Source organism: Streptomyces sp. CB01201, from assembly GCF_002803085.1.
Classification (GTDB): Bacteria; Actinomycetota; Actinomycetes; order Streptomycetales; family Streptomycetaceae; genus Streptomyces; species Streptomyces hundungensis.
Genome location: NZ_NNBJ01000006.1, coordinates 284,340 through 338,584 on the forward strand (window position 1 = coordinate 284,340; position 54,245 = coordinate 338,584).

A 54,245-nucleotide genomic window follows, 5' to 3' on the forward strand; every position below is an offset into this window, starting at 1 on the left:
GGACCCGCGACACCACTCCTGCGGTACGTGAGGGGAGTGGGCCGCGTTCAGGCTGCGAGGGCGTACGCCGGGGGCGGGCCGCGCCTGATCACCGAGTGCTGAAGTGCCGCCCCGGGCAGGGGCAGCGCCGCGCGGGGATCCGTGCCGGCCGCGCGCGGGCGCCGGCCCGCGGCGGACAGGAGCCCGGCACACAGGGCCGCCGCGAAGGACAGGGCCCGGCGCAGGGAGCGTACGGAGGCGGCCTCGGCCGCGGTCGTGACGGACTCGGCGGCCAGTCGCACCGCCCCGAACAGGGCGGCCTCGCCGCGCCGCAGCAGCCAGCCGGTGGCGAGCGCCGCCAGCAGATGGCAGAGCAGCATGGGCAGCGTCGGCAGCAGCGAGGCGGCGAGCGACGCGGAGCCGGTGCCGGAACCGCTCGGGACCGGCATCATCCCGGCCATGTGGGACATGCCGGGCATCGCGGCATGGCCCGCGACCCGGGTGGGGTCGATGCCCGCGTCCGTGACGATGCGCCGGGCGTCCGCCGCGCTGAGCGGGGCGGCGCCGTTTCCGCAGAGCAGCTTGGCGGCGAACTGGACCACCGGGAGGTCCCCGGTGGACCCGGTGCCGGCGGCGGAGGCCGTGTGCTGGCCGACGCCGAACAGGGTGTGCAGGCCGAGCTGTCCGGCCGCGAGGGCGCCCGCGATCGGCGCGAGCGAACGCTCGCGCCCGGCGAGCGGTGCCACCACTGCGAACACCCCGAGGAAACCGGCGAGCAGTGTCCACCACGGGACGCTCGCACAGGCCGCCATGACGTGTCCCATCGCGGACAGCACGACGCAGACCGCGGCGAACACCGCGGCCCGGAGCAGCCGGAGACCGGCGCCTGCTGGGGCGTGGGGGGTAGACATGGCGGGGCCATCATCGCACTGCGCTTACCCGCTCCATACGGCAGGTCCGGAAGGTCGTCTTTGATACGGGGCGGGGGTTCCGGTGAAGCGGAGGGGAGGCGTCCGGGGTGCTTTACACCGGCGTGCGGGGCGCGTACATCCGCCGAATGGGCGCCATCACGTCAAGAGGTGGCTTACCAAGGGGTAGTTGCGGCAATACTGCGCCCGTAGAGAGAAGGCCTTGTCGAGCCGCAGCCAGGAGGCTGGAGCATGAGCATCTGGTGGTCTCTCCACTTGCGGCGCGAGGCTGCGAGCGTTCCGCTCGCCCGTCGTCTCCTGCTCGGCACGATGGAGACCGCCGGGGTCGATCCCGACATCTCCTACGACCTGTCGGTCGCCCTCAGCGAGGCGTGCGCCAACGCGGTCGAGCACGGCGGGGACCCGGTGCCGGACAGCGCGTCGGCGGCCTACCGGGTCACCGCCTACCTCGACGGCGAGAAGTGCCGCATCGAGGTCGCCGACTCGGGGCCGGGCTTTCCCGCGCGGCGCGGCCGGCGTCCCGCGCTCGCGGCCAGAACGGGCACCCTGGCCGAACACGGCAGGGGCCTCGGCCTCATCGAACAGCTCGCCGACCATGTGCACTTCAGGAACCGGCCCGGCCGGGGCGCGGTGGTCAGCTTCGACAAGATCCTGAAATGGCGCGAGGGCGCGCTGCTCAAGGTGTCCTGAGCGGCGCGCCCCCGGCGCTGACGGACGAGCCGGCCGACAAGAGCCGAATCAGGCCTGCTTGACCTGGGCCATCCACGCCTCGACCTCGTCCGAGCGGCGCGGCAGCGCGGCGGAGAGGTTATCGTTGCCGTCCTCGGTGACCAGGATGTCGTCCTCGATCCGGACGCCGATGCCGCGGTACTCCTCGGGCACGGTCAGGTCGTCGGCCTGGAAGTAGAGACCGGGCTCGACGGTCAGGCACATACCCGCCTCCAGGTCGCCGCCGACGTACGTCTCGGTGCGCGCGGCCGCGCAGTCGTGGACGTCCATGCCGAGCATGTGACCGGTGCCGTGCAGGGTCCAGCGGCGCTGGAGGCCGAGCTCCAGGACCTTGTCGACGTCCAGGTCGCCGAGCAGGCCCCACGAGACGAGCTTCTCGGCGAGCACGCGCTGGGCGGCGTCGTGGAAGTCGCGGTAGGGAGCGCCCGGCTTCACCGCCGCGATGCCCGCCTCCTGGGCCTCGTACACCGCGTCGTAGATCTTGCGCTGGAGCGGCGAGAAGGTGCCGTTGATCGGCAGGGTGCGCGTGATGTCGGCGGTGTAGAGCTCGTTGGTCTCCACGCCCGCGTCCAGGAGCAGCAGGTCGCCGGAGCGGACCTCGCCGTTGTTGCGCACCCAGTGCAGGGTGGTGGCGTGCGGGCCCGCGGCGCAGATCGAGCCGTAGCCGATGTCGTTGCCCTCGACGCGGGCGCGCAGGAAGAACGTTCCCTCGATGTAGCGCTCGCTGGTCGCCTCGGCCTTGTCGAGCACCTTGACGACGTCCTCGAAGCCGCGGGCGGTCGAGTCGCAGGCCTTCTGCAGCTCCGCGATCTCGAACGCGTCCTTCACCAGGCGCGCCTCGGACAGGTACACGCGCAGCTCTTCGTCGCGCTCGGCGGTGACCTTGTCGGTGAGCGCGGCTTCGATGGCCGCGTCGTGGCCCCGCACGTTGCGGACCGGACCGGTTGCCTCCGCGAGGGCCCCGGCCAGCTCGCGGACGTCCTTGGCGGGCAGCCCGAGCAGCTGCTCGGCCTCGGCCAGGGAGTGGCGGCGGCCGACCCACAGCTCGCCGGTGCCCGAAAGCCAGAACTCGCCGTTCTCGCGGTTGGAGCGGGGCAGCAGGTAGATCGTCGCCTCGTGCCCGTCCTCGGTGGGCTCCAGGACCAGGACGCCGTCCTCGGTCTGATCACCGGTGAGGTACGCGTACTCGGTGGAGGCGCGGAAGCTGTACTCGGTGTCGTTGGAGCGGGTCTTCAGGTTGCCCGCGGGGATCACCAGACGCTCGCCCGGGAAGCGCCGGGAGAGCGCGGCGCGACGGTCGGCGGTGTGGCCGGCCTGCGCGATCGGCTCCAGGCCGCGCAGCTCGGTGTCGGCCCAGCCGGACTTCATGTTCTCGGCCAGCTCGTCGGAGACGCCCGGGTACAGGCCGTTCTTCCGCTGCTGGATCGGCTTCTCGTCGGTGGTCTCTTCCGGGGTCGCCGGGGCGAGCTCCTCTGACACGTCTGCTCCTTGGTACGACACTGGGCCGCCTTCCATCGTACGGGTGTGCGGAAGGGGGTCCAGGGTCCTAGTGCCTCTTACCGGGGCGCAGGCGTGTCCCTAGGCGAAGCGGGCCGCGAGCATCACCACGTCCTCGGCGCCGTCCGCCTCGTCCAGGCCGTCCGGAAGGACCGTGCGCAGTACGTGGTCGAGCACGGCGTCCGGATCGTCGCGGATCGCCTTGGGGACGCTCGCCGCGGCCGCGTGCAGCCGGGCGAAGGCGCGGTCCATGGGCTCGCCGGTGCGGTGCAGCAGCCCGTCGGTGTAGAGCAGCACCGTTTCTCCGGGGTCGGGCGACAGCTCCACGCTGGGCGCCTCCCAGCAGGCCAGCATGCCGAGCGGCGCCGAGAGCGAGGTCTCCACGAACTCGGTGCGCCGGTCCCCGATGACCAGCGGCGGTGCGTGTCCGGCCCCGGCCAGGACGATCTTGCGCCGGGCGGGCTCGCAGTAGGCGAACAGGGCGGTCGCCGAGCGGGCCGGCTCGGTCAGGCGCAGCAGCAGTTCGAGGTCGGAGAGCACCGCGACCGGGTCCTCGCCCTCCATGACGGCGTACGCCCGCAGGCTGGCGCGCAGCCGGCCCATCGCGGCCACGGCGCTGGGCCCCGCGCCGGTGACGGAGCCGACCGCGAGGCCGAGCGCGCCCTCCGGAAGCGGCAGCGCGTCGTACCAGTCGCCGCCGCCGCGCGGCCCGGTGCGGTGGCGGGCGGCCAGCTGGACGCGGGCGACCCGGGGCAGCCGGCTGGGCAGCAGCTCCTCGGCGACGGTGGCCACATGGGTGCGGGCGCGCTCCAGCTCGATGAGCCGGGCCAGGTGTTCGGCCGCGTACCGGATGTAGAGGCCGGCCAGGTGCCGCTGGCGCTCGACGGGCTCCGCGCTCTCGTCGTACAGCCAGACGGCGGCGCCGAGCCGGCCCGCCGACTCGGCGGCGAGGGGCAGCGCGTAGCTGGCGGCGTAGCCCAGGCGGGCGGCGACCTCGCGGTGGCGGGGGTCGAGCCCGTCGCCCTCCGCCATGAGGTCGCAGCCGCCGTCGGCGCCGGGGAGGCCGTCGAGGATGCGGCCGTACGCGGTGACGCTGCGCGGCACGGTCTCGATGTGGCCGAGGTCGGCGTGGGCGAGCCCCAGGCCCTTGGTGACGGTCGGGCCGAGCCCGTCGGAGGGCTCCAGGACGACCAGGCCGCGGCGGGCGCCGACCAGGGCGGCGCCCGCCTTCAGGAGTTCGTCGAGGGCGTCGTCGAGGACGGTGGTGCGGGCGAGGCGCTCGGTGAGTTCGTGGAGCGTGGTGAGGTCGGAGACCCAGCCGGCGAGGCGGTCCTGGAGCACCGCGCCGGGCGGGGTGTGCGCGACGGGCGAGGGCAGCGGCGCATGAGTGTGCGCGGGGGGCGGAACGGCTGGATCGATTCCAGCCACTTTCGGCAGGTGAGGGGCGCTCATGGCAGCCGGCTTTCCGACTGGTCGATTCTGCGCAATAGCATCGCAAACCCCCATGTCATTCTGCGCCGCTATCAGTGCATCCACATGTACACGCACAAGTGAGGGGATGTCCAGCATTGTCATAGCGGGACTATTGGTGTCCGTGGGGCGTAGAAGTTGGCCAAAAAATGATCCTGGTGGCCCGGTGCTGGGGTCGACTGAGGCCGTTCAACTGTGCGTCGTTTCAACCGCGTTGGGTACGTAATCGGTGTGGTCCGGGGCAGTTGAGGGCGCCTCGGAACCTTGTGGTCGGCCTGAGCGTCTTAAGAGCCGTCCGGCCACGCCCCATCCCCGAGCGGCGGGGTTTTTGTACGCAGGACGGCAAGCGCCACGTACGCGCCACCCTTCGCCATGCTTTAAATGGTTACGGGCAGTGGCCGTCGCAGCCAGTGGTGACCGTCCGTGTTCGGTCCTGGCGGGTGCCCCGTACCGCAGGTTCACAGAGCGAGTACGCGCAGTGAAGAGATGCACACATGGTGTGATGTGGACTCGGCGTTCAACGGAAAGGAACGAGCGCTCATGCGCGAGATCCTCGGAAGGCGACGCAGGTTCCGGTTCCGGCGCAGTGAAAGGGCTGCTCAGCTCGGCGCCGCGCTGACCTGTGCGACCCAATGGAAATGGCCCGTGCTCCCCGGCGTGGGACTGGCCGCGGACGGGCGCGGCTGTGCCTGTCCCGACCCTGAATGCGTGGTGCCCGGGGCGCACCCCTTCGACCCCGTACTGCTCGCGGCGACCACCGACGAGCGCATGATCCGCTGGTGGTGGACGAACCGGCCGGACGCGCCGGTCCTGCTCGCCACCGGCGCCGGAGCACCCTGCGCGATCAGCCTCCCGGCCCTGGCCGGCGCCCGGGCGCTCGCCGCCCTGGACGCCATGGGCGTGCGGCTCGGCCCGGTCGTGGCGACACCCACCCGGTGGTCGCTCCTGGTGGCTCCGTACTCGATGGAGCGCCTGGGCGAACTGCTCTACTCCAAGGACTGGGTGCCCAGTTCGCTGCGGTTCCACAGCGAGGGCGGCTACTTGGTGCTGCCCCCGTCGCGGACCGGCAAGGGGCAGATCCGCTGGGAGCGTCCCGCGTCGGGATCCGGCGGGCCCTGGCTGCCGGATGTGGAGGCGGTGGTGGACGCGCTGGTCGAGGCGAGCACCAGCGCCCCGGACGGCGGGAGCCGGCTGGCGTACTGAGAGCGGGCGGGCCCGGAAACGAGCAGGCGGGAGCCGGGCCGCCCAATGAGCGAGAAGGCGGTCCGGTTCCCGGGCCGCCTTCACTCTTTCGGGTGCGAGCGGGCCCTGGTTGTACGGGAATTGGGCGTGCGCATCACGGGACGCCCGGTTTCCGTGGATATCTTCGGCCCACCATCAGGAATTCCAGGGCAGGCGGGTCCCCTCCATGAATCTCCAGCACCTCCGCGTCGCCGGGCTCACCGCCGTCGTGGTGGGCACCGTGCTGCTGCCGCTCGTCGCCTCCGCGGGGCCGGCCGGAGGACCCGAGCACAAGAGCGCGGCGGATGACGCAAAAAGTTCCCTCGGGGCGGCTCTCGTGCGGATGAACAAGCCACTGGGCCGGGCCGCGCTGGACGCCACCGCCCACTGCGGGCCCGAACTGGTCTCCCCCGAAGGGGTCGAGGCGCAGACCTGTGTCCTGCGGCAGGGGCGTGACACCTGGGCGCGTACCTACTACCGCAATGCCACCGGTCAGGAGTTGCGCGCGGTGCTGACGCTGATGGGCCCGGGCGGGCGGACCGTCGAGACGAACTGCCGGGTCGCGGCCGACGACCAGCCGGATTCCTGCGAGAGCCCGCGGCAGGGCCGGACCGGCGGATCCGCGGACGCGGGGGCGTACTCGGCGATCGCGGAGTTCTCGGGGGCGGGAGAGGACTCACCGCTGCTGCTGCGTTCCGGTAGCAACTCATCGGAACCCGCGGCTCGTTGACCGAACCCGCACATGGAAGGGCCCGGTCGCTGGCGACGGGGGATGCACCAGCGACCGGGCTCTTAGAACGGTAACAAGAGATCGGTCGTTCGCAAATTCGATCTCGGTAATTCGGACACCGATTTACCTGTCAGTACGGGGAGTTGTGACAGGAGTCACCTGTTCCGGGGTCCGAACCGCCTCTTCCGTCACTCTCAGCTGAGGGTCACTTGGCGGTTGGTGAGCCCGCCGCGCGCCCGGCGCTCCTCCGCGGTCAGCGGCTCCTCGCTGGCCAGCGCCCCGGCGAGCCGCTCGGCGAACTCGGCGGCCGGCTTCTCGCACTCCTCGGCGCCCATGTCGCTCGGCAGGTCCCACACCGGCACGGTCAGACCGTGCGCCCGGAAGGATCCGACGAGACGGGTGCCCTCGCCGAGCGAGGACGTGCCGGCCGCGTGCAGCCGGGCCAGCGCGTCGAGCAGCTTCTCCTCGGCGTGCGGCATGACCCACCGCAGGTGGTTCTTCTCCGGCGTCTCGCACCAGTAGGAGGAGTCGACCGACTTCAGCCGTACGGTCGGGATCGCGGCGGCGTTGGCGCGCTCCAGGGAGGCCGCCACCTCGGTCGCGGCACCCTCCGCGTCCGGCACCCAGAACTCGAAGCCGGTGTGCACCTCGGGCTCGAAGGCCGCGGCCGGGTCGAGCAGGTCCTGAAGGCGTACGCCGTCGGGCTCGGCGCGCTGGGCGGCGACCGGCGAGCCGGGCTCGGCGATCAGTGCGCGCTTGAGGGTGTCGGCCAGGTCGCGGCTGAGGTCGCCGGAGGGGGTGTCGTTCTGGAGGCCGAGCAGTACCGAGCCGTCCTCGCGGCGCAGCGCGGGCCACGCCATCGGCAGCACGGTCGCGAGGGTCACCGCCGGCACGCCCTCGGGCAGGCCGCCCTTCAGGGTCAGCGGGACGGTCGCGGCCGGGACCAGCTCGCGCAGCGCGACCCAGTCGCACTCGCCGGCCAGGCCCTCGAAGGGGCGCTGGACCAGCTCGGTCACGGCGTGCGACGCGGCCCGCCCGTGACAGGCCTTGTAACGGCGGCCGGAGCCGCAGGGGCAGGGCTCACGGGCCCCGACGACCGGGATCTCCCCGTCGCTGATCTGCGGCTTGCCGGCCTTCGCCTGGGGACGCTTCTTGGCCATGGTGGGGCTCTCTCCCGACTGCGGTGGTGCGGTGTCGCTGTGTCGGGCGCGAGCCTAGCCGCACGCACCGGCCCCGGGCGGCCGAGCCGGTTTCCCGGCCCTGCCCCGGAGGCGGTCGGCGTGCCCGCGGACCGCCGCGCACGGCCACGGGCCCGGACCGCGCTCGGCGTGCCCGCGGACCCGCCGCGCACGGCCACGGCTCTGGACCGCGGCCGGCCCCGGTCCGCGGCCGGCCTGCGTTCCCGGTCAGTCCAGGTCGTCGAAGGCGTCCGCGAACTCCAGTGCCGCTCCCGGGCCCGCAACGCGCGTAGCGAAATCGTCGCGGCGATGCCCCGCAAGGAGGATCACCCACACGGTCACCTCGCCGGACGCGCTGTCCCGGACGCCCCAGTCCTGGGCGAGGGCGCTGATGATGTTCAGCCCCCGGCCGCCGCGCGCGGTCACCGAAGGGGTCGCGGGGACCGGTCTGGTCGGGCCGCCCCCGTCCGTCACCTCGACGGTCAGCCGCCCCGCCTTGTCGATCCGCCAGGCCGCCCGGACATCGCCGTCGCCTATGTCCGCCCGCCCCAGCGGCCTGCCGTGCCGGCAGGCATTGCTGAGCAGTTCGGACAGGATCAGTACGGCATCGTCCACGACCGAATCGGACACCCCGCTGCCGAGCAGCTGCTCACGCATCGTGTGTCGTGCCTTGCCCACGCCCGCAGGGCCATGGGGTACGGCCATGCTCGACGACGTGGGCACCTCCTGTGCCACCACCAACGCCACCCCCGAGACCTCCTTCGCCCCACGCCACGGTGTGGATGCCCCAATGGACTGGACCGGAAACCGGCCAACGGGCGACGGGAGACGCATTCGTCACGGTCGAACACGGAGCGAACGCGCCGGTGCACTCCTTGTAAGGACCGTTATGCGCGGCCCAGTTGGGACAGCACCTGTTTCGGGCGGTTGGTGATGATTGCCTCCACGCCGAGGCTTACGCACAGATCCACGTCCTCGGGTTCGTTGACCGTCCAGACGTGCACCCGGTGCCCCGCCCGGTGCAATCGCTCGATGTAGGCGGGGTGGCTGCGCACGATCCGCATGCCGGGGCCGGCGATCCGAGCCCCGGCGGGCAGCCGCCCGTCGCGCAGCCGCGGCGACAGGAACTGCATCAGGTACACGGTCGGGATGTCGGGGGCGGCCGCCGCCACCCGGTGCAGGGACCGCGCGGAGAAGCTCATGATGCGCACCGGGGAGGTCTCACCGGCCGGCGGCGGCTCGGTGAGACCGAACCTCTTGAGGAGGTGCAGGAGGCGCTCCTCGACCTGTCCGGCCCAACGGGTGGGGTGTTTGGTCTCGATGGCCAGCTCCACCCGGCGCCCGGCGTCCGCGACGAGTTCGAGCAGCCGCTCCAGGGTCAGTACGGAGGTGAACTCGCGGTCTCCCCAGTCCGGGCTCTCCTCGCTGTCCTTCCAGGAGCCGAAGTCGAGCGCGGCGAGCTCGGAGAGCTCCAGGGCGGACACGGCGCCGCGGCCGTTGGAGGTGCGGTTGACGCGCCGGTCGTGGACGCAGACGAGCTGTCCGTCGGCGGTCAGGCGGACATCGCATTCCAGGGCGTCGGCCCCGTCCTCGATCGCCTTCACATACGCGGCCAGCGTGTGCTCGGGGGCGTCCTCGGAGGCTCCTCGATGGGCCACCACCTGGACGGGGGCGTGGTCGGGGCGGTGCGGGCTGTGCTGTCGTGCTTGGGTCACCGCGTCATCGTGCCACCGCCGGGCCACAGGTTGGCGCACGAATACACAGCTCCTGCTTACAGTGGCCTGACGTGCGGTGGGAAAAGCTGAGCGGAGGCATCCGCACAGTGCGGGGTCGGATGTCGGACCCGGGTGCACCATGGCTGCGCGGGGTCGGATGTCGTACCCCAGGCGCACCATGGATGTCGCCGAGCCCCACGCCGGTGCCCGGCGGCGACGCCGAGCACCGCCCGCACCGAGCACGCCCAGACCGCCTACCGTCCCCAAGACCCAGTGGATACCGAGGAGAGCAAGCTGTGAGCACCGAGAACGAGGGCACCGCGGTCCCGGCCGTCCCGCCTGCCCCGTCGTCTGCACCTGCTGCACCTCCCGCGCCCGCCGCGGCCCCCGCCGCTCCGGCTGCCGCGCCCGCCGAGGCGGACAAGACCCTGGTCCACGAGCCCGTCCCGCACGGGGAAGCCCACGAGCCCGTCCCGCATGGGGACGTCCCCGAGCGGCCCGCGCCGCGGCCGGAAGGGGCCACCCCGTACGCCGGGTCCGCCACCGAGCCGGTGCCGGCGACGCCGGGAGCCCCGGCCCAGCCGGCGTACGCGGCGCACGAGTCGGCGCCCCCGCAGAGCGGTGGCGCGGGCTGGCCGCCGCCCCCGCCCGTGCTCCCCTCCTACGGAGGCGGCGGCCAGGGCCACGGCGGCGAGCCGTGGGGCGCCCCGCAGCAGCCGGCCCCGCGCAGGCGCGGCGGCGGTCTGATCGCGGCGGTGGTCGCGGCCGCCCTGGTGGCCGGCGGCATCGGCGGCGCGATCGGCTACTTCGCCGCCGACCGGGACGACCACGGCTCGGGCTCCACCACGGTCGCCTCCTCCGACACCCCCAAGGACTTCAAGCGCGACCCGGGCACGGTCGCGGGCGTCGCCGCCAACTCACTGCCCAGCGTGGTGACCATCGACGCCCAGGGCAACGACGGCGAGGGCGGCACGGGCACCGGCTTCATCTACGACAAGGAAGGCCACATCCTCACGAACAACCACGTGGTGGCCTCCGCGGCGAGCGGCGGCGGCAAGCTGACCGCGACGTTCTCCAACGGCAAGAAGTACGACGCCGAAGTCGTGGGCCGCGCCCAGGGTTACGACGTGGCGGTCGTCAAGCTGAAGAACGCCCCGGCCAACTTGAAGCCGCTGTCCCTCGGCGACTCCGACAAGGTGGCGGTCGGCGACTCGACCATCGCGATCGGCGCGCCCTTCGGCCTCTCCAACACCGTCACCACGGGCATCATCAGCGCCAAGAACCGCCCGGTGGCCTCCAGCGACGGCCAGAACTCCAAGGCCTCGTACATGAGCGCCCTCCAGACCGACGCCTCCATCAACCCGGGCAACTCCGGTGGCCCGCTGATCAATTCGGCCGGCGCGGTGATCGGCATCAACTCGGCGATCCAGTCGGCGGGTACGGGCGGTGGCGGCGGCATGGGCCAGTCCCAGGCGGGCTCGATCGGCCTCGGCTTCGCCATCCCGATCAACCAGGCCAAGAACGTCGCGGAGCAGCTCATCAAGACCGGCCAGCCGGTCTACCCGGTGATCGGCGCCTCGGTCGGCATCCAGCAGGGCAGCGGCGCGGCCCCGGGCGGCGGCGCGGACGGCGCGCAGATCTCGCCGCAGGGCAGCGGGAGCCAGCAGCCGATCACCGCGGGCGGCCCCGCGGACAAGGCCGGCCTGAAGCCCGGCGACGTGATCACCAAGTTCGGCGACATGCCGATCGACAGCGGGCCGACCCTGATCAGCGAGATCTGGACGCACAAGCCGGGCGACCAGGTCCCCCTCACGTACAAGCGCGACGGCAAGGAGACGACGGTCACGATCACCCTGGGCGAACGCAAGGGCGACAGCAACTGACCCGCAGCCGGTAGGCTGTAGCCGCTTCCGCCGCCGGCCGGCGGGGCGTGGGTGGGTTGCCCGAGCGGCCTAAGGGAACGGTCTTGAAAACCGTCGTGGCAGCGATGTCACCGTGGGTTCAAATCCCACACCCACCGCAGCAGGTCAGAGAAGTAGCAGGCCAGAGGGCGGGCTCCGGACTCCGGGGCCCGCCCTTTCTGCTCACCCTGTCTCACCTCGCAGCGGGGGTGTACCGCCTCTGACCAGTGCGTGTGGGCCATACGCGGGCCAGAGTCAGCCCCCGTCCTCGGCTTCCAGGCCCGCCTGAATCAACTGGTTGGCGTGGTCCGAAGCCCCCTTCAGGATCTTGGCGTAGAAGCGGTACAGCACGGCGATGCTGTGGCCCGCCCGGTACGCCACCTCTGCCGGATCGACGCCCTGCTTGATCCACAGCGATACGGCGGCATGGCGGAGGCTGTACGGGACGTCCGCCAACTTCGACAGGGCCTCTTTGGGGCTGAGTACGGCTTCGCGCGCCTCGCCCCAGACCTCGCAGTACTCCGTCGACCGGACCCGCCCGCCGCCGGCCGCACGGAACAGCCGACCGTCAGGGGCCGTGCCGTACCGCGCGACGTGCGAGCGCACCATCCGTACGTAGACCGGGGGGATCGGCACGGAGCGCACAGCGTCCCTGGCCCGGTGCTTCAGCCCCCGCGTGTCGTGGGATTTACCGCTGTCCGTCCAGCCTGCCCCGACCTCAGGGTGGCTTTCTGAAACGAGAACCTCGCCCCAGGCGTTCGGCCTGTCCTCAGGCGGCAAAACGAAGTCCTCCTCACGGAGGGCCGCAGCTTCGGCGGGGCGCGTGGCCACGTAGTAGATCGCGCCGTAGAACGCCTCCAAGTGCTCACCGCGAGGGCCCTGCTCGGTCACAGCGGCTAACAGGCTGCGGGCCAGACGCGGTCCTGGAACGTACCGAAAATCCACTTCGTCCGACGTCGTCGGCGCGGCCCAGTCGACCGCGAGGAACGGGTGGCGGGGTAGCAGAGCACGCTCCTCGACTGCATACCGAAAGGCGTTGCTGAGGACCATTCGCTTGCGGATAGCCGTGTTCTCCGCGGCCTTCTTGCCACTCAGCAGCTTGGACAGCGCGTTGTAGGCCGCGCGGACCTGTTCCGGCTTCGCGGCATCGATGACCTTCACGGAGTGAGCCGCGATCCAGTTGAGCGCCTCCCTGATCTCGGTAGGGGCTTCCTCGGAATCGCAACGCAGTACGTACTCACCGGGCTTGGGCTCGACCGCCCGAAAGGCCCATTGGTAGAGAGCCGCCCGGAGAACCTTGGGGTCTGGCTGTCCCTGCTGCGTGACCACGAAGACCGGCGTGACGACGGCGAGCGACTCGGCGATGCTTGCCCGGTGCTTCGCCGCCGCACCCGGCCACTTCATCAGGGCGTACGCCTTGGCGTGCTCGAACCAGGTCGGCATGGCGAGCGCGGCCAACTCCTTCTCAGGGAGCCCGGTTCCCTCGTCAAACCTCTGGCCTTCCCGCAGCGCAGCCATGAGCTGAGATCGTCGCCCATCAGCTTGCGGTTTCGTCTGGTAGCTCTTGGACTGCGACTCGGACCCGACTTTCCAACGCAGCTCCCAGGGTTTCGGGCGTCCGGAGCGGCGGCGGATGGACCAGAAGACGACGTCATACGTGAGCATGTCTCTCCATGAGAGAGGGCCCGCCGACCGGCGGACCCTCCTCGGATAGCAGGGATGGGTTACGCGGCGCGCTGTCCGCAGCGCTCCCACCACTCGTCCAAATCGGCTCGGCTGACACGGAGCTGACCGTTCGGGAGCTTCTGGAGGCGGGGCGCCTGTCCGCGGGCACGCATGCGGTAGAAGGCGGCGCGGCTCATGTCGATCTCTTCGAGCACTTCGCGCAGCTTGAGCATCTTGGGGCGGGCCATGGCTTGGCTCCTATGCGAGGGGAATGAGGCTCGGGGAGGGGAGAAGCGGCATCCAAGTGTGGTTGGCGTCACAATGCTGTGGGTCGCGGCCCATCGCGGCCCAAGGCTGTGACCTGCGGTTTTGTGCGGGGTTTCGGCGGCCTATCGCGGCCCAGGCCACTCCGGGCGTGGGTCGCGATGGACCACGTGGAGGCGCATGGAAAGCCGCAGGTCAGGGGTGTTGGGCCGCGATGGGCCGCGACCCAACGGAATGTGGACTCAACTGCTGAGCGCGATGCCGCTGTACGTTGCGGTCCGCTCCCCCGAAGAGGCCCGGGGGCGGCTGCGATGGAGCTGGGGTACGACGGAGAGCAGGTTGCGGCCGAAGACTTGCTTCGTGCCGTGACTGACGCCGTTGTCCTCCGCCCACTCACGCCAGACGTTCCACAGAGCGTCCACGGGGACGGCGCAGGCGGGGCCGGTGGTGCAGCGTTCGCGGACGAACGCGCTGGTGGGTGAGGCGGTGTCGCGCATGGTGGTGACCGCGTCGCGACTGGAAGCGGGCTCGGTGATCCGGTTGGTGCGCTGAATCCGGGCGAGCCCTTCGAGTGCCCAGTTGAAGATCCCGGGCAGCTCCGCCAACAGGCGGTCCAACAGGGTTGGGTCCTCTTTGCCGAGCCAGGAGACCCGCATGCTGAGCAGGACGAACCGGTTGGCGATGACCCCGGAGGAGTCCCCGAAGTGCGGGAGTTCGTTGGACAGGATCATGAGCCGGGTGGGGAGCTTCCCGGTCCAGGGCTGGCGGTATTTTCGGTCGATATCGATGGTGTCCTCACCGGAGATCGTGAGGAGCCTTTCGACGACCTGTCCGCCGTCCCGGCTGGACAGTCGGGCGTCGGAGATCAGCGCCAGGGACTTCCCGACCAGGGTGGAGAGCCCGAAGTTCGAGCCGAGCCCGGCCAGGGTCGGCCCGGCGAGATTCTCTTTGCCGACCATGGCCTTGAGGATGCGGGCGATGGTGCCTTTGCCGGATCGGGAGGGTCCGACCATGAGCAGGATCTTCTGGAGGTCGGTGCGGCCGGACAGAACGTAGCCGAACCATTCCTGTACTGCGGTGATGGCGTCGGGATCGTCGGGCCACACGTCGGCAAGGAAGCGGTCCCATTCCGGGGCGGTGGCGTCCGGGTCGTAGGCGAAGGGGACGGACACCAGGTTGAAGAACCCGGGGGTGTGCGGGAGTAGTGCCCGGTCCCGGATGCGCAGGAGCCCGTTCTCGCAGGCGACGATCGGGCCGTCATCCTGCTCGCCATTGAGCCACGTCGGGGTGTCGGTGTCGGCGGGCAGGAGGGTGATGGCTCCGAGCGCGTCCAACAGGTTGCTGATCTTCTGCTTGGTGGGTGCCCAGTCGCGTTCCTCGGTCTCGCCCTCTTTGGTGGGGGCCCGGAAGATCGCGTGCTCCAGTCGCTCGTACATGCCGGCGCGTACTTCGTCTTCGTCGATCTCGCGCCAGCAGGTGCCGTTCCACCGCATCCATGAGGCGCGCCAGCGCCGGTAGATGAGCCGTCCGGTCTCGGTCTGCCAGTCGGGCAGCAGACGCCGGGCGACGGCCATCGGGTTGGAGGGTGCGGGCAGTTCCTCTTCCCCAGCCGTGCCCGCCGCTCTGCTTCCAGGCGCGTCGGGCAATGGGGCGGGGCTTGGGGCGTGCTCGGGGGGAAGGGCTGAAAGGACGCCTTCGGCGTCGTCTTTTCGGCCGCCTGTCTCGCGGTCAGGTGGGGCGCAGGCGGCGGTGTGCAGGCCCGTTGGGGTTTCGTGGGGGGTCATCCGGCCCGCCCGCTGCCTTCGCTGAGGCCGTTGGTGACGGCGCGGGCCGCGTAGTCCTCCGGGACCCCCATGCCGACTGTCGCGTCGACGATGTGCCCGGCGAGGATGTCCAGGCCGCAGGGGCCGGGGCAGGCGGTGTGTTGTGCGGCGAGGAAGCGGGCGACGCCGAAGGCCTGGGAGCCGGCGCCCGATTCGGTGTGCTCGCGGATCCTGGACAGGCCGCGTTCAAGTCCGGTGCGGAGGTAGGCGTCGGTGTGGCGGCATCCGGTGGCCACCGTCCGGTCCCACGCGGAGCGCTCGCGTGGGGAAGAGGCCACCCCCTCGCCCGGGGGCGGGGTGGCCTCTTCCCGTGCCGACAGGGCGCGGACGGCGGACGGCAGGAAGATCATGCGTCCCGTGCCGGGGCCGAGCCAACGGGCGTACTGGCTGCGGGATTTGATGTCGATGCCGGGGCGGACGGCGTTGCCGGAGGGCATTGTGCCCCGGTAGATCCAGTGCTGGCCGCGGGTGGTGGGCACGGTCCTCGTGGCGGGCAGGTTGCGCTGTGCCCAGGCGACGGCGGCCGGGGTGTCGAGGTCGACGACGGTGAGCCGCGCGCCGCCCGGGTGGTAACCCACGCCGACGGCCTCACGCCAGGCCGAAGCCCACGCGGGTGAGGCGAGGACGGAAGGCTCGGTGGTGGCGGCGGCCCATGCGTGGCAGGGAGCCGGGCAGGTGCAGGGCCCGGAGGTCTTCATGTTCGGCCGTCCGCCGCACGCGTTGCGGGTGCAGGCGGGGCAGTTGCCGACGGGCACTTTGCCGTGCCGCAGGGGCAGCACAGGTACCCCGGCGGCGGCCAGCGTGAGGGCCACTCGCGCGGGAGGGGTGGGTTGGGTCATGCTGGATTCCTCCAGTTCTGTGATGAGTGCTGGTTGGCAGGGGCGGCCCCGGTTCTTTGGCGAGATGCGGGGGCCGCCCTTGGCGCAGCTAGAACGGGGGCTTCTCGCTGTACTTCGAGTCGTCCGAAGCGCCCTCGCTCCACGGGTCGCCCGGGGCGTCGTTTCCGGCAGGAGCCGCGGGGCGCTTGGCGGCGATATCGACGGTGGTGAAGCGCAGACTCGCGCCGATCTCATCGATCTCCAGCGCGAGCATGGACCGGTTCTCGCCCGCCGGGGTCTGCCAGTTGTGCTGACGGATCCGCCCGAAGGCGACCACTCGCGAGCCCTTGGTCAGGCTGCCCGCGACGTGCTCGGCGAGCTGGCGCCAGGCGGCGCAGCGGAAGAAAGTGGCGGTGCCGTCCGTCCACTTCCCGGAGTCCTTGTCGTAGGTGCGCGGGGTCGCGGCGATCGTGAACTTCGCGAGCGCGGCCCCGGACGGGGTGAACTTGAGTTCCGGGTCGGCGGTCAGGTTGCCGATCACGGTGATGGGGGTTTCTCCGAACGACATCGAGGGCTCCTCAGTGGTGGTTGATGGTGCCGTTGGCGCGGCCGAACAGGCCGGTTGCGGTGATGTTCTGCGTGATCTGGGTGGGCCCCGCACTACGGCGGCGGGCGCCGCCGATCAAGGCGGGGACGCCGATGACGGCGGCGACAAGGAAGGCGCCGGCCGCCCACAGGGCGTGGCTCATGGCGATCAGTCCCGGGGCTGCGTAGGAGAGCCCGATCCCGCCCGCGGCGATGCCGAAGCCGACGGTGGGGGCGAGCAGGGCGGTGGTTTTGGCCCACGCCGGTACCGGCTGCGCCGCGGCGGGTGCGGGCGGCGGGGTGTGGGCGGGGGGCTGGACGTAGGCGAGTGCGCGCTGTCCGCCGGGCAGGGTCACGAGCTGGACCCCGGGCGGAATCTCCTGCGGCAGCATCACGGCCCGCGCGGGCATCGGCTGGTAGGCGAGCGGGTCGGGGTGAAGGGCTTTGGTGGTGATCTCGTACGCAGGGTCATAGGGCACGACATGGCTCCTTCAACAAGACGCTCAGGCAACGTGGTTGAGGGCGGTTGCTATCGCTTCGCACATCGAGCGGATGGGTCCGGCGGCGCCGGTCGCGGCGGTGAAGAACCCGAACAGGAACAGCACCACTGCGACCATCGGGCCGACCGCGCGGTCGCGCAGGAACACGAAGGTGAGCAAGCCGAAGAGAGCGACGGCGGACAGCGTGACGGCCATGAAGAACTCCCCGGGGCAGGCTGGCGGGCGGCGTGGCGCAGGGTGCTGCCCGCCGGGTGTTGGTGACGGTGTGTGGTCGTACTGGCTACTGCCTAGTGGCTACTGGCTACCGGCAAACACCCACGTAGGGGCCCCTGGTGGCCAGTAGGGGCGCGTTCTACTGGCTAGTGGCGAGTTGTCACTAGCCACTAGCCAGTAGCGCTCAGTGAGCTGTCAGGCGTGATCGGGATGGACGTAGACGGAGTGCGGTCCGTTGTCCCGGTAGACCAGCTCACCGCGCTCGGCCGCTGCTTTGAGCGCGTCGCGGACGGCCTGGCGGCTGCGGCCCACGAGGTCGGCGACGGCGGACGGCTTCATGCCTGCCGCGCCCGTCGCGTTGATCGCCTCGATGGCTTCGGGAAGCCAGTCGGGCCCGGTGCCGTCCTGTGCGCGCAGCGCGGACAGGTTCAGGCCCGGCCGGTCCTGTGACGCTTCGGCAGGGGCCGGTTCCGCCGGCTCGGGCCCGAACGCGGCACTGATCATCTCGTCGAATCGCTGCGTGATCGACGCGTCCGCGTCCTGCCACTCCTGGCCGCGCAGCGCGGACAGGTTCAGCCCGCCCCGGCTGCGTCCCGGTGTCTGTCCGGCCGCGGCCGGGGTGGCACCGGGTTGGGCATCGTCGGCGGGGGTGTCGCGCATCCAGGCGATGCGGGCCTGGTCCCAGCGGCGGGCGTAGTCCGGGCCTGCCGCTTTGGCGGACGGCCCGTCCAGCACCGGATGCCGCTCCGAGGTGGCGGCGACGATGTCGGCGATCTGGTGCGGCAGGATCCGCCACGTCTTGAACGGCGCGGCCGGGGATTCCGGTGTGCCCATGAACCCCGAGCCCTTGTAGGGGGCCTGTTCGGGCTTCAGTCCGCGGCTGCCCGGGAACTGCTTGCTCAGGTCCATGCCTTCCAGCTCACCGCCGGTCAACGCGACGCGGACCTTGGCCTCCCGGCGGATGATCAGGTTGCCGACCACCGACCCGGTGGCGCCCAGCGCCGTGAGGACGGTGCGGATGCCCATGGAGCGGAGCATCCGGATCACTTCCATGATCTTCGCGGCGAGCTTGCGCATGGCCTTGTCGTTGCTGGCCAGGATCTCCGCACCCTCGTCGATGACCAGCATGATCTGCGGAATCTCCGGGCTGATCGGCAGGAGATCGGTGTTCGCGCGGGCCATGAGGTCCTGGTAGGCGACCTTGCGGTGTTTGCCGATGCGCAGCACCGCGGTGAGCATCCGGTCGGCCTCTTCGTAGTCCCCGGCCAGCCAGTCAATCCCGGGCCGCATCCCTGTCGGGCCCTGGCCGTTGAGAGCGGGCAGAACCCAGCGCAGGCCGGCGGATCCGGCGTTCAGGTCGATCACGAAGGTCAGGATGTCTGTCGCGCGGGCGAACCCGGCCAGGATGACGTGTACGAGGTTGGTCTTCCCGGACCCGGTCGGGCCGACCGCGAGCGCGCATTGCTCGCGCAGGAACGCAACGATCTCCTCCGCGTTGGTGCGGTACCCCCATGGGATGCCGGTGTGGACCGACAGCGGGCCGTATTCGGCGGGGTAGGGCAGCTCTGTGGCCAGGACGTTGGCGGTGGTGACGTCGATCAGGACGCGGCCCTGGTCGATGCCGGGCAGCGCGGTGGCGGTGCAGCCGTGCGGAAGCCGGGCGTCCGCGCTGAGCTTGGCCGCGTCCGCTGCGATGCGGTGGTAGGTGGTGCCGCCGGCCGGGAGTTCGCCGTCCAGGGTGAAGCCGGTACCCGTGGCCCACATTTCGACCCCGACCACCCGCAGCGTGATCCCGCAGACCCGCTGAATACGGTCGACCCACTCGGCAGCGATCGCCCGGCGCTCCGCCGACAGCTCCAACGCGATCTGCCGCTCGGCCGCGGCAATCGCTTCGTCCTCGCGTGCCTCTTCGTAGAGGGCGGTCGAGCGGGCGCCGGCTCCGATCCCCACGCCGATGGTGGCGAGCGAGCCGAGCGCCGCCCACGACAGCGGGCCCGATGCCATGGCCCACGTGGTCCACCCGGCGCCGACCAGCCAGGCAGAGGCTTTGAAGGCGAGGGTGCGGCCCGCGTTGCGGACCTTCAGTCCAGCGACGGTGTGGCCGAGTGCGCCCGCGGCTCCGACCACGAGGGCCCAGGCGGGCGGCATGCCGGTGGCGGCGCCGGTGGTGGCGATGGCGAGGGCTCCGGTGGTGGCGGACAGGGCGCCGGTCACGGGTCCGTGACCGGCGCTCCAGTCCAGCACCGGGCCACTGCCCGCCTGCTTGTTGTTGGCAGTGGTGGCGCTCATGTCAGACGTTCCAGCCCTTCTCGGCTTCCGGCCCGTTGCGGGGGTCTTCGTGGCGGGCGATGTCCTGCTCGTGGACGCGCTTGAACGTCGGGACCAGTTCCTCGGCCTCTTCCACGGCCTTCATCAGCGCCTGGAACACGCCGGTAAACCCCTCGGCCACCTCCTTCTCCAGGGGGAATTCGGAGTCGGAGCGCTCGGCCAGCTTCTGGAAGGTGTTGGCCACTGCCATCAGCGCCCAGGGCAGGCCGATGACCATGGAGAGGATCTCCATGCAGCCTTCCGGGTCGTAGGAGCCGGCGGCCTGGTACATCTCTTCGGCTACTTCCTCGAACCGGAACCCGGACTGGCCGGGCAGGAACTCGGACATGCGGTCCTCCACAGAAACGGGTGCTTCGGGAACGGGAGTCAGGTGGTCCGGGCGCTCCGCCCAGTCCACGATCTCTTCGGCGTTGTCGTTGGCGGCGGCTTGCTTGTCGGCCGCGTCCTCGGCGTCTGCCAGGTCTTCGCGGATAGCGGCATCGCGCGCGGCTCGCTGGTCACGCGCAGCCCCGGTGATCCGCCGGTACAGGCGCCGCCCGGGGTGGATGAGCCAGGGCAGGCCGAGTTTCCGGCCAAGTGGGCTGGTCAGGCATCCCAACAGGCCCAGGGGCAGGGACAGGAGGGCCGCGAGGATGCGGCGGCCCTGGAAGCGGGCGGCCGAGCGGCGCAGTGCCTTCCTGGCTGCCTGGCGAGCCGGTGCCTTGCGGACAGCGGAACGCTGCCCGGCCAGGGCCTTTCCGGTGTTGGCGTCGCGGCGGGCCCGGTGCTTCGCGATCGCCGCATCCCGCACAGCGCGCGCTTTCCGGCCCGCGCCGCTCAGCATCCGGCCCGCCGGACCGCCGCCCCGACCACGCGAAGTACCCGCTCCGGGGCGGTTGTTTCCGCTGGTGTGGCGGGCGTTGGGCTTGGGGGTGTTGCGGCGGGCATCCGCGATCGCCCGGCGGGCGGCGGTGGTCTGCGCGCGCCTCTCGCCCCGCGACCCGCCGGCCGCCCCATGCCCAGACCGCAGCGCATGGACCTGCGACGCCTTCCGCAGCGCACCACCGGCCGCCCCGGGCCTGTTCTTCAGCCCGGTGGTCTTGTTCAGGGAGCCCGGGCCGCGGTTCTTGCCCGCTCCGAAACGCCCGATCCCACCGGCGCCGGAGCTTCCGCGCTTCTGACCGGGCACGCGGCCCGAACCTCCCGACGTGCGGCGCCCCGCCGAACCGGGCCCGCGACCAGCGGTGTTGAAGCCACCGGCCCGATTCCGGGTCGCGGTGTTGCGCGCGGCGGTGCGGGCCGCAGTGCGGCGCGCGGCCTGCTTGGGGCGGGGGTTGCGGCTGCGGTAGGAGGCGACCGTGCCCAGCACAGCCGCGCCAGTTGCAGCGACCGCCGCGGCGATCGGACCGCCCGCGATACCCGCGGCGGCCACCACGCTCACGGTCGTGTTCGCCCCCGAGAGGGCCAGGGGGACGATGGGCCAGCCGCCCGGGGTGTGCTCGATGTCCACGCCCGCGGCGGCTGGCGGCTCGGGTGCCGGTGTGGGGGTGGGTGGGGTCTCGGTGGTGGCGGCTGGTTCGGCCGCTACCGGTTCGGTGCTCAACTCGGTCATGCTGGGTGCACTCCTTCGCGGAGTAAGCAGGACCCGGACGCGCAGCCGTCCAAAGCAGGCGTCCGGGTCCTGCGCTTGAACTGCGCGGACCGTGCAGGTCAGAGCCGGTTGGGCTCCAGGGAGAAGAACACGACGCTCCCGTCGGCGAGCGCCGGGTAGTCCTTGGCGACTTCGTGCTTGATGGCCTGGAACACGTCGTGGCGTGTCCATCCCGGCAGCGGGGTGAACGTGTTGGTTGCGGTGACCGACACACGGCCGGGCAACTCCAGGGTGATCACCCAGTGATGGGAACCCTGAGGCGTCTTCCCGGGCGTGCGGTCGGCTGTCGTCTGGTCGGGCGTGCTGGTCACGGCGGAACTCCTCACGATTGGGCGGGACTTCGGGGTGTGCTGATCAGTAGCGGGGGTTGAGTTCGTGTCCGGGGTGGGATGCGGCGGCTTCCTGCCAGCGGCGCCGCTCGCCCGCGTCGACGTGGGTGACGCGGACCTTGTACGAGCAGCCCGCGGCGCGGCAGTGGAAGACGGTGGTGGCGAGCCGGGCCGTCAAGGCTTCGACCAGGTGCCCGGCTCCGAGACCGACGGCCAGGCCGCACGGCAGGGCGAGCAGGACCGGGACGCCGTAGCCGTGCATCAGGCGCAGTTCGACCAGCGCGCCGGCGGCCAGCATCACGCCGGTCGTGGCCAGACGGACAAGGGTGTGTTGGGTGGTGCTGTGCACGATCGTTCTCCCTTGGCTCAGAGGTCGAAGAGTCCGGCCTGTTCCGAGGCCGGTTGGCGCTGTGCGATGCGGCGGGCTGCGGTGTGGCAGTCCGGACACCACGCGCGCAGCCCGGCCAGCGGAACCCGAGCGGCCTTCAGCGGCGACAGGGTCAGGTCGGCGGGTGCGGCGATCAGGTGGACGGGCCCGCGGTGCTTGCTGGCGTGCTGGTCGTGCTCGCGCAGACACCGTCCCTGGCCTTTGGTGTGGGCGTTGCCGCACTGGCCGGTGCACTGGCAGCGAAAGCCAGCCGCTTGGATCACGGGCAGCCACAGGTGCGCTGCGGTCATCGGCTCACTCATGCCGTCACCGCCTCAGTCGCCGGGCGGATCACGGGCAGGTCGGCCAGGTACGGCTCACGAGCCTTGACCCGACTGCGGGCCGTGCGGGCGGTGGACTCCGAAGCACCGAGACCCACGCCGGTCATGGCCGTGGTCATCCGGGTGGTGCTCGGCTGCGTGAAGTCCGTCCCGTACAGAGCGCGCACCAGTTGATCCACACGGTTGGGGTAGATCACCGGCATGCACAGGTCGACGGCCGTCGACCGCACGTCGACGGGCACCGGGGCCGGGGCGACGGGCGTCAACGAGTCGTCGGCGGACCCCGTAAGAACGCGCTGCGTCCCCGTCTCAACTTCGCGCTGGGGTGATACGAGGGGTGCTTCGGCCGGGATGCGGTCGACGGTTGTTCCGACGGGCGTCGACGGTACTTCGACGCCCGTCAACGGCGCGTCGACGGCAGTCCGGGTGTGGCGGGCCAGATAGGCATGGACCTGGCGCATGAGCGCACCGAACGCCAGCAGCGCAGCGACCGGGGGAACTGCGGCTACTACGTAGTCCAGGGGCCGGGCGTTGTCGCCGACACCGGCAACGTTCAGGGCGATGGAGCCGCCGTCCCCGGCGATGACCAGCCCGATCGCCCACCAGTCGACCGTGTGGGCCAACGATGCTCGCAGGATGAGGAGTTCACCGATCACGATGAACAGGTCGACCGTGGCGGGCCATGCCCACGAGCGGGCGACGGCTTCTGCCATGCCGTGACGGGCAGCGACTTCCTGCAAGTGCTCGTAGGAAAGCCAGAACGCCGCGGCCGTCAGCAGCACCGTCAGCACCCCAGCAACCACCGTGATCGAACGCTCCACCTTGACGGGCGTCGACGGGGCGTTGACGCCCGTCGACCGGGCGTCAACGGCCCGAGCGGCAGTCGTCATGCCGCCACCCCCGACGCCGCTTCCTCATGGGCAAGAAGCCCGGCCTGGACCGGCGCATAGGCCACCAGCCGCACGGTCGCACCGGCATAAGCTGCCTCCCCGTGCAGGCACCAGGTCCGCGCGGCGCCCTGCGTGCGCAGCACCACCGCCGTGGGGCTGATGCCCAGTGCCGCCCGCCACGCCTCGAACGCGTCCAGGCCGTTGTGGAGCGCCAGTTCCAGGCGGTCATCCCAGATGTCCGTCACGCTCACCGCACCGGCGGGCAGCTCCGGGAACTCCGCCACCAGCGACTGGAGCGCCCGCACCGCAGCGGACAGATCGGCCATCCGTGTAGCCCTCATGCCGCCACCCCCGTCCGGACTGCCGCGGCGCGGTTGGCGATCTCCGTGCGGGCGGCGAGCACCTTGTTCGCGGCCCGGCGCAGCCGGCGCTTCGCCAGCGGCGTGAGGGGCCGGTCCAGCAGGGCAATCTGCACGTCCAGCAGCTCCTGCTCCGCGAGAAACAGCGGCTCCTCGCGGACGATGGCGTCCAGCTCCGCGTCCGTGGGCTCGATGTCCGCATCGAACGCGAGGACAGCGTCCTGAACTGTGACAATGTGGTTCATGGGTCGTGTCTCCCTAGCAGTGGGTACGGCCCGAACAGCGGCCCCTGGTGTTCGCGCACCGGGGGCCGCACTGCGTTCGGAAGGGTGGAAGGTCAGGCCTGCCGGTAGTAGTGCGCGACGCTCGGGTTCGTGTGCACCGGGTCGTTCTCGCACTCCTCGGCCCACGACTGGTGGGTCCAGCAGGTCTTACGGTCGTCGCCGTGCATGCCGGCGTCTTCCAGCTCGTTGTCACGCTGGATCGCCGCGGCGAGCTTCTTGTCCATCACAAACCCCATTCCGGGGCCGGACACTCTCCGGCTCCCCTCAGCCCCGCCCGTACGACCGCATGGGCCGGACGGGCAGAGGAGGCAACCGGCGCGGCGCTATCGACCGCGAATCGGTAGAAGGCGACCGGTTGGCCGCGGCGCTCGATCGCGCTCACGAACCAGGGGTGGAACGGCGCCACCGTGCCGGTCGTCCACGGCAGCGCCCCCAGTTGTCGTTGGTTCACGCCGGCTCCCTGAGAGAGGGCGGATACGGCTTCGCCGGTAATCCGTTGCTGCGGAGTACCGGCCCCGAGCCGGGAAAGTCGGGTGCGTCATCGTCACTGCTCTGACGCCAGCAGGGCGGCGCGCATCAGGTGGCGCCCGAAAGGATGTCCTCCAGGGGTGGAGGCATGATCCCCAAGGGCGTTTCTCCAGAGCTGACACGCAGGACAGGACAGGTTCGTCCTGCCGCGAAGTGGCCGCCGGCGGCCATCACCCGGGCCGTTGCGGAGACGGGGAATCACACCCCGCCAGATGTCTCACTGTTGAGTTCTCAAGCAACGCCGTCGCTTCCTTCGAGGGGATCCGCCTGATACGGGCCTCTCCGGGCGTTCTTGCAGGTCAAGCGCGTTCATCAAGCGTCCAGTCAGGCGTTGGCGCCATGAGGAACATGTATTACGTGTTCCTCATCATGGAGTGATGAGTTCGCCCCGTCAAGCCCTTCGACCCTTGGGTTCTGCGAGTCCCTCGCTCCCGTTGTGCTTCCAGCTTGACTTCAGCTGCGAGGACGATCGACCCCACACCTGTACGACCTGTGCACGACTTGGCTACCTTGAAGTCGTCCCAAGTCGTCCCAGTCCGGGGGGAGTTCGACGTGGCGAACGAGAGGCTTCGCGGCGCGATCGTTGAGAGCGGCATGACGCTCGATCAGGTGGGCGCGCGATTAGGGGTTTCGGCGAAGACGGTTGAGCGCTGGATCGGTGACCCGAAGCGCAAGCCCTACCGGCGCTTCCAGTACGCCGCTGCCTCGCTCCTGCAATGTGAAGTGTCTTACCTGTGGCCGGAGGAACGGACATCAGAAGAGGTCGCCGAAGCGGGAAACGCTGAGCTGATCAAGCTGTATCCACACAGGTCAGTTGTGCCGAACAGGTTGTGGCCCCAGCTCTACGCGCAAGCGCGTGAACACTTCGACGTTCTCGTCTACTCGGGCTTCTGGCTCACCGAGGATTCCGCGTTTCACAGAGTCGTCAAGGAAAAGTCAGCGGCCGGCGTCCGCATCCGTTTCATGCTCGGTGATCCGGACAGTCCCGCCGTAGCCGTGCGAGGTGAAGACGAAGGCATCGGCCCTGCAATGGCCTCCAAGATTCGAAACGCCCTCATCAATTACGGCTCGCTCTTCGGGCTCCCCGGAGTCGAGTTCCGGCTGCACAGCACGACGCTTTACAACTCGATCTACCGGGCCGATGCGGAGATGCTGGCGAACGGCCACCTTTACGGGGTCGGGGCTTACATGGCCCCCGTCTTGCACCTCCAACGCGTCCCAGGGGGCGAGCTGTTCGATGCGTACGCTGAGAGCGTTGAACGGGTCTGGGAGTCGGCCAGGCCCATCTCGTCACCCGCCGATTGTGGAGGATTGCACGCGTGAGTCGAATCGACTATTTTCGCGACCCGAACGCCCCCACCGCCAACTCTGTCGTGCCGTCGGTCACGGCAGTCGTCCGCGACGATGACGGACGGCTTCTGATTATCCACAAGACGGACAACGACCTATGGGCACTCCCAGGCGGCGGCCATGACATCGGTGAGAGCATCAGCGACACGGTCGTTCGGGAGGTTCTGGAAGAGACCGGGATAACCGTCGAGATTGACAGCGTTGTGGGGCTCTACACCAACCCTGAGCACGTCTTGGCGTACGACGACGGAGAAGTGCGGCAACAGTTCTCGATCTGCTTCCGGGCGCACCCGATCGGCGGGGCTCTGCGCACCAGCAGCGAGTCGAAAGAGGTCCGCTGGGTTGACCCAGCGGACCTCGGAGACCTGAACATCCATCCGTCGATGCGGTTGCGCATTCGGCACGGCCTGGACGACTCTCGGCAGCAGCCCTACATCGGCTGAAGTCCAGCAGCGGCCGCGGCTAGGCGACTCTCCACCCTTCCGGCGGCGGCGTAGATCTCAGGCGCCGCCCGTTGGATGAAACGGCCAACGATCGTCTCGGGACCGTAGCGCTGCACGATCTCACCAACCCGATCGGCCGGCGTGGTCTGGCCCCCGTCCGGCGTGGTCGTCATGTCGCAGAACACCAGCGCGTCCACCAGGCCGGGGTGCTCCAGCTCGAACTCACTCTCAAGCTCATGCCGGATCCCTCGCTCCTCAGCCTCCAGGAGGGCGCAGGAGTGGTGGGCCACGAGTCGCACGACCCGTTCGTCGGCTCCTTCCTGGTCACGAAGGAAGCGCGCCCCGTCCAGTGGATGAAAGCCGGTGGTAGCGATGCGCGGCGAATAGCCGATGTCGTGCAACACTGCCGCCGCTTCCAGGAGCTCGGCTTCGTCCCCCAGGATCGGCCCTAGCGCACGAGCACACTTAGCCACCCCTAGAGAGTGCGCCCACCTTCGCGGCAGCGGCTCGGCCAGCAGTGCCTCAGAGGTTGAATACGCCCACTCTTTTAGTCCCATGGCGGCCAAGGCTACGACCCGCCAGCGGTCGTCGGGAGGGCGCGTACAGTGCGCCCCTTGCCGTGCACGGTGGCGAGCAATCCGGTCCCCTCCATGTTGGCGAGCACGCGGCGCACCGCCGTGCGCGATACGTCGAACCGCGCACAGAGCTTGGCTTCGGACGGGTACGCGTCGCCAATCGCGAGCGCGTCCTCAGCGATCAAGTCGGCCATCCGGTCAGCGAGAGAGCGTCGATCCCCCTCGCGGGGGACACGCCACCCAACCCCTGGCGCGGACTCAATGGTCCCGTCTGCTTCGAGAACCTTGAGTGCGCGACGGATCGTGTTACGGGCGACACCGTGCGAGCGCATGAGGTCAGCCTCGGATGGCAGGGGACCGGTGATCTCACCCTCTTCGATCCCGTTCCGCAGTGCCTCCGAGATGACCAAGTACGTTCCGCGCGGACTGGCCTCCGACACTTCGGCTCCCTTCACTGTGCTCCGTTCCTCGTTGCCCAGGGTGCCATGGTCACCGGGGGCGACAGCAGTGCCTGGTGTCGGTTCGGTTCCCTGCTTCCGTCCATACATCTCCGCTCGCGGATCCATGCGTTTCGGATGTTGTGGGCCATGTGTGGGCCAGGGAGCCTTAGAAGGGGGGCGAGATGACCTCTGACCAGCACATACGATCGGTCCGCTCGCCGGTCTTGAAAACCGTCGTGGCAGCGATGTCACCGTGGGTTCAAATCCCACACCCACCGCAGATGAACGGCCCCTGACCTGGTGAATCGGTCGGGGGCCGCTCTCGTGCGCGTTGTCCGCCGGACTCCGTGGTTCCCCGTCAGTTCCCGGTCGATCGGGCACGGGAGGGGCACGGGCCCTGTGGCAGCAGTAGAAGTCCGTAGGATGGCAGACGGGGCGGAGCTGTAGCGCAGAGGTAGTCGCGCGCGGTCTCCAAAATCGCGAGGACGCCGGTTCGAATCCGGCCGGTTCTGCCTTCCCACCTGGCCCAACCCACCACGCTCCCCAGCTCCCATCCCGTCCGCCGTCGACCCACACGTCTGTGGAGCGGGCGTGGTTCATGGCGTCCAGGTGGAGCGCGCCACTGTACGAACGACCTGGACGCCATGGGCCGCGTCTGCTCGGCTCTGCCTGGGTCGACGGTGGACGGGATGGGAGCCCACCACGCACGCCACATTCGGCCGGCACTCGGCAACGGCGCCCCCTCCATCCCGGAGTCGGCCGATCCCCCGCCGGAGGCATCGTCTTAACCGGTGGCCTGCCTGCGGTACTCGACTCATGGCCTCGGCCCTATCCACATGTGGGCGCGCGTCGGCGCAGCGTGGGCGGAGCGGGCCGAAGGCAGGAGCGGCGCCCGCAGCGGAGCCGGGAAGCGCGCCCGGCGGAGCGGAGCGCAGCCGGGGCTTGATGAGGTAGAGAAACCTGTAACAGCTCACTGCCTGTGGCCAGTTGGGCGGCCTTGCGCGCCGAGGGTGACGGCTGTTCCCTTGGGGAAACAAGACCTGGTGACCGGGGGCGGGGCATGGGCGAACTGCGGGTTTCGGCGTGGAAAGCGCACGGTCACGATCGGCTCTACGTCAACAGGCCGGATGGCACCGCCATAGCGTGGTTCGATCGAAAGACAGGGCACATCGAGATCAAGGTGCCCGAACTTCGTGAGGCTGCGCTAGAAGCCTTGACGCCCCACCTAACGCGTCCATCGACCGCCTCGCCATCCGCTGCGGCAAGTCCGTCACCCTCGCCTGTTCCAGTGCCTCCACCTCAATATGACCTTGCCCGGGTCGCCCCCGGGTCCTCCCTCCTCTCGCAGGTGAAGAAGCATTCGCCGGGGCTGTTCGGTCGTGCCCTGGCATGGTCACTTCGGCGGCCTACACCGGCGGACTCGTGGCGACGAGGACGAGCGGGCGAACTCATCGTTGGGCGAGAACTCAAACGTCTTTCCCGGCACGGGTGGTACTCCCTGCACTCACTAATGATCTCGCCGATGCAGGACATCGACCATCTCCTCATTGGGCCCGCCGGCGTCTTCACGATCAACACCAAGAACCACTCGGGTATGGACGTCTGGGTGGGAAACGACATGGTGAAGATCAATCACGGGGAGTCCCACCCGTACGTCCGGAAGAGCCGCAGCGAAGCCGTCCGTGTCGCGCGGATCTTGGAACGCGGCTGTGGGTATCCCGTCGTGGTCAAGCCTCTGCTGGTCTTCGTGAGACCTGCGCGATTGGACAAGGCGTCACCTCTGACCGGCGTACGAGCGCTCTGTGAGCGGGACCTCGCGGCGTTTGGTCCACTCTCCGGTGTGCTCCGCCCGGAGCAGGTGGAGCACATCTACGCCGTGGCGCGCGACCGGCGGAACTGGCCGGATGTGCTTCAGGGATAGCCCCTGACGACTGGGTACGTTGACCTCATGAACCTCTCTGACATTGACGCCCGAGAGCGCTTCACCGAATCCCCTGTCGCTCGCCTGGCGACTGCTGACGCGGCCGGCGTCCCGCACGTCGTGCCGGTCACGTTCGCTGTCGACGGGGACACGATCTACTTCGCCATCGACCACAAGCCGAAGCGATCGACCAACCTGCGTCGGCTCCGGAACATCTCGGAGAACCCAGTGGTCTCGGTCATCGCCGATCACTACGCGGACGACTGGGCGGCATTGTGGTGGGCGCGAGCGGATGGGACAGCTGAGATCTGGGAGGACGATGGCCTCCGGGAGAGGGCTGTCGAGCTGCTGCAACGGAAGTATCCCCAGTACGTCGAGACACCGCCGACCGGGCCCGTTGTCGCTATCCACGTCGAGGCCTGGACAGGATGGGGCTTCGCCGGGTGACGGGCATCCGTGTGACCCGTAAGCTGGCTTGCATAGCCAAGCTGAGGTGACCTAGATGGCCGAGAAGGATCTTCCTCCGTACAGGAAGATCGCCGATGAACTGCGCGCACTGATCCTGTCGGGCAAGCTGCGCGCTGGCGAGAAGCTCAAGTCAGAGAACGAACTCAAAGATCAGTACGCCACCACCCGGGTGACGGTCCGAAAAGCGCTGGCACTACTCAAAGCCGATGGTCTGCTGATCAGCGAACAAGGTCGGGGCGTCTTCGTACGGCCGCGACCGAACGTGCAGATGCTCACCACGGGCGCCAACTTCCGTCAGCGCCGGGACACGGGCGTAAGCAACTTCAATGCCGAAGCTGCCGCTCAAGGGCTGCGCCCCGAGCAGCGCATTCTGTCTGTCGAGACGGTCTCCGCCCCGGCCGACGTCGCGTCACGACTTGAGGTCGCAGAGGGAACCGAAGTGATCCTTCGGCGCCGTGCGTTCTTCGTGAACGACGAACCTATGCAGCTCGTTGACGGGTACTACCCGGCCGACCTGTTCGCCGGCACCGAGGTCACGCAGAATCGGAAGATTCGTGGCGGGGTCAGCCGGGTGATCGAGGATCCAGAGGGGTCGATCAAGCAGCGCATCACGCAGTTCGTGGAGGACCTGGAGATTCGGATGCCGACCCCGTCGGAGACGGACTCGCTCAGGATCCCCCCAGGGGTGCCCCTGGCACGAGTGCTCCGCACGGCCCACACTTCCGCAGGTCGGAAGGTGGAAGTACTCGACTCACGGGTGCCGTGTGACAGGCATGTCTTCAGGTACGTCATCGACATTCCCTGATCAACTGCACTGAGTGAAGGGGACCTTCGGGTCCCCTTTTTTCAACTACCCACTTGCATATCCAAGTTGGGCGCCCTACGGTGATGACACAGCTTGGATATGCAAGCTGGTCGCACGTGAGGGACCTCGGTTCCCTCACCTCCGCATGGGAGTTGCTTCATGCCGTCCTTCAAGATCGACCTTTCGACCGCTGTGGTCTTCGTGGCGACTGCCCCGACGCCGAAGCTCGCCAACGTGAAGACAGGGGAGCGCGCGATGGACCGGGAGACCGGGGCGCCGCTGTCGACGGTGGGCCTGCTGGTCTCGGACGAGGGAGAGGGGAGCCTCTACCAGGTGACGATCCCGGAGACCGGATACCAGGAGGGGCTCGCGCCTGGCATCCCGGTCAAGGTCACCGGCCTCAAGGCGCGGGACTGGGAGAACGAGTTCAACGGGCAGAAGCGCCACGGCATCTCGTTCCGTGCGATCGCGATCACGGCAGGGGTCTGATCGTGTCGGATCTGTCGCTGTGGCTGGAGGGGGCTGGCGCCTTAGCCGGCGTCGGTGGTCTGGGTGTCGCGAAGGTTCGGGCTCCTCGCCTGTACTGGGCGACGGTAGGTCTGCCGGCGACGTGGGGCCGGTTCACGGTGCAGTACCGGGCGACGATGGACGTGTGTGGCCTGACGGTTCAGCCGTCCGGGCTTCGGGCGTTCATGGCCCGCAACGTGGCCCGCAGCGAGGTGCAGCCGGTCCCGCCGAAGATCCGCCGGGTGCGGGGCACGTCGACTGGCCTTCGGGTCACGCTGAGGCTTCCGGCCGGTCTGGAGCCTGCCGACATCGCCGCCGCCTCCGAACGCCTCCGCCACGCCTGGGGTGTCCACGCGGTGCACGTGATCCCGTCGAAGCCCGGCTATGTCGAGCTGCGCATGACCGGCTACGACGTACTGCGTCGGGTCCGGATGCCGAAGAAGTCGGCCCCGCACGGTCTGGTGGTGCCGGTCGCGCTGCGCGATGACGGAACGGTCTACGAGCGGGATTACCGCAAGGTCCCGATGGCACTTACGCTCGGCTCGAACCAGTCCGGGAAGTCCGTGTATCAGCGCAACCTGATCAAGGGTCTGGCTCAACTGCCAGTCGCGCTGGTCGGGATCGACTGCAAGCGCGGGGTCGAGCAGTCTCGGTACGCGTCGCGTCTGTCGGCGCTGGCCACGAACCCGAATGATGCCGCATCGCTGATCGATGTGCTGGTGGCGGAGCTGGAAGACCGCTTCGCGCTGCTCGCCGCGTTCGGTGTCTCGGACGTGTGGGGCCTGCCGGACAAGGTCCGCCCCTCTCCGATCGTGGTCCTGGTCGATGAGATCGCGGAACTGTTCCTGATCTCCTCGAAGAAGGATGAGGAACGCCGCGAGCGGATCGTCACCGGCCTGATCCGCCTGGCTCAACTCGCCCGCGCCGGCGGCATCTACCTGGAGATCTGCGGTCAGCGCTTCGGCTCCGAATTGGGCAAGGGCGCCACGATGCTCCGGGCCCAACTCACCGGCCGTGTCGTGCACCGCGTCAACGACAAGCAGACCGCCGAAATGGGCTTGAGTGACATCGCTCCCGAGGCGGTGCCGGCTGCTTGCCTGATCCCGGCTGATCGTCCCGGGCAGGCTGTCGCTGCCGATTCGTCCGGTGGCTGGTCCCGCATCCGCACCCCGCACATCAGCGAAGCCGAAACCGTGGCGACCTGCCGGGAGTTCGCGCACCTGATCCCCGAGATCTCGGCGCTGGACCCGTTCCGCCCGGCCATCGCCCCGGTACCGGTGTCGAACATTCCGCCGATGCCGACTACGGCCCCGGCCATTCCCTGATCCACCCCGCAGCACGGTCGGCGTGGCCGCCTCACGCCAGGTCCCTACCCGCTCCATGCCCGAAACCGGGCCTGCCTCGAAGGAGAACACCTCGTGAGTGACTCGCGTAAGGACTTCCACCGCACGGTCCTGATGCTCTGCGACCTGGCCCTGTACGCCCACCGGCCGGGTGCTGACCAGGAGTTCATCAAGGTCGTGGGCCCGTCGCTGGCCGCCTCCCTGCCCCGCGACGTCCCGTCGCCCGGCGCCGGCGAGAGCCCCGAGTACCCCCGCCGGGAGTGGTGACCATGGCCCCGCGCAAGAAGCCGGCCCCCGCGCCCGTGAAGTGCCCGGACTGCCAGACCGGTCAGGTCCTGGAGTCCTTCCAGGTCGGCGGTCGCAAGAAGCGCATCAGCGATGACCGGCAGGAGGCCTTGTGCCTGACCTGCCTCGGTACCGGCGAAGCCCCGACCGACTGAAACCCGCTGGGACCGGGCGGCCGGAGAACACTTCCCCGCCCGGCCCCGGCCGCCAAAAGGAGGGCATGTCATGAAGGTACGGATCACGATCACGATGGACGTGGACGCCGAAGCCTGGGCCTTCGACTACGGCTTGGACCGGCGCGACGTTCGAGACGACGTGAAGGACTACGTCGCGCACCTGATCGTCGGCTCGCACCACTTCGAAGAGAAGACGTTCACCAATGTCGGGTGGCGATGATGAGCCGCAAGATCCGCCCGGATGCTGTCCTCGTACAGGCCGTGATCGCCGGGGCCCTGTCCTTCGCCCACCTGCACGACATCGCTGCGGCGGCCGGACAGGACGGCTGGAAAGCCTGGGCCTACCCGATCAGCGTGGATCTGCTGCTGGTCGCCGCCTGGCACCGTATTCGCACCTTGCGCGCCGACCATCACGCAGCCCGGGCCGCCTGGTCGTGGTTCGGGACTGCGCTGATCGCCTCGCTCGGGGCGAACATCGCGACCGCCGGGCTCCTCGACCTGAATGCCGTGCCGATCTGGCTCCGCATCCTGGTCGCCGGCTGGCCCGCCCTCGCCTTCCTCGGCGGAACTCTCCTCGTCCATAGCCCCACCGAAGCCCCGGGCATCGTCCCGGACGCTCCGCAACCGGCAGAGGAACTGCCGACGCAGGAAGTCGAGTTGCAACGCGACGACGAACCGGAGCCCGCTCCGACCGCCGCTCCTGAGCTGCCTTCCGCATCCCCGCCGGCAGCGGACGCCCCGGCTGTTCCGCCCGCTCTGCTCGCGCACGCCCAGAAGATCGCCGACACGCACGAGGCCACGACCGGTGACCCGATCGACCGTGACGCTTTGCGCGCCCGGCTGGGACTGCCCGCTCCGATGGCCGATGCGATCGCCACGCAACTCCAACTCGCCTGATCAGAAAGGACGACCTGTCATGTCTGCCTACCGGCGCTTCCGCAACGTCCAGCGCATCGGCCCGGTCACCGTCGCCACCTTCTTCGACTCCCGGGGCCGCGAGCGTCACACGGCCGCCTGCACCGCCCCGCGCTGCGACTTCTCGGCGGAGTACGCCAACCGCTCGGCCGCCGAACTCGCCGCCCGCACCCACCGCTGCTCGGCCTAGAAGGGGTTCCGTCATGAACGTTCCGCTCTGGCTCGCCCTGGCAGTCGTCGGCTGGCTCGGCATCAAGCTCGTCCGCCCGCCCTGGTGGCTCGTGGCCGTGGTCCTCCTCGGCGGCTACCTCCTCGCCGACAGCTTCCTGTCCCCCGTGATCAACACCGCCCTCCACAAGTAGACCCGAACCGAAGGGAGTTTCCGATGTTCACGCCCAAGTACCCGGTCTCCGACACCATCACCGCACTGCGTAACGCCACCCGCCCGGCCCCGACCGACTCGGTCTCGGTCCAGCACCACGCCCCGGTATCCGCACCGGCCCCGACATCGCCGACGCGTCCGGCAATCCACCTGACGCCCGGCAGCACCCTCGCCCTGATCGGCGGCGGCACGGCCCTGGTGCTGATCGTCGGCACGGTCCTGGTCTCCATGCTCCTGGCGGTCGCCATCACCGGGGCCTCTGTCGCCGTGTGCGCGGTCGTCGTTCGTTCCCTCATGAACCACAACCGCTGAAAGGACTCGTCATGGGCCTGTTCAACCGCAAGCAGACCGGCGACACCGCCGCCGACCCGGCCATGGCCGAGCTGGGCCGTGAGTACGCCAACGCGCGTCGCCACGGTGACCGCAAGACCATGAACAAGATCCGCCGCGAGATCAACACCAGCGACAAGGACCTGTCGTCGTTCGCGGACGGCATGAACGCCTACGACGCGGTTCCGCCCGCCTACTCGCGCCGCAACCGCCGCCGCTAACCGGCCCCCGGAGCGGCCTCGGTCGCCAAACTTCCGCCGCTCCGGGCGCCTTCCCACCCTCCAGATCCAACGGACCCGAAAGGCAAGTCCCATCATGCCCCAGCACACCCCTGCCCAAAATCGGCCCGTCTGCCGACACTGCGACGGCTTCGCCACCGTCACGATCACCACCGGCACCCGCAACCCCGACGGCTCCCGTACGACGATCCCGGCCAACTGCCCCACCTGCAAAGGCATCGGCCACACCACCCCGGCCGCCACGCTCGCCCGGACGGGGCGGTGACCGTGATGAGCGATCTGGCTCCCACCTCCGAGCGTCCCGGCCTGCACGTCAGTAAGCCGTCACCCTCCGCCCCCGCCACCGCGTCCGTGGTCTGTCAGTGCGGGGCCTCCGCGACCGCCACGGGCGACGCTCAGGTCAAAGCGCTCGTCGACGGCTACACCGCCAGCCACGGGCCCGCCCACCAGCGGACGGGGCGCTGACCATGACCGACACCGCCACCATGGCGGGCCTGGACCCGGCCACCCTCGCCGACGTGCTGAGGGTCGCCGGGTCCCCGGGCTTCGACCGCATCCAAGACCAGATCCGCCGTACCGGCGGCTGCTCCGACCCCATCCACCTCCAGGGCGCCACCGTCACCCGCGACAAGACCACCGGCCGGATCCTCCACGCCTACTCGACCGACACCGAGCCCGGTGGACGCCTGCGCATCGCGTGCGGCAACCGCCGCGCCTCCCGCTGCCCCGCCTGCGCCTGGACCTACGCCGGGGACACCTACCACCTGATCCGCGCCGGACTCGTCGGCGACCCCGACAAGGGCACCCCGCACACCATCCGCGAACACCCCCGCGTCTTCGCCACCCTCACCGCACCCAGCTTCGGCCCCGTCCACAACCGGCCCGGCACCCGCCCCTGCTGCTGCGGCACCCACCACCCGGACGACGCACCCGAGTTGGGCACCCCGCTCGACCCGGAGAACTACGACTACGCCGGGGCCGTGCTGTGGAACAACCACGCCTCCGACCTGTGGCGCTACTTCACGATCTACCTCCGCCGTGAGATCGCCGCTCGCGCCGGCCGAACTCAGAAGGAAGCCCGGGAACAGTCCCGGCTGTCCTTCGGCAAGGTCGCCGAATACCAAAAGCGCGGTGCCATCCACTTTCACGCCGTGATCCGCTTCGACGGACCCGAAGGACCCGACACCCCGCCCCCGCACTGGGCCACCGTCGCCCTACTCACGGACGCTATCCATGCCGCCGCCGCACGCGTCCGCGTCGACCTGCCCGCCTCCGGCGACCACCCCGCACGGGCTTTGGGATGGGGCGACCGGATCGACGTCCAGCCGATCAAAGCGTTCGGCGACGGCTCCGAGATCACCGAACAGGCCGTGGCCTCCTACGTCGCCAAGTACGCCACCAAAGCCGCCGAGACCACCGGCACCGTCGACCGCCGCGTCGGCAACAAAGAAGCCCTCGTGCTGCTCGGCGTGGCCGATCATCCCCGGCGGCTGATTGAGGCCTGCATGGACCTGGACGACGCCTACCCGGATCGGAAACTCCGCGACTGGGCCCACATGCTCGGCTTCCGGGGCCACTTCTCCACCAAGTCCCGCCGCTACTCGACCACCCTCGGCGCCCTCCGCCAGGTCCGCGCCGACTACCGCGCAGCCCAACAACGCGCCTCCCTCGGCCTCCCCGACCCCGACGACCACCCGGAGACCACCACCCTCACCCTCGCCCACTGGACCTACGCCGGACACGGCCACACCCCCGGTGAATCCTGGCTCGCCGCCAACATCCACCGCGACATCACACAGAACCGAGAGACCGCACGCGAAGAGATCGCCGACGCGACGAGCCTTGAGGGGGAGTGGTGATGGTGGATCGACTTCTCACCGTGCGGCAAGTGGCTGAGCTGCTGAACACCTGGGAGGAGAGTGGCGAACGATTCCCGCGCCGCCTGATCGAAGAACGCCGCATCACGTTCGTGAAGGTCGGTCGCCACGTCCGTATCCCTGAGCGTGCGGTTGAAGCGTTCGTGGCGGCCAACACCATCGAACCGGTCGTCCTGCGGTCGACGCGCTTCGGGAGGGCTGCCTGATGGCGGGGAAGCGCAAGTCGCGACGGAACTTCGGCAGGGTCCGCAAGCTGCCCTCTGGCCGCTATCAGGCTCGGTACCCGGGTCCCGATGGTGTGCTTCGACCTGCGGACCGGACGTTCGCCACGACGACAGATGCTGATCGGTGGCTTTCCAAGAAGCGCATTGAGATCGAGGACGGCCGATGGCTGGACCCGGTGGAGGGGCAGACGACCGTGCGGGACTGGTCGGCTCGATGGCTTGCTGCTGTCTCGCCGCAGCTCAAGCACAAGACGCAAGCGTCCTACCGATCCCTGATCAACTCGCTGATCAACCCCACGTTGGGAGATCGTGAGTTGTCGAGCCTGCGGCCGATCGCCATCACGGAATGGGTCGCGAGCATGAACGCCAAGGGCCTCAGTGCGTCACGTATCCGGCAGGCGTACCGGGTGCTGTCCCAGGTCATGCGATCGGCGGTCGAGAACGACATGATCGCGCAGACGCCTTGCCGTGGCGTACGGCTGCCCCGGATGCCGCAAACCGAGCCGCACATCCTGACCCCGCTTGAGGCTTCGAGGGTCGTGCGCAGTGCCGACAAGCCGCATGATCTCCTGATCGCGCTTCTCGCCTACGCTGGGCTGCGTGTCGGTGAGGCCTTTGCCCTGCGACGCGTGGACATCGACGCTGCGGGCGGCTTCGTCCTCGTTGACGAGAATCTCGCCGAAGCCAACGGCAAGCTCGTCTTCGACACCCCGAAGACGCATCAGAAGCGGCTGTTGCGCATCGGCCCGTCACTCGTGAAGCGGCTGACTGCCCACCTCGCCACGCTGCCCGGCGGGGATGATGCCCTGCTGTTCACCACGCCTGCCGGTAAGCCCCTTCGCTACAACCAGTGGCGCAAGGCGTACTTCGATCCGGCGGTGCTTGCGGCCGGGCTGAGGGATGTGACTCCGCATGATCTCCGGGCCTCGCACGGGACTTGGGTCGCCGACAAGTACGGTGTGATGACGGCCGCCCATCGCCTGGGCCACTCGAACGCAAGCGTCACCACACGCCACTACGCCCGGCCCGTTGCCGGACGGGACGATCAGGTGGCCGCAGCCTCCGACGCCTGGTTCAGCGGGCACGATCATGGGCAAGGGGCACGTAGCGGGCACGACGACGATGACGACGGCTCCTCCGGGGCTCTCGTGCCTGTCTGACCTGCGGCGGAGACCTCATCGCCCGTGATCGGCGAAAGGTCTTGAAAACCGTCGTGGCAGCGATGTCACCGTGGGTTCAAATCCCACACCCACCGCAGCGACCCAGCGTCGATGCTGGTCAAAGGGCGTGATCCTGGTTCAGGGTCACGCCCTTCGCATGAGGCAGGCGTCACGCTGCAACCCCACGGCCCGCTCCCCTCACCGCGCCGCGCTCATCCGGGCCGCGGAGGCGATCGTCGCGAGGGCCTCGCGTTCGGTGAGGCCGGTGGTGATCGCGGCGGAGGTGAGGGCTCCGGTCAGCTCCTCGCCGATGCCGTTCTCGTACGCCCGGCACGCCGCCCAGAACAGCCGGGTGTTGCGCTGACCCTCGTGGGCGGCCAGTACGAACTGGATCAGGCCCTGCCCCTGAAGGTCGCCGGACCTCTGGTGGGCCCCGGATCCCTGAAGGTCCCCGGCCCCCTGGTGGGCCCCGGATCCCCGGTGGGCCCCGGACCCCTGGTGGGCCCCGTGCCGATGGGCGTGGTGGGGCCGGGCGGGCGGGGTGAGCAGGTCGAGCAGAGTGCGGGGGCAGCGGGCCGGGCCGAGGTGGGCGGTGCCCGGGGCGAGCCGGTAGACGCCCCGGCTGCTCAGCGAACCGGGGCCGACCAGATAGCCGCCCGCGCCCCGGATGTCGATGCCGGGGGCGAGCCGGCTCGCGGAGTTCGGCACGACCGTGCCCGGCGGCCCGGTCAGCCAGATGTGGCGACCCCCGCTCGGCGTGATCACGACCACGGTCTCGGGGATGGTGAACAGGTGCCGCAGCGCCAGGTGTTGGAGGGCCGCCGTGGCATCGGCCTGCGGCGGCTTGGTGTCGAGGTCGATCCCTATGAGGTGGTGCGGCGGCCGGCCGCAGGCGATGCCGTACCCGGTGGCCCAGGGCGCGGCCCTGAACAGCGCGCGCACCGCGGCCGGGTCGGTGGTGGCGTCGTGCACCCCGTGGCCCACCAGTCCGCACTCGCCCCGGCACGGCGCGGGCTCGGGCTCGCCCCGGTGCGGCGAGGGCAGCGCCGGGAGCTTGGTGCGGGACAACGGGATGACGGGCAGGCCGCGCTCGGCGGCGGACAGGGCGTGGGCGAGGGCCAGAGTGGCGGCCTGCCGGTCGATGGTGGCCATGACTCCATGTTCGTACGAATGTTCGAGAAAGGGAATCCCTTTCAGGGGCGACGGTCGCGCCCCGGCGCGGGCAGGGGCCGGTTTCCGCCGAGGCGCACGGCCCGGCCCGCGCCCTCGGGGCTCGTCCCCGCCCCCTCCTCGACCCCATCGGCGCCGGACGACAGACCGGTTACGGGCGGGTGGCGCCCCGCTGCCGTCTTGGTGTCCCCCGGGTGGGCAGCGGATGGCGGCCAAAGTTGGCCGAATCCAAGCCGAAACGGTTCTGCCCTTGCGGAGGCCCGGCTCCATCGCGGAAATCGGACCCCTGTCGACGGTTTGGGGGCGCATTGAGGGTTTATCGACATGTCCTCACGCTTGCGGGCGAAAGGTTCCTCAATGACTGGTTCGCCGGGGATTCGGTGGGCAACTCTGATCTCGCGACGTCGTCACAGCGTCCGGGGCGGTCGGCCAACTGCCTTGGAGAAGGCCGTACTTGCTTCCTGCGGATACGGACTGAACGAGCCGAACTACCCGCACTTCTGGTTCCTGGAGGAATTGACATGGCACACATCCGTACCGCCCGCGTCCTGGCCACCGTTGCCGCGCTGCCCCTGGCCGCCGCCCTCTTCTCGGGTGTCGCCACGGCCGACAACGGCTCCATCGCGGGCCACGGATCGAACGCCGCGGTGGCGACCGTCAGCGGCAGCGGGGTCGGCCACGACAACCGCGGGAACTCGTCCACCACCCAGCAGCAGGCCGTGGGCTCCGGCGCCACCAACCAGAGCAACACCGCCCAGGTGAACGGGTCCGCCTTCACCTCGATCAACCAGGGCAACGGGAACGTCGCCGTGAACTTCACCCGCCTGTGGTGATCCGCCTCCCCGGTGGAAGGGGTCCGTTCTTAGGGTGATCGGCGGCCCGGGTGACAGCGCTTCGGCGCGGTCGCCCGGGCCGTTGGCGTGCGCGACCCGGTCGCCGGCGTGCGCGACCGAATCGTTGGCGTGGCCACCCGCTCGCCCGCTCACTCGCTCACTCGCTCACTCGCTCGCCCGCTCGCCCGCTCGCCGCACGCCCGCTCACCCGCACGCGCGGCCGCAGCCGCGGCCGGGACCGGGACCCGTGGTCCACGGCCGAAGGCATTGACAGCAGGGCCGTATCTGACGGACAGTCAGAAACCTGATCGGCGGGCCCGGGACGTGGGACGCGCCCGGCCCCGCCGATGTGTCCGTACGCATGTGCCCGCCCGTGCACGTGCCCGTACGCACGGAAGGCCGCCGTCGTGCACCTCGCCCCGACCGAGCGTCAGCAGCGGCTGCGCGCCGAACTGCGCACCTACTTCGCCGACTTGATGCCCGACGGCCCGCCGTCCGGAGCCGATCCGGAGGCGCAGCGGGCGCTGCTGCGCCGGATCGGTGCCGACGGGCTGCTCGGGCTCGGCTGGCCCGTCGAGTACGGCGGTCAGGGCCGCGGCCCCGACGAGCAGTTCGTCTTCTTCGACGAGGCCTACCGGGCCGGCGCGCCCGTCTCGATGGTCACCCTGAACACGGTCGGCCCGACCCTCATGAAATACGGAAGCGCCGAGCAGAAGGCGTACTTCCTGCCCCGGATCCTGAGCGGAGACCTCGTCTTCGCGATCGGCTACAGCGAACCGGAGGCCGGCACCGACCTCGCCTCGCTGCGCACCAGGGCCGTACGGGAGGGGGACTCCTGGGCCGTCGACGGGCAGAAGGTCTTCACCTCCAACGCCCAGAACGCCGACTGGATCTGGCTGGCCTGCCGCACCGATCCCGACGCGCCCAAGCACAAGGGCATTTCGATCATCCTGGTGCCCGCTGGAGCGCCCGGGTTCTCCTGGACCCCGATCGAGACGGTCGGTGGCCTGACCACCACGGCGACGTACTACGACGGCATCCGGGTGCCGCTGGGAAACCTGGTCGGCGAGGAGAACGCGGGCTGGGGCCTGATCACCAACCAGCTCAACCACGAGCGGGTCGCGCTCGCCGCGATCGGCATGCAGGCCGAGGATTTCTACGAGGCGGCGCTCTCGTACGCGTGGACGCCCGATCCGGTGACTTCCGAACGTCCCGTTGACCACCAATGGGTGAAGGCCAAACTGGCCGCCACCCATGCCCGGCTGGCGGTGAACCGCCTGCTCAGCTGGCGTTTGGTGGGGGATGTGGGGGCCGGAATTCTGGCGCCGGGAGACGCCGCCGGCGTGAAGTTCGCGGGAACGGAGTCCGCGGTCGAAACGTATCGAATGTGTCAGGAGATCGTGGGGGACGCGGCCCTGATCCGGGGCGGTTCGCCCGGCGCCTTCGGGGACGGGGAGCTGGAGCGGATGAACCGGGCGGCACAGATCAACACGTTCGGGGGCGGGGTGAGCGAGGTGCAGCGGGAGATCGTCGCGACGATGCGGCTCGGGATGAAGCGGGGGAAGAGGTGAGTGGGGTGGGTGGTTCCAACGAGCTTGATTTTCTTGGCCGGTTGAAGAAATTCGAGGGGCAGCCGGCGGCGACGGCAGGGGTCGGCAAGGACCTCGTCAACGAGCCGATGATCCGGCACTGGTGCGAGGCGATGGGCGACACCCATCCCGCGTACACGGGGCCGGACGCGATCGCGCCGCCGACGATGCTCCAGGCGTGGACGATGGGCGGCCTGTCCGGACACGGCGACGGAACGGGCCGGGCCTCCGGCTACGACGAGCTCTTCGAGCTGCTCGACGGGGCCGGATTCACCTCGGTGGTGGCGACGGACTGCGAGCAGGAGTACGTCCGTGACCTGCGGCCGGGCGATCGCGTGACCTATGACGCCGTGATCGAGACGGTGTCGGAGCGCAAGACCACCAAGCTGGGGACCGGGCACTTCGTCACCACGCGCATGGACGTCCACGCGAACGGCGAACTCGCCGGAACGCACCGTTTCCGGATCCTCAAGTACGCCCCCGCACAAGGCAGTTCCCGTAGTGCCGGATCGGCTGCGCGGGGGCAGCGGGCCGGCGCGCGCCCGGACCAGGGGCCTGCCCGTGCGCTGCGCCCCCGGCCCGTCGTCAACCGGGACAACGCCGGATTCTGGGCCGGGGTCGCCGAGCACCGCCTGCTCGTCCAGCGCTGCGGCGACTGCGCGGAGCCGCGCTTCCCCTGGCTGCCGGGGTGCCACGCCTGCGGCTCGGCGCGCTGGGACACGTTCGAGGCGAGCGGCCGGGGCACCGTCTACTCCTACGTCGTGATGCACCACCCGCCCTTCCCCGCCTTCGACCCGCCCTACGCGGTGGGCCTGATCGAGCTCGCGGAGGGCGTCCGGATCGTCAGCAACGTGGTCGGGGTGGCACCGGACGAGGTGCGCATAGGGATGGCCGTGCATCTCGAATTCCTGCGGATGGACGCCGAGTTGGAGCTTCCCGTCTTCCGGGCGGAGGTGGCCTGATGGACTTCACGCCCACCGAGGAGCAGTCGGCCGTCCAGGAACTCGCCGCGCGGATCTTCGGCGACCTCTCGACGCACGAGCGGCTCGCCGCGGCCGGCACGGGGACGGACGCCGAGCTGTGGAAGGCGCTGTGCGGGGCCGGCCTCGTGGCGGCCGTCGAGGAGGTCGGGCTGCTCGGCCTGGTCCTCGCCCTGGAGGAGCAGGGCAGGACCACCGCCCAGGTCCCCTTCGCGGCAAGCTGTGTGTACGGAGTCCTCGCGCTCACCGCCCACGGCACGGCCAGGCAACGGGACCGGCTGCTTCCGGCCCTGCGCGACGGCAGCGCCGTGGTGACCGGGGCGTTCCCGGCCCGCGGGAGCGCCGTACGGGCCTTGGATGAAGGGGAGTTGAGCGGCGTCGTGCCGGTCGTGCCGTGGCTGCGGGACGCGACGCACGTCCTGGTCCCGGACGCGGAACACGCTCTGTGGCTGGTGCGGGTCGCCGACGCGCGGGCCGAGCCGCTGGAGACGACCGCGCCCTGGTCGGCCGGCCGGCTCACGCTCCACCGTGCCCCTGCCGAGCGGGTCGGCGGCATGGAGGCGTACGAGGACGTGCTGGCCACGGCCCGGACGGCGTTCGGGGGGCTCCAGGCCGGGGTGTGCGCGGGCTCGCTGGCGCGAGCGGTCCACCACACCACGACGAGGGAGCAGTTCGGGCGCCCGCTCTCCACCAACCAGGGCGTACTGCTGCGAGCCGCCGACGCGTACATGGACACCGAGGCGATACGGGTCACCACCTACGAGGCGGCCTGGCGGCGGGACGAAGGGCTGCGGTACGGGACGCACGCGCTGACGGCGGCCTGGTGGGCGTCCGAGGCGGGCGCCCGGGTCGTGCACGCGGGCCAGCATCTGCACGGCGGACTGGGCGCGGACGTGGAGCACCCCGTGCACCGGCATTTCCTCTGGGGCCGCCAGTTGGACGCCTATCTGGGATGCGGTGCCGAAGTCCTGGCAGAACTGGGTGAGTTGATAGTCGCCGAGCGTGCGTCGAGCGCGAGTTCCGACCGCGTGGACGGTGTCGGAGTGTCGAGGGGGGCGCGGGCGTGAGCGCGATGAAGGCCGTGAAGGCCGGGAAGGCCGTGAAGGCAGGGAAGGCCGGGGAGGCAGGGAAGGCCGTGAAGACAGGGAAGGCCGGGGAGGGCGTGGAGGACGTGGGGGCCCAGCGGGAGGACGGGGGTGGGGGTGTGCGGGCCGGAGACGAGTTGGCGCCGTTGGAGATCCCGATCACGCGGACACTGATCGTGGCCGGTGCGGTGGCCTCCCGCGACTACCAGGACGTGCATCACGACGCGGTGCTCGCGCGGGAGAAGGGATCGCCGGACGTCTTCATGAACATTCTGACCACCAACGGTCTCGTCGGGCGGTACATCACCGACCACTTCGGCCCGTCGGCCCGGCTGCGGTCGGTGAGGATACGCCTCGGCGCCCCCAACTACCCAGGTGACACCATGACGTTGACCGGCACGGTGGCCGCCGTGGAGGGGGAGGTCGCCGAGGTCCGGGTGACCGGGACCAACGGGCTCGGCAACCATGTGACGGGCACGGTAAAGGTGGCCGTACCCGGCCCGTTCGAGCGCCCGGGGGCGGCACGGGCGGAAGTCCCCGGACCGTCGGAAGCCGCGGGGGCGGAGTCATGAGCGTGCGCGGGGCGGACGCGCTCGGAGGGCGGGCGGCGGTCGTCGGGATCGGAGCGACGGAGTTCTCCAAGGACTCGGGGCGCAGCGAGCTGAAGCTGGCGGTCGAGGCGGTGCACGCGGCTCTGGACGACGCGGGGCTCACGCCCGCGGACGTGGACGGACTGGTCACGTTCACCATGGACACCAACCCGGAGATCACGGTCGCGCAGACGACCGGAATGGGCGAGCTGTCCTTCTTCTCGCGCGTCCACTACGGGGGCGGCGCGGCCTGTGCCACCGTGCAGCAGGCCGCGCTCGCGGTCGCCACCGGAGTGGCCGAAGTGGTGGTCTGCTACCGGGCGTTCAACGAGCGCTCGGGCCGTCGCTTCGGCTCCGGGGTGCAGCATCGCGAGCCCTCCGCGGAGGGGGCGGCGCTCGGGTGGTCGCTGCCGTTCGGTCTGCTCACGCCCGCGTCCTGGGTCGCCATGGCCGCCCAGCGCTATCTGCACACCTACCAGCTGACACCCGAGGCGTTCGGCCATGTCGCCGTCACCGGACGCCGTCATGCCGCGAACAATCCGGCGGCCTATTTCCACGGCAAGCCGATAACCCTGGCCGACCACGCGGCATCGCGCTGGATCGTCGAGCCGCTGCGGCTCCTGGACTGCTGCCAGGAGACCGACGGCGGCCAGGCGATCGTGGTCACCACCGTCGAACGGGCCAGGGACCTGCGGCAGCACCCCGCCGTGATCACCGCGGCCGCACAGGGAGCGGGGCGCCGGCAGGAGGCGATGACCAGCTTCTACCGGGACGAGCTGGCGTCCCTGCCGGAGATGGGGGTCGTCGCGCGCCAGCTGTGGCGGACGTCGGGGCTGACGCCGGCCGAGATCGACGTGGCGATCCTGTACGACCACTTCACGCCGTTCGTGCTGATGCAGCTGGAGGAGTTCGGCTTCTGCGGACCGGGCGAGGCGGCCGGCTTCGTGGCGGCGGACGGGGTGCCGCTGAACACCCACGGGGGACAGCTGGGGGAGGCGTATCTGCACGGGATGAACGGCATAGCGGAGGCGGTGCGCCAGCTCCGGGGCACATCGGTGAACCAGCGGTCGGACGCCGCGCATGTCCTGGTGACGGCCGGCACGGGGGTACCCACATCGGGTCTCATCCTGGGGAGGGACGACTGAGGACGCGGACGCGCAAGGCCGAGTGGGTTGGCTGAGGCCCCGTCACTGCATTCTGGGCACGGGCATCCTGAGAGACCGTCAGCGTGGCGGCGGCACCCGACCGTCCGGCGGCACGGCGCTGGGTCGGACGGCTGATCTTCCACACGTACGGCCGAGGGGCCGGGCCGAGCGGTGGCCGGCCGGGCCGGGCGGCCGTTCACTCGGGCCATGCGCCGACTCAAGATCGCCATCGCTTCCTCGGCAACCGCCCTGATCGCCCTCGCCACCCTGCTTGCCCCGTCCGCCGCCGCGGACGAGCGGTGGGACGAGCGGGAGGCGGTGTCCGAGGGGAACTTCCAGGGCACGGCCTTCGACACCTGCAACGCCCCCTCGCTGGCCGCGATGCGGGCCTGGCGGAGTTCGTCGTCGTACCGCGGCGTCGGCGTCTACTACGCGGGGCGCGGCCGGCACTGCCTGAATCAGAAGAACCTGACCAAGAGCTGGGTGAGCCAGGTACACCGGATGGGCTGGCAGGTGCTTCCGGTGTTCGTCGGCTCGCAGTCGCCCTGCGTGTACGCCGCGAACAAGAAGGGCGTGCGGATCGGCAGCCGGCCCGCGCAGCAGGGCAGGTCCGAGGCGGGGGAGGCGGTACAGCACGCCCGGGCCCTCGGCATCCTGGACGGCAGCGCCCTCTACCTCGACCTGGAGGCGTACAACGCGGGCAACGCCTCCTGCGCCAGGACCACGCTCGACTTCGTGCGGGCCTGGAACAAGGAGGTGCGGGCGCGCGGTTACGTGCCCGGGTTCTACAGCAGCGCCGAGTCCGGGGTGCGGCAGATCGAGCAGGCCCGGGTGGCGGGGAAGAGCGACCTTCCGGCGGCGATCTGGTTCGCCCGCTGGCACACCGGGCCCGCGCTGTACCAGGAGGCCGCGCTGCACAGGGACGCCTGGCAGCACCGGCGCATCCACCAGTACGCGGGGGACGTCACCGAGACGCACGGCGGCTACCGTCTGATGGTGGACCGCAACCAGGTCGACGCACCGGTCGCGCGTATTGGCTGAGCCGGACCGGTGCCGGGACCGGTCCGGGGGCCGGGACCGGTCGGCGGGGTGGGGGCTGAACCCTGAGGGCCGGGGATGCGTCTCCACCTTCAGGAGGTGTGGCCACCCCCACCCGTACAACCTGAGGCGGACATCGCTTCGGGACCTGGGGCCGATCCCCGGGGCTCCGCGCGCTCATAGCGTGGAGACATGACAACGCCCGTCTGCACCAGCGCCTCCCGAGTGGCGACGCCCTACCACGCGTACGCGTCGTTCTCGTCGTACGTCCGCGCCAGGGGCCCCGTGCTGCTGCGCACCGCGCGCTCGCTGACCGCCAACGCGAGCGATGCCGAGGACCTGTTGCAGACGGCCCTGACCAAGACGTATGTCGCCTGGGACCGGATCGAGGACCACCGGGCGCTCGACGGCTATGTGCGCCGCGCGCTGCTCAACACCCGCACCTCGCAGTGGCGCAAGCGCAAGGTCGACGAGTTCGTCTGCGACGAGCTGCCCGAGCCGGAGGTCGTGCCGGGTCCCGACCCGGCGGACCAGCAGGTGCTGCACGACGCGATGTGGCGGGCGGTCATGAAGCTCCCCGACCGCCAGCGGGCCATGGTCGTCCTCAGGTATTACGAGGACCTGAGCGAGGCCCAGACCGCCGAGGTGCTCGGCGTCTCGGTCGGCACGGTCAAGAGTGCGGTCTCCCGCGCGCTCGGCAAGCTCCGCGAGGACCCGGAGCTGGAGCCCATACGGTGACGGGCGGTGACCGGCCGGGTGACGGACGGCGTCCCGGAGCGGGTATCCGCAGGTAACTTCGCGGATGCACGGCTGAAACTACTCCCGGGTAGTGACATACCGCGCGGTACGTGAGCAGAATCGGCAGACCATTGTCGCCAGAGAGCGCACCGCAGCGCTCACCGGGAGGACGCCGTGCTGAGCACCATGCAGGACGTACCGCTGCTGATCTCGCGGATCCTGACCCACGGGTCGACGATCCACGGCAAGTCCCAGGTCACCACCTGGACCGGCGAGGCCGAGCCGCACCGCCGCAGCTTCGCCGAGATCGGCGTCCGGGCCGCCCAGCTGGCCCACGCCCTGCGTGAGCTCGGTGTCGAGGACGGCCAGGCGGCCGGCACCTTGATGTGGAACAACGCCGAACACGTCGAGGCGTATCTGGCGATCCCGTCCATGGGCGCCGTGCTGCACACGCTCAACCTCCGCCTGCCGGCCGAGCAGTTGATCTGGATCGTCAACCACGCCGCCGACCGCGTGGTGATCGTCAACGGTTCGCTGCTGCCCCTGTTGGCGCCGCTGCTCCCCCATCTGCCGACGCTGGAACACCTCGTCGTGTCGGGCCCCGGCGACCGGTCCGTCCTGGAGGACATCGACGGCGCGGGCCCTCAGGTGCACGAGTACGAGGAACTCCTCGCCGGGCGGCCCACCACCTACGACTGGCCGCGGCTCGACGAACGCCAGGCCGCCGCGATGTGTTACACCTCCGGCACCACGGGCGACCCGAAGGGCGTCGTCTACTCGCACCGTTCGATCTACCTGCACTCGATGCAGGTCAACATGGCCGAGTCGATGGGGCTCACCGACCAGGACACGACACTGGTCGTGGTGCCGCAGTTCCATGTGAACGCCTGGGGCCTGCCGCACGCCACGTTCATGGCCGGCGTCAGCATGCTCATGCCCGACCGCTTCCTTCAGCCCGCGCCGCTCGCCGACATGATCGAGCGCGAGAAGCCGACGCACGCGGCGGCCGTCCCCACCATCTGGCAGGGCCTGCTCGCCGAGGTCACCGCCCGCCCCCGCGACCTCACCTCGATGCGCCGGGTCACGATCGGCGGCGCGGCCTGTCCGCCCTCGCTGATGGAGGCCTACGACAAGATCGGCGTGCGGCTCTGTCACGCCTGGGGCATGACGGAGACCTCGCCGCTCGGCACCATGTCCAACCCGCCCGCGGGACTCACCGCCGAGGAGGAGTGGCCGTACCGCATCACGCAGGGCCGCTTCCCCGCCGGAGTCGAGGCGCGGCTCGCCGGCCCGGGCGGCGCGTTCCTGCCCTGGGACGGGGAGTCGGCGGGCGAGCTGGAGGTGCGGGGCCCGTGGATCGCGGGTGCCTACTTCGGCGGCGCGGGCGGCGACGACTTCCGCCCGGCGGACAAGTTCAGCCCGGACGGCTGGCTGCGCACCGGTGACGTCGGCGTCATCAGCGCGGACGGCTATCTGACGCTGACCGACCGGGCCAAGGACGTCATCAAGTCCGGCGGCGAATGGATCTCCAGCCAGGAGCTGGAGAACGCGCTGATGGCGCACCCCGAGGTCGTCGAGGCGGCCGTCGTCGCCGTCCCGGACGACAAATGGGGCGAACGTCCGCTCGCCACCGTGGTGTTGAAGCCGGGAGCCACCGCCGACTACGCCGCCCTGAAGGCCTTCCTCGCCGAGAAGATCGCCAAGTGGCAGCTCCCGGAACGCTGGGCGCTGATCGAGGCCGTGCCGAAGACGAGCGTCGGCAAGTTCGACAAGAAGGTCATCCGCAGGCAGTACGCGGACGGCGAGCTGGACGTGACGGAGCTGCGCTAGCCGGAGCCGGCGTAGCTGCGCCGGCCGCGGCGCCCGGCCTGCTCCCGGAGTCCCAGGGGGCCGGCCCGCGCTGCCGCTAGCCGTGCAGCCAGCGGCGCAGCAGGCGGCTCATGTTCGGCATCGCCACATACGTCATGAGCACGCTGAACAGCACCGTGAACACGGCTGTGCGCGGCACCAGCGGCAGGCCCGCCACATAGGGGCCGAGCGCCGCGTTGCCCAGGAGGGAGATCGGGAAGATGGCGAGGCCCGAGCTGATCGCCATCTTCCATCGGGGCGGCGCGGGCCGGGTCTCGCCGGGCTTGGCGAACCAGGTCTCCATGCCGGTCAGTTCGCGCCGCGCGATCTCGGTGTGGTGATGGCCCGTGCAGTTCGCGAAGAACACGGCGCGCTCGGTGGAGCCCTGCCAGCGTTCCAGGGCGGCCGAGTCCCGGAAGCGATGGACCAGGAACCAGGGTGCCCCGGGCGCCGCCGGCCGGAAGAACCCGTGCCCGAGGTGCCCGGGGAAGCCGGCCGCGGCAGCCAGGATGTCGCGCGCCCACTCCTCGAACGACTCCTCGTACCCCTCCTCGACCTGCCGGGCGATCAACAGGGTGACCTCACCGTTGTCGGCGGGGACGGTGGCGTGTTCCTGACGGGTGGCGGAGCTCGTGGGGGCCACGGGCCTCTCCTTGCGGTTCGTACGGTGTCGCGCGCCGCGTCAGCCTACGCACGCCGTCGCGCACGCCGTCACCTGGTCACGCGATCCGTCGGGGCGCCCCGACCGACCGTCCCGCCAACTGCCTCCTGGAATCGCCTAGTTGGTGCCGATTTTCGCCAGGAGATCCACAATGCGGCCCTGTACCTCGCCGCTGGTGGACCGTTCCGCCAGGAACAGGACCGTCTCGCCGGACGTGAGCTTCGGCAGCTCCGCCTGGTTGATGCCGGCCGAGGTGTAGACGACCAGCGGGGTGTGGTTCAACTGCCCGTTCGCGCGCAGCCAGTCGACGATCCCGGCCCGCCGGCGGCGTACCTGCATGAGGTCCATCACGACCAGGTTCGGCCGCATCTGGGCGGCCAGGGTGACCGCCTCGGAGTCGGTGGCCGCGCGGGCGACCTGCATGCCGCGCCGCTCCAGGGTCGCGGTGAGCGCGAGCGCGATCTCCTCGTGCTCCTCGATCAGCAGCACGCGCGACGGGTGCTGCTCGCTGTCGCGCGGGGCGAGGGCCTTGAGCAGGACGGCCGGGTCGGCGCCGTACGCCGCCTCCCGCGTGGCCTGCCCGAGCCCCGCCGTCACCAGGACGGGAACCTCGGCCGCGACCGCCGCCTGGCGCAGCGACTGGAGCGCGGTACGGGTGATCGGACCGGTCAGCGGGTCGACGAAGAGCGCGGCGGGGAACGCGGCGATCTGCGCGTCGACCTCCTCGCGGGAGTGCACGACCACGGGCCGGTAGCCGCGTTCGCTCAGCGCCTGCTGGGTGGAGACGTCGGGCGCGGGCCACACGAGGAGCCGGCGCGGGTTGTCGAGCGGCTCGGGGGGCAGCTCGTCGTCGACGGGCTGCGGCTGCGGCCGGTTGGCCACCTCCACGGCGCCGCCGGGGCCGTCCAGCGGCTCGGGCCCCTCGGCGCCCTCGTCGGGCGCGCCGATCGCATAGGCGCGGCCCTGGCCCTCCGAGGGGGGCGAGGGGAGTACGGGGTGCGGCCGGGCGGCAGGCTCGGCGGGCCGCTCCACGCCCTCCGGCGGCGTACCGAGCTTGCGCCGCCGCCCGGACCCGAGCGAGCCGCCAGTGGCCTGGGCCTGAGCCATCTGCGCCTGCGTCTGGCTGAGCGGCACGCCCTGCCCGAGCGCCCGCACGCTGAACGCCCGGCCCTGGGTGTCACCGGCGGCCGGGATGCCACCGGGCGGCGTCTCGGCGGGCAACGGCTGACGGGCGGGCTTGGGGGCGGCCTGCGGCGGGTTCTGGTTCTGCTGCTGCGGCGGCGGTACGGGGCCGGGGGCACCCGGCGCCGGAACCGCGCGGGCCGCCCACTCGGGCTGCTCGGCGGGGTGCGCCTTGGGCGGGGTGTGATCGGCCAGCGGGTCGCTGGGTGCGGGGTTCCCCCGAGCCGGGCCGCTCGCCGGATTCGCCGGATTCGCTGGGTTCCCCGGGTTCGCCGGGCTGTCGGGGGCCGGATTCACGGTGCCGGGGCCGACGGCGTGGGCGCCCGTACGGCCGCCTGCGGCAAGGGAGTCGGGGCCGGCGGAACCGCTGCTCGGCTGGCCGGGAGGGGCGGGCTCAGTTCCTGCGGGACCGACCATGGGGTCGGCGACGCCCATGGGGCCGGCACCTGGGGCGCCCGTGCCGGTGCTGCCGGCGCCCACGGGGGTGGCGCCTGGGGTGCCTGCGGCGGTGTTGCCCGCAGCCGTGGAAGCGCCTGCGGCGGTGTTGTCCGCGCCCATGGGGCCAGCGCTCATGGGGCCAGCACCCATGGGCCCAGCCCCCATGGTGCCGGGGGCGGTGTGGCCGGCGGCCATGTGCCCAGCACCTGTGTGCCCAGCACCTACGTGCTGCCCAGCACCTACGTGTTCCCCGCCCCCGGGGCGAGCACCCATCGGCTCAACACCTGTGTGGACGGCGCCCGTTGGGCTGGCCTGAGCCGAAGGCCGCGGAGGCGCGGAGGCCGTCCCTGCGGCTTCGACTCCGCCCGGGGTCGGCGGTACCGGATGCGGCGCGCGGTCGGCCTCGGCGGGTGGCAGAGCGAACGCGGTCCGCACCGGGCCTTCCTGGCCGCTCGCGGCGCCGCCCCCGGCGTTGCCGCCGCCCGGGGCGGACCCCAGGGCGCGCCGGGCGCGGCGCCCGGTCGGCTCGGCGGTGTTCGCGGCCGGGTGCGCTGCGGCGTTCCCGGCCGGCACCGAGGTGGCCGACGCGTCGGCACCCGATGGCGCGGGCAGTGCCCGACGGGCCCGGCGTCCGGTCGTCTCGGTGGGTACGCCCTGCGGCGGAACGGTCTCACCCCGCGCGGCCCGGCCCATGCCGGACGACTCGCGGGCGCTTTCCGCCCCGGTGACGACGGACCCCACGGATCCGCCGGACCCCGCGAGCGCAGCCGGCGCCCCGGGTCCCCCGGGTCCGCCCGATCCCTCCGCGGCCTGCTCGGCAGGGCTGGGACGGCCGCGGCGCCGCCCGGATCCGGAAGGCCCGGAACCCGCGATCCCGCCCTCGGCGGGCTCGGGGCCGCCGGCGTTCTGCTGGGCCGGAATCCGGGCTCGATCACCGTCCGGGCCGCCGTCGGCCTCTCCGTCACCCGATCCCGAGCCCGATCCCGAGCCCGAGCCCGAGCCCGAACGGGCATCGGCGCCGGAAGCGCCTCCCCCGGTCCCGGCAGCGGTCCCGGCAGCGGTCCCGGCCGCGGTGCCGACAGCCGCCCCGGCAGCGGAACCCGACACGGCCCCCACCCCGGACGACGTGTCAACGCGCGCCCGCCGCCGTCCCGTCGGGGACTTCTCCTCGCTGACCGGGCTCTCCAGGAACGCGTCCATGGACGCCCGGCGCCCGCGCCTGCGGCCGCCGCCGTCCTGCTGGGCGGGCAGCAGCGCCTCGTCGGGCTGCGGGGCCGCGGGCGCCTCGACCGTCCCGGCGCCCGCGCCGAGCGGCACTTCGAGTACGTACGCCGAGCCGCTCATGCCCGGCACGGCGACGGTTTGCAGCACACCGCCGTGCGCCTTCACGATGCCGCGCACGATGGGCCCGTGGACCGGGTCGCCGCCCGAGTACGGCCCGCGCACCTCGATGCGTACGACCTCGCCGCGCACCGCCGCCGCCACGACGACGGTGGAGTCCATGTAGCCACCGGCGCCGACCGGCGCCTTGCCCGTGGCGTCCACCCCGGCCACGTCCGCGATGAGGTGGGCGAGGGCGGTCGCCAGGCGCGGGGCGTCGACCTCGGCCTCGATGGGCGGGGCGTGCACGGCGAACTGGGCGCGCCCGGGCCCGATCAGCTCGACGGCGCCCTCGACACCGGCGCCGACGACCGAATCGACGAGCACCTTGGCCTTCTTGAGCTCCTCGCTGCCCGCGTCGAGCCGCTGGTAGCCGAGGACGTTGTCGACGAGCGTGGTGATGCGGGAGTAGCCGGCGGCGAGGTGGTGCAGGACCTGGTTGGCCTCGGGCCACAGCTGGCCCGCGTCGTCGGCGGCGAGCGCCGAGAGTTCCTGGCGCAGCTCGTCGATCGGCCCGCGCAGCGAACCGGCGAGCACCGAGAGCAGTTGCTGGTGCCGGGCGGCGAGCGCGTCGTAGCGCTTGGTCTCGCGCTCCAGGACCTCGGCGTGCTTGGCGGCCTGCTCCTCGTAGGGGCGGCGGTCGGTGAACGTCATCACGGCGCCGACGAGCAGATCGCCGTCGCGCACCGGCGCGGTGGTCAGGTCGACCGGCACCATGGCGCCGGACTTCGTCCAGATGACCTGCCCGCGCACCCGGTGCTTGCGCCCGGACTTGAGGGTGTCCGCCAGCGGGCTGCCCTCGTACGGGAACGGCTCGCCGTCCTCGCGCGAGTGCAGCACCAGCGGGTGCAGCTCGCGGCCGCCGAGGTCGCTGGCCCGGTAGCCGAGGATCTGCGCGGCCGCCGGGTTGACCAGGACGACCCGCCCGTCGGTGTCGGTGCCGACCACGCCCTCGGCCGCCGCGCGCAGGATCATCTCGGTCTGGCGCTGCGAACGGGCCAGCTCCGCCTCGGTGTCGACGGTGCCCGAAAGGTCCCGTACGACCAGCATGAGGAGTTCGTCGCCCGAGTACGAGCCGGGTCCGCCGCCGCTTCCGTAGGAGGCGTACGCGTCCCGGCCGTCCTCCAGGTTGGCGCTGGTCACCTCGACCGGGAACTCGGTGCCGTCGGTGCGGCGCGCGATCATCCGGGTCGGCTTGGTGCGGCCCTGCTCGTCCTCGCTCTCGGGCCGGCGCATGGAGCCGGGGATGAGCTTGGAGTCGAAGGTGGGCAGCAGATCGAGAACTCCCCGCCCCACCAGGGCCGTACCCGGCGCCTCCAGCATCCCCAGCGCCACGGTGTTGGCGTTGACCACCGTGCCGTTGCAGTTGACGAGCAGGAGCCCGTCCGGAAGGGCGTCAAGTATGGCTGCGAGGCGAGCAGCGCCTCGGGATGGCCTGCTGCTCACGACGACGCTTCCTCCCTGAACCACTGCACCTTGCGGCCTGTCACTGGGAGGGAGTCTAAAGGCTGGCGATGTGCGAGGGACGGCGGATGAGGGGGAGCTCTCACCAAGGTTGTGTGACTACGCCGTACGAATGAAGGGCGGAGGGAGCGCGGACAGGGCGCCCTACCTGCCGCTCGGCAGCACCGGGACCAGGTTGTCCCAGCGTGAGATTTCGCAGCCATTGGCACGGCTGTACGTCGCGTCGACGGGCCGCCCGGCCCAGCTGCCGGTGATGTGCGCGGTGGCGGCACCGCCGTAGATGAACGTGCACATCCGGTCCTTGGGCACCGGCGCGAAGGGGTCCTTGCCCCAGGTCGTCACCGAGTCCAGCTTGTCGCAGGCCTGCTGCGCACGCGGGTGGCTGCCGCCC

61 protein-coding genes and 3 tRNA genes (1 of these 64 only partly in view) are annotated in these 54,245 nt (G+C 70.7%); 36 read left to right on the forward strand and 28 right to left on the reverse strand.

What is annotated here, in order from left to right:
- Window positions 1-47 precede the first annotated feature (47 nt).
- Window positions 48-890 carry a hypothetical protein gene (locus CG740_RS15415; RefSeq protein WP_100575695.1) on the reverse strand — a complete coding sequence of 281 codons (843 nt, stop codon included), beginning with the start codon at window positions 888-890 and terminating at the stop codon, window positions 48-50.
- A gap of 249 nt (window positions 891-1,139) precedes the next feature.
- Between CG740_RS15415 and CG740_RS15420 the strand changes: the two genes are divergently transcribed.
- On the forward strand, window positions 1,140-1,598 hold the full coding sequence (locus tag CG740_RS15420) for an ATP-binding protein (RefSeq protein ID WP_100575696.1): 459 nt from the start codon (window positions 1,140-1,142) through the stop codon (window positions 1,596-1,598).
- A gap of 48 nt (window positions 1,599-1,646) precedes the next feature.
- Here the strand turns inward: CG740_RS15420 and CG740_RS15425 are convergent, their stop codons facing one another.
- Window positions 1,647-3,116: an aminopeptidase P family protein gene (locus CG740_RS15425; protein WP_100575697.1), complete on the reverse strand. Its 1,470-nt coding sequence runs from the start codon at window positions 3,114-3,116 to the stop codon at window positions 1,647-1,649.
- A 99-nt stretch (window positions 3,117-3,215) separates the two neighbouring features.
- Window positions 3,216-4,703, reverse strand: a complete 1,488-nt coding sequence (locus CG740_RS15430; protein ID WP_100575698.1) for a PP2C family protein-serine/threonine phosphatase — start codon at window positions 4,701-4,703, stop codon at window positions 3,216-3,218.
- Between the two features lie 441 nt (window positions 4,704-5,144).
- On the opposite strand from CG740_RS15430, the gene CG740_RS15435 reads away from it, so the two are divergent.
- Both CG740_RS15435 and CG740_RS15440 read left to right on the forward strand, forming a co-directional pair.
- Window positions 5,145-5,807, forward strand: a complete 663-nt coding sequence (locus tag CG740_RS15435) for a bifunctional DNA primase/polymerase (RefSeq protein ID WP_100575699.1) — start codon at window positions 5,145-5,147, stop codon at window positions 5,805-5,807.
- 205 nt (window positions 5,808-6,012) lie between these two features.
- Window positions 6,013-6,555 carry a hypothetical protein gene (locus CG740_RS15440; protein ID WP_100575700.1) on the forward strand — a complete coding sequence of 181 codons (543 nt, stop codon included), beginning with the start codon at window positions 6,013-6,015 and terminating at the stop codon, window positions 6,553-6,555.
- A 194-nt stretch (window positions 6,556-6,749) separates the two neighbouring features.
- On the opposite strand, the gene CG740_RS15445 is transcribed toward CG740_RS15440, so the two are convergent.
- From CG740_RS15445 to CG740_RS15455, 3 genes are all read right to left on the reverse strand, one after another.
- Entirely contained in the window at window positions 6,750-7,715 is a 966-nt protein-coding gene (locus tag CG740_RS15445) for a DUF5926 family protein (RefSeq protein WP_100575701.1), read from the reverse strand.
- A 246-nt stretch (window positions 7,716-7,961) separates the two neighbouring features.
- Complete coding sequence (locus tag CG740_RS15450; RefSeq protein ID WP_100575702.1) at window positions 7,962-8,567, reverse strand: ATP-binding protein; 606 nt, start codon at window positions 8,565-8,567, stop codon at window positions 7,962-7,964.
- Window positions 8,568-8,620: 53 nt separating this feature from the next.
- Window positions 8,621-9,448, reverse strand: coding sequence for a glycerophosphodiester phosphodiesterase (locus CG740_RS15455; RefSeq protein WP_100575807.1), 828 nt, complete (start codon window positions 9,446-9,448; stop codon window positions 8,621-8,623).
- A 296-nt stretch (window positions 9,449-9,744) separates the two neighbouring features.
- On the opposite strand from CG740_RS15455, the gene CG740_RS15460 reads away from it, so the two are divergent.
- Window positions 9,745-11,331: a S1C family serine protease gene (locus CG740_RS15460; protein WP_234376267.1), complete on the forward strand. Its 1,587-nt coding sequence runs from the start codon at window positions 9,745-9,747 to the stop codon at window positions 11,329-11,331.
- A gap of 50 nt (window positions 11,332-11,381) precedes the next feature.
- Window positions 11,382-11,468 (forward strand) — tRNA-Ser (locus CG740_RS15465).
- Between the two features lie 136 nt (window positions 11,469-11,604).
- Here the strand turns inward: CG740_RS15465 and CG740_RS15470 are convergent.
- The 16 genes from CG740_RS15470 to CG740_RS40340 form a co-directional block, all read right to left on the reverse strand.
- A complete protein-coding gene (locus CG740_RS15470) occupies window positions 11,605-13,014 on the reverse strand; it encodes a tyrosine-type recombinase/integrase (RefSeq protein ID WP_100575704.1) in 1,410 nt (469 codons plus the stop codon).
- A 59-nt stretch (window positions 13,015-13,073) separates the two neighbouring features.
- Window positions 13,074-13,262, reverse strand: coding sequence for a helix-turn-helix transcriptional regulator (locus CG740_RS15475; RefSeq protein WP_100575705.1), 189 nt, complete (start codon window positions 13,260-13,262; stop codon window positions 13,074-13,076).
- 258 nt (window positions 13,263-13,520) lie between these two features.
- A complete protein-coding gene (locus CG740_RS15480) occupies window positions 13,521-14,852 on the reverse strand; it encodes a DNA primase family protein (protein WP_100575706.1) in 1,332 nt (443 codons plus the stop codon).
- Between the two features lie 206 nt (window positions 14,853-15,058).
- On the reverse strand, window positions 15,059-15,940 hold the full coding sequence (locus CG740_RS15485) for a bifunctional DNA primase/polymerase (RefSeq protein ID WP_100575707.1): 882 nt from the start codon (window positions 15,938-15,940) through the stop codon (window positions 15,059-15,061).
- An 88-nt stretch (window positions 15,941-16,028) separates the two neighbouring features.
- A complete protein-coding gene (gene ssb, locus CG740_RS15490) occupies window positions 16,029-16,487 on the reverse strand; it encodes a single-stranded DNA-binding protein (RefSeq protein WP_100575708.1) in 459 nt (152 codons plus the stop codon).
- A gap of 10 nt (window positions 16,488-16,497) precedes the next feature.
- Window positions 16,498-16,983, reverse strand: coding sequence for a hypothetical protein (locus tag CG740_RS15495; RefSeq protein WP_100575709.1), 486 nt, complete (start codon window positions 16,981-16,983; stop codon window positions 16,498-16,500).
- Between the two features lie 24 nt (window positions 16,984-17,007).
- A complete protein-coding gene (locus tag CG740_RS15500) occupies window positions 17,008-17,199 on the reverse strand; it encodes a hypothetical protein (protein WP_100575710.1) in 192 nt (63 codons plus the stop codon).
- Window positions 17,200-17,412: 213 nt separating this feature from the next.
- Complete coding sequence (locus tag CG740_RS15505; RefSeq protein ID WP_234376268.1) at window positions 17,413-19,506, reverse strand: hypothetical protein; 2,094 nt, start codon at window positions 19,504-19,506, stop codon at window positions 17,413-17,415.
- A 1-nt stretch (window position 19,507) separates the two neighbouring features.
- A complete protein-coding gene (locus tag CG740_RS40335) occupies window positions 19,508-21,136 on the reverse strand; it encodes a hypothetical protein (protein ID WP_199846454.1) in 1,629 nt (542 codons plus the stop codon).
- 98 nt (window positions 21,137-21,234) lie between these two features.
- Entirely contained in the window at window positions 21,235-21,486 is a 252-nt protein-coding gene (locus CG740_RS15515) for a hypothetical protein (RefSeq protein ID WP_100575711.1), read from the reverse strand.
- A 43-nt stretch (window positions 21,487-21,529) separates the two neighbouring features.
- Entirely contained in the window at window positions 21,530-21,853 is a 324-nt protein-coding gene (locus tag CG740_RS15520; protein WP_100575712.1) for a hypothetical protein, read from the reverse strand.
- 17 nt (window positions 21,854-21,870) lie between these two features.
- Window positions 21,871-22,182 (reverse strand): hypothetical protein, encoded by a 312-nt coding sequence (locus CG740_RS15525; RefSeq protein WP_234376269.1) that lies wholly within the window; start codon window positions 22,180-22,182, stop codon window positions 21,871-21,873.
- An 8-nt stretch (window positions 22,183-22,190) separates the two neighbouring features.
- Window positions 22,191-23,102: a DUF2637 domain-containing protein gene (locus CG740_RS15530; protein ID WP_100575714.1), complete on the reverse strand. Its 912-nt coding sequence runs from the start codon at window positions 23,100-23,102 to the stop codon at window positions 22,191-22,193.
- On the reverse strand, window positions 23,099-23,428 hold the full coding sequence (locus CG740_RS15535) for a hypothetical protein (RefSeq protein ID WP_234376270.1): 330 nt from the start codon (window positions 23,426-23,428) through the stop codon (window positions 23,099-23,101). Before CG740_RS15535 ends, CG740_RS15530 begins: the two co-directional genes overlap by 4 nt.
- A gap of 11 nt (window positions 23,429-23,439) precedes the next feature.
- Complete coding sequence (locus tag CG740_RS15540) at window positions 23,440-23,706, reverse strand: DUF6284 family protein (RefSeq protein ID WP_100575716.1); 267 nt, start codon at window positions 23,704-23,706, stop codon at window positions 23,440-23,442.
- Between the two features lie 92 nt (window positions 23,707-23,798).
- A complete protein-coding gene (locus tag CG740_RS40340) occupies window positions 23,799-23,969 on the reverse strand; it encodes a hypothetical protein (RefSeq protein ID WP_199846455.1) in 171 nt (56 codons plus the stop codon).
- An 856-nt stretch (window positions 23,970-24,825) separates the two neighbouring features.
- Between CG740_RS40340 and CG740_RS15545 the strand changes: the two genes are divergently transcribed.
- The gene (locus CG740_RS15545) at window positions 24,826-25,596 is read left to right on the forward strand and encodes an XRE family transcriptional regulator (RefSeq protein WP_100575809.1); all 771 of its coding nucleotides are present in this window, start codon (window positions 24,826-24,828) and stop codon (window positions 25,594-25,596) included.
- Window positions 25,593-26,066 carry an NUDIX hydrolase gene (locus CG740_RS15550; protein WP_100575717.1) on the forward strand — a complete coding sequence of 158 codons (474 nt, stop codon included), beginning with the start codon at window positions 25,593-25,595 and terminating at the stop codon, window positions 26,064-26,066. Before CG740_RS15545 ends, CG740_RS15550 begins: the two co-directional genes overlap by 4 nt.
- Here the strand turns inward: CG740_RS15550 and CG740_RS15555 are convergent.
- Complete coding sequence (locus CG740_RS15555) at window positions 26,054-26,623, reverse strand: HD domain-containing protein (protein WP_199846456.1); 570 nt, start codon at window positions 26,621-26,623, stop codon at window positions 26,054-26,056. The two genes, CG740_RS15550 and CG740_RS15555, sit on opposite strands and share 13 nt — an antisense overlap.
- Before the next feature lie 11 nt (window positions 26,624-26,634).
- Window positions 26,635-27,081, reverse strand: a complete 447-nt coding sequence (locus CG740_RS15560) for a winged helix-turn-helix domain-containing protein (RefSeq protein ID WP_100575810.1) — start codon at window positions 27,079-27,081, stop codon at window positions 26,635-26,637.
- A gap of 190 nt (window positions 27,082-27,271) precedes the next feature.
- On the opposite strand from CG740_RS15560, the gene CG740_RS39655 reads away from it, so the two are divergent.
- The 20 genes from CG740_RS39655 (at window position 27,272) to CG740_RS15640 (ending at window position 37,713) form a co-directional block, all read left to right on the forward strand.
- Window positions 27,272-27,356, forward strand: a tRNA-Ser gene (locus CG740_RS39655).
- Between the two features lie 162 nt (window positions 27,357-27,518).
- Window positions 27,519-27,593: transfer RNA gene (locus CG740_RS15565), tRNA-Trp, on the forward strand.
- A gap of 548 nt (window positions 27,594-28,141) precedes the next feature.
- Complete coding sequence (locus CG740_RS15570; RefSeq protein WP_100575719.1) at window positions 28,142-29,002, forward strand: nuclease-related domain-containing protein; 861 nt, start codon at window positions 28,142-28,144, stop codon at window positions 29,000-29,002.
- A gap of 27 nt (window positions 29,003-29,029) precedes the next feature.
- Window positions 29,030-29,449: a TIGR03668 family PPOX class F420-dependent oxidoreductase gene (locus CG740_RS15575; RefSeq protein WP_100575720.1), complete on the forward strand. Its 420-nt coding sequence runs from the start codon at window positions 29,030-29,032 to the stop codon at window positions 29,447-29,449.
- Between the two features lie 55 nt (window positions 29,450-29,504).
- Window positions 29,505-30,275, forward strand: a complete 771-nt coding sequence (locus CG740_RS15580) for a GntR family transcriptional regulator (protein WP_100575721.1) — start codon at window positions 29,505-29,507, stop codon at window positions 30,273-30,275.
- Window positions 30,276-30,434: 159 nt separating this feature from the next.
- Window positions 30,435-30,764, forward strand: a complete 330-nt coding sequence (locus tag CG740_RS15585) for an SCO3933 family regulatory protein (RefSeq protein WP_100575722.1) — start codon at window positions 30,435-30,437, stop codon at window positions 30,762-30,764.
- A gap of 2 nt (window positions 30,765-30,766) precedes the next feature.
- Window positions 30,767-32,107: an FtsK/SpoIIIE domain-containing protein gene (locus CG740_RS15590; RefSeq protein WP_100575723.1), complete on the forward strand. Its 1,341-nt coding sequence runs from the start codon at window positions 30,767-30,769 to the stop codon at window positions 32,105-32,107.
- A 93-nt stretch (window positions 32,108-32,200) separates the two neighbouring features.
- A complete protein-coding gene (locus tag CG740_RS15595; protein WP_100575724.1) occupies window positions 32,201-32,392 on the forward strand; it encodes a hypothetical protein in 192 nt (63 codons plus the stop codon).
- A gap of 2 nt (window positions 32,393-32,394) precedes the next feature.
- Entirely contained in the window at window positions 32,395-32,565 is a 171-nt protein-coding gene (locus CG740_RS40345; protein WP_199846457.1) for a hypothetical protein, read from the forward strand.
- Window positions 32,566-32,635: 70 nt separating this feature from the next.
- Window positions 32,636-32,806 (forward strand): hypothetical protein, encoded by a 171-nt coding sequence (locus CG740_RS39660; RefSeq protein ID WP_159030304.1) that lies wholly within the window; start codon window positions 32,636-32,638, stop codon window positions 32,804-32,806.
- Window positions 32,806-33,483 carry a DUF2637 domain-containing protein gene (locus tag CG740_RS15600; RefSeq protein ID WP_100575725.1) on the forward strand — a complete coding sequence of 226 codons (678 nt, stop codon included), beginning with the start codon at window positions 32,806-32,808 and terminating at the stop codon, window positions 33,481-33,483. Before CG740_RS39660 ends, CG740_RS15600 begins: the two co-directional genes overlap by 1 nt.
- A 19-nt stretch (window positions 33,484-33,502) precedes the next feature.
- A complete protein-coding gene (locus CG740_RS15605) occupies window positions 33,503-33,691 on the forward strand; it encodes a mobile element transfer protein (RefSeq protein WP_100575726.1) in 189 nt (62 codons plus the stop codon).
- Between the two features lie 13 nt (window positions 33,692-33,704).
- Window positions 33,705-33,863, forward strand: coding sequence for a hypothetical protein (locus CG740_RS40350; protein ID WP_199846458.1), 159 nt, complete (start codon window positions 33,705-33,707; stop codon window positions 33,861-33,863).
- Between the two features lie 23 nt (window positions 33,864-33,886).
- Entirely contained in the window at window positions 33,887-34,195 is a 309-nt protein-coding gene (locus tag CG740_RS15610) for a hypothetical protein (RefSeq protein WP_100575727.1), read from the forward strand.
- An 11-nt stretch (window positions 34,196-34,206) separates the two neighbouring features.
- Window positions 34,207-34,434: a hypothetical protein gene (locus CG740_RS15615; protein ID WP_100575728.1), complete on the forward strand. Its 228-nt coding sequence runs from the start codon at window positions 34,207-34,209 to the stop codon at window positions 34,432-34,434.
- 94 nt (window positions 34,435-34,528) lie between these two features.
- Window positions 34,529-34,717: a hypothetical protein gene (locus CG740_RS15620; protein ID WP_100575729.1), complete on the forward strand. Its 189-nt coding sequence runs from the start codon at window positions 34,529-34,531 to the stop codon at window positions 34,715-34,717.
- 5 nt (window positions 34,718-34,722) lie between these two features.
- Window positions 34,723-34,917 (forward strand): hypothetical protein, encoded by a 195-nt coding sequence (locus CG740_RS15625; protein ID WP_100575811.1) that lies wholly within the window; start codon window positions 34,723-34,725, stop codon window positions 34,915-34,917.
- Between the two features lie 2 nt (window positions 34,918-34,919).
- Complete coding sequence (repSA, locus tag CG740_RS15630) at window positions 34,920-36,311, forward strand: replication initiator protein RepSA (protein WP_100575730.1); 1,392 nt, start codon at window positions 34,920-34,922, stop codon at window positions 36,309-36,311.
- On the forward strand, window positions 36,311-36,535 hold the full coding sequence (locus CG740_RS15635; RefSeq protein ID WP_199846459.1) for an excisionase family DNA-binding protein: 225 nt from the start codon (window positions 36,311-36,313) through the stop codon (window positions 36,533-36,535). Before repSA ends, CG740_RS15635 begins: the two co-directional genes overlap by 1 nt.
- Window positions 36,535-37,713: a tyrosine-type recombinase/integrase gene (locus CG740_RS15640; protein ID WP_100575731.1), complete on the forward strand. Its 1,179-nt coding sequence runs from the start codon at window positions 36,535-36,537 to the stop codon at window positions 37,711-37,713. Before CG740_RS15635 ends, CG740_RS15640 begins: the two co-directional genes overlap by 1 nt.
- 198 nt (window positions 37,714-37,911) lie before the next feature.
- Here the strand turns inward: CG740_RS15640 and CG740_RS15645 are convergent, their stop codons facing one another.
- A complete protein-coding gene (locus tag CG740_RS15645; protein ID WP_100575732.1) occupies window positions 37,912-38,865 on the reverse strand; it encodes a bifunctional DNA primase/polymerase in 954 nt (317 codons plus the stop codon).
- Between the two features lie 539 nt (window positions 38,866-39,404).
- On the opposite strand from CG740_RS15645, the gene CG740_RS15650 reads away from it, so the two are divergent.
- The 9 genes from CG740_RS15650 to CG740_RS15690 all read left to right on the forward strand — a co-directional run bounded on the left by CG740_RS15650 (window position 39,405) and on the right by CG740_RS15690 (window position 48,711).
- A complete protein-coding gene (locus CG740_RS15650; RefSeq protein ID WP_100575733.1) occupies window positions 39,405-39,716 on the forward strand; it encodes a hypothetical protein in 312 nt (103 codons plus the stop codon).
- Between the two features lie 407 nt (window positions 39,717-40,123).
- Window positions 40,124-41,287: an acyl-CoA dehydrogenase family protein gene (locus tag CG740_RS15655; protein ID WP_100575734.1), complete on the forward strand. Its 1,164-nt coding sequence runs from the start codon at window positions 40,124-40,126 to the stop codon at window positions 41,285-41,287.
- Window positions 41,284-42,267 carry a bifunctional MaoC family dehydratase N-terminal/OB-fold nucleic acid binding domain-containing protein gene (locus CG740_RS15660; RefSeq protein WP_100575735.1) on the forward strand — a complete coding sequence of 328 codons (984 nt, stop codon included), beginning with the start codon at window positions 41,284-41,286 and terminating at the stop codon, window positions 42,265-42,267. The genes CG740_RS15655 and CG740_RS15660 overlap by 4 nt, the downstream gene beginning before the upstream one ends.
- A complete protein-coding gene (locus CG740_RS15665; protein ID WP_100575736.1) occupies window positions 42,267-43,352 on the forward strand; it encodes an acyl-CoA dehydrogenase family protein in 1,086 nt (361 codons plus the stop codon). Before CG740_RS15660 ends, CG740_RS15665 begins: the two co-directional genes overlap by 1 nt.
- Window positions 43,353-43,489: 137 nt before the next feature.
- The gene (locus tag CG740_RS15670) at window positions 43,490-43,942 is read left to right on the forward strand and encodes a MaoC family dehydratase (protein ID WP_234376284.1); all 453 of its coding nucleotides are present in this window, start codon (window positions 43,490-43,492) and stop codon (window positions 43,940-43,942) included.
- Window positions 43,939-45,105 (forward strand): lipid-transfer protein, encoded by a 1,167-nt coding sequence (locus CG740_RS15675; protein ID WP_100575738.1) that lies wholly within the window; start codon window positions 43,939-43,941, stop codon window positions 45,103-45,105. The genes CG740_RS15670 and CG740_RS15675 overlap by 4 nt, the downstream gene beginning before the upstream one ends.
- Before the next feature lie 207 nt (window positions 45,106-45,312).
- Window positions 45,313-46,146, forward strand: coding sequence for a DUF1906 domain-containing protein (locus tag CG740_RS15680; RefSeq protein ID WP_100575813.1), 834 nt, complete (start codon window positions 45,313-45,315; stop codon window positions 46,144-46,146).
- 189 nt (window positions 46,147-46,335) lie between these two features.
- On the forward strand, window positions 46,336-46,881 hold the full coding sequence (locus CG740_RS15685) for a SigE family RNA polymerase sigma factor (RefSeq protein ID WP_100575739.1): 546 nt from the start codon (window positions 46,336-46,338) through the stop codon (window positions 46,879-46,881).
- Window positions 46,882-47,055: 174 nt separating this feature from the next.
- Window positions 47,056-48,711, forward strand: a complete 1,656-nt coding sequence (locus tag CG740_RS15690) for a long-chain fatty acid--CoA ligase (protein WP_100575740.1) — start codon at window positions 47,056-47,058, stop codon at window positions 48,709-48,711.
- 76 nt (window positions 48,712-48,787) lie between these two features.
- Here CG740_RS15690 and CG740_RS15695 read toward each other — a convergent pair whose 3' ends face one another.
- The 3 genes from CG740_RS15695 to CG740_RS15705 all read right to left on the reverse strand — a co-directional run.
- Entirely contained in the window at window positions 48,788-49,372 is a 585-nt protein-coding gene (locus CG740_RS15695) for an antibiotic biosynthesis monooxygenase (protein ID WP_100575741.1), read from the reverse strand.
- 135 nt (window positions 49,373-49,507) lie between these two features.
- Window positions 49,508-53,836, reverse strand: coding sequence for a PAS domain-containing protein (locus tag CG740_RS15700; RefSeq protein WP_100575742.1), 4,329 nt, complete (start codon window positions 53,834-53,836; stop codon window positions 49,508-49,510).
- 162 nt (window positions 53,837-53,998) lie between these two features.
- On the reverse strand, window positions 53,999-54,245 hold the 3' portion of the coding sequence (locus CG740_RS15705) for an SSI family serine proteinase inhibitor (protein WP_100575743.1). 191 nt of this gene lie beyond the right edge of the window; 247 of the gene's 438 nt are visible here — the last part of the coding sequence; its start codon lies off the right edge, out of view — the gene reads right to left on this strand; it ends in the stop codon at window positions 53,999-54,001.

Coding starts and splice junctions, on each gene's coding strand:
- CG740_RS15415 (WP_100575695.1), bottom strand. CDS start 890: ATGTCTACCCCCCACGCCCCAGCAGGCGCCGGTCTCCGGCTGCTCCGG.
- CG740_RS15420 (WP_100575696.1), top strand. CDS start 1,140: ATGAGCATCTGGTGGTCTCTCCACTTGCGGCGCGAGGCTGCGAGCGTT.
- CG740_RS15430 (WP_100575698.1), bottom strand. CDS start 4,703: ATGCTGGACATCCCCTCACTTGTGCGTGTACATGTGGATGCACTGATA.
- CG740_RS15435 (WP_100575699.1), top strand. CDS start 5,145: ATGCGCGAGATCCTCGGAAGGCGACGCAGGTTCCGGTTCCGGCGCAGT.
- CG740_RS15440 (WP_100575700.1), top strand. CDS start 6,013: ATGAATCTCCAGCACCTCCGCGTCGCCGGGCTCACCGCCGTCGTGGTG.
- CG740_RS15445 (WP_100575701.1), bottom strand. CDS start 7,715: ATGGCCAAGAAGCGTCCCCAGGCGAAGGCCGGCAAGCCGCAGATCAGC.
- CG740_RS15450 (WP_100575702.1), bottom strand. CDS start 8,567: ATGCGTCTCCCGTCGCCCGTTGGCCGGTTTCCGGTCCAGTCCATTGGG.
- CG740_RS15470 (WP_100575704.1), bottom strand. CDS start 13,014: ATGCTCACGTATGACGTCGTCTTCTGGTCCATCCGCCGCCGCTCCGGA.
- CG740_RS15475 (WP_100575705.1), bottom strand. CDS start 13,262: ATGGCCCGCCCCAAGATGCTCAAGCTGCGCGAAGTGCTCGAAGAGATC.
- CG740_RS15480 (WP_100575706.1), bottom strand. CDS start 14,852: ATGGCCGTCGCCCGGCGTCTGCTGCCCGACTGGCAGACCGAGACCGGA.
- CG740_RS15485 (WP_100575707.1), bottom strand. CDS start 15,940: ATGACCCAACCCACCCCTCCCGCGCGAGTGGCCCTCACGCTGGCCGCC.
- ssb (WP_100575708.1), bottom strand. CDS start 16,487: ATGTCGTTCGGAGAAACCCCCATCACCGTGATCGGCAACCTGACCGCC.
- CG740_RS15500 (WP_100575710.1), bottom strand. CDS start 17,199: ATGGCCGTCACGCTGTCCGCCGTCGCTCTCTTCGGCTTGCTCACCTTC.
- CG740_RS15505 (WP_234376268.1), bottom strand. CDS start 19,506: ATGAGCGCCACCACTGCCAACAACAAGCAGGCGGGCAGTGGCCCGGTG.
- CG740_RS40335 (WP_199846454.1), bottom strand. CDS start 21,136: ATGACCGAGTTGAGCACCGAACCGGTAGCGGCCGAACCAGCCGCCACC.
- CG740_RS15525 (WP_234376269.1), bottom strand. CDS start 22,182: ATGACCGCAGCGCACCTGTGGCTGCCCGTGATCCAAGCGGCTGGCTTT.
- CG740_RS15530 (WP_100575714.1), bottom strand. CDS start 23,102: ATGACGACTGCCGCTCGGGCCGTTGACGCCCGGTCGACGGGCGTCAAC.
- CG740_RS15535 (WP_234376270.1), bottom strand. CDS start 23,428: ATGGCCGATCTGTCCGCTGCGGTGCGGGCGCTCCAGTCGCTGGTGGCG.
- CG740_RS15540 (WP_100575716.1), bottom strand. CDS start 23,706: ATGAACCACATTGTCACAGTTCAGGACGCTGTCCTCGCGTTCGATGCG.
- CG740_RS40340 (WP_199846455.1), bottom strand. CDS start 23,969: ATGGACAAGAAGCTCGCCGCGGCGATCCAGCGTGACAACGAGCTGGAA.
- CG740_RS15555 (WP_199846456.1), bottom strand. CDS start 26,623: ATGGGACTAAAAGAGTGGGCGTATTCAACCTCTGAGGCACTGCTGGCC.
- CG740_RS15570 (WP_100575719.1), top strand. CDS start 28,142: ATGGGCGAACTGCGGGTTTCGGCGTGGAAAGCGCACGGTCACGATCGG.
- CG740_RS15575 (WP_100575720.1), top strand. CDS start 29,030: ATGAACCTCTCTGACATTGACGCCCGAGAGCGCTTCACCGAATCCCCT.
- CG740_RS15580 (WP_100575721.1), top strand. CDS start 29,505: ATGGCCGAGAAGGATCTTCCTCCGTACAGGAAGATCGCCGATGAACTG.
- CG740_RS15585 (WP_100575722.1), top strand. CDS start 30,435: ATGCCGTCCTTCAAGATCGACCTTTCGACCGCTGTGGTCTTCGTGGCG.
- CG740_RS40345 (WP_199846457.1), top strand. CDS start 32,395: ATGGCCCCGCGCAAGAAGCCGGCCCCCGCGCCCGTGAAGTGCCCGGAC.
- CG740_RS39660 (WP_159030304.1), top strand. CDS start 32,636: ATGAAGGTACGGATCACGATCACGATGGACGTGGACGCCGAAGCCTGG.
- CG740_RS15600 (WP_100575725.1), top strand. CDS start 32,806: ATGAGCCGCAAGATCCGCCCGGATGCTGTCCTCGTACAGGCCGTGATC.
- CG740_RS15605 (WP_100575726.1), top strand. CDS start 33,503: ATGTCTGCCTACCGGCGCTTCCGCAACGTCCAGCGCATCGGCCCGGTC.
- CG740_RS40350 (WP_199846458.1), top strand. CDS start 33,705: ATGAACGTTCCGCTCTGGCTCGCCCTGGCAGTCGTCGGCTGGCTCGGC.
- CG740_RS15610 (WP_100575727.1), top strand. CDS start 33,887: ATGTTCACGCCCAAGTACCCGGTCTCCGACACCATCACCGCACTGCGT.
- CG740_RS15615 (WP_100575728.1), top strand. CDS start 34,207: ATGGGCCTGTTCAACCGCAAGCAGACCGGCGACACCGCCGCCGACCCG.
- CG740_RS15620 (WP_100575729.1), top strand. CDS start 34,529: ATGCCCCAGCACACCCCTGCCCAAAATCGGCCCGTCTGCCGACACTGC.
- CG740_RS15625 (WP_100575811.1), top strand. CDS start 34,723: ATGAGCGATCTGGCTCCCACCTCCGAGCGTCCCGGCCTGCACGTCAGT.
- repSA (WP_100575730.1), top strand. CDS start 34,920: ATGACCGACACCGCCACCATGGCGGGCCTGGACCCGGCCACCCTCGCC.
- CG740_RS15635 (WP_199846459.1), top strand. CDS start 36,311: ATGGTGGATCGACTTCTCACCGTGCGGCAAGTGGCTGAGCTGCTGAAC.
- CG740_RS15640 (WP_100575731.1), top strand. CDS start 36,535: ATGGCGGGGAAGCGCAAGTCGCGACGGAACTTCGGCAGGGTCCGCAAG.
- CG740_RS15645 (WP_100575732.1), bottom strand. CDS start 38,865: ATGGCCACCATCGACCGGCAGGCCGCCACTCTGGCCCTCGCCCACGCC.
- CG740_RS15650 (WP_100575733.1), top strand. CDS start 39,405: ATGGCACACATCCGTACCGCCCGCGTCCTGGCCACCGTTGCCGCGCTG.
- CG740_RS15665 (WP_100575736.1), top strand. CDS start 42,267: ATGGACTTCACGCCCACCGAGGAGCAGTCGGCCGTCCAGGAACTCGCC.
- CG740_RS15675 (WP_100575738.1), top strand. CDS start 43,939: ATGAGCGTGCGCGGGGCGGACGCGCTCGGAGGGCGGGCGGCGGTCGTC.
- CG740_RS15680 (WP_100575813.1), top strand. CDS start 45,313: ATGCGCCGACTCAAGATCGCCATCGCTTCCTCGGCAACCGCCCTGATC.
- CG740_RS15685 (WP_100575739.1), top strand. CDS start 46,336: ATGACAACGCCCGTCTGCACCAGCGCCTCCCGAGTGGCGACGCCCTAC.